Origin of the sequence: Sphingomonas kaistensis (assembly GCF_011927725.1) — a bacterium.
Lineage (GTDB): Bacteria > Pseudomonadota > Alphaproteobacteria > Sphingomonadales > Sphingomonadaceae > Sphingomicrobium > Sphingomicrobium kaistense.
Genome location: NZ_JAATJC010000001.1, coordinates 1,726,715 through 1,783,519, shown reverse-complemented (window position 1 = coordinate 1,783,519; position 56,805 = coordinate 1,726,715). Strand labels below are relative to the sequence as shown.

Below are 56,805 nucleotides of genomic sequence, written 5' to 3'. Positions count from 1 at the left end.
TTCGCAGGCTCAGCCGCTTCCCGCCGGGCCGCAGCCGCCTGCCGACGCCCAGCCCCTCGCCAACGCCCAGCCACTCGCGGCGGGCGAGGAAGAGATCGCCTTTACCGCCGACCGCGTCGAATATGACAATGAGAATGAGGTCGTCACCGCGGTCGGCCAGGTCCGGGTCAACCGCCAGGGCACCTTCGTCGCCGCCGACCAGGTCCGCTGGGACCGTCGTACCGGCGAGGTTGTCGCAACGGGCAACGTGGTGGTGGTGCAGCCGCAGGGCGATCGCCTGATTTCCGAGCGGGTCGTGCTCGACGACGCCCTGCGCGATGCGACGGTCGAAAACCTGCTGGTTGTCCTTGAGAGCGGCGGCCGCCTCGCCGCCGACCGCGCCACCCGCACCGGCGATGTCACCACCCTCGACAATGCGGTCTACAGCCCGTGCCGGATCGAGAGCGAGACCGGCTGCCCGCGTCGACCCAGCTGGCGGATCCTCGCCGCGCGGGTTCGCTATGATCAGGCCGCCGAGCGGATTCGCTTTGAACGCGGCCGGTTCGAACTGTTCGGTGTCACCCTTCCCCTGCTGCCAGTGTTCAGCCTCGGGACCAGCACGGGCGGCGAAGGCTATTCGGGCTTCCTCCTCCCCGAACTGCGCTACAGCCGCCGGCTCGGCGCCGAATTGTCGCTGCCCTATCACCTGCGCTTCGGGCCCAACCGCGACCTCACGGTGACCCCCCACCTCTACACCTCGGTCGTGCCCGCGATCGAGGGCCGCTATCGTGAGCTCAACAGCCTCGGCGCCTTTTCGCTCGGCGCGTTCGTCACCTATGGCGATCGTTCGAGCTATGACGACAGCCGCACCAACCGCGGGTTGCGCGCTTATTTCGAAGGCAACGGCAAGCTCCAGTTCGATCCCGTCTGGAGCCTGACCGGGCAGCTTCGCGCCGCCACCGACAAGGACGTCGCCCGCTTCTACGACGTCAACCGCGACGACCGTTATCGCAACTTCCTCGATCTCGAGCGGATCGATCTCGACAGCTACGTCAGCATCGCCGGCTGGGCGTTCCAGGGCGTTCGCCAGAATGACATCCAGCGCACCATCCCGTTCGCCCTGCCCGCGATCGACGCTCGCATCCGCCTGTCCGACCCGGTCCTCGGCGGCCGGGTCGAGCTTCAGGCCAACAGCCTGGCGGTGTTCCGCCGAGAGGGGCAGGACAGCCAGCGCGCCTTCGCCGGCGCCCGTTGGGACCTTCGCAAGCTGACCCGCTTCGGGCAGGAGATCCTGCTCACCGGCTACGCCCGCGGCGACGTCTACCACAGCGACCAGAACGAGCTCACCACCGCCGCCATCTATCGCGGCGAGGAAGGCTGGCGGGGCCGCGCGATCGCCGCCGCCGCCGCTGAGGTCCGCTGGCCGCTGACCGGCGAATTCCTCGGCGGAATCCAACGCCTGACCCCGCGGGCCCAGCTGGTGGTGACCCCGCCGACCGCCAACATCAGCCTTCCCAACGAGGACAGCCGCTCGGTCGACCTCGAGGACAGCAACCTGTTCGCGCTGAACCGCTTCCCCGGCTACGATCGGTGGGAAGACGGCAGCCGCCTGACCTACGGCCTCGACTGGAGCCTCGACCGGCCGGGCTGGGCGGTGACCAGCAACATCGGCCAATCCTATCGCCTCAACCGCGATGCGCAGATCTTCCCCAACGGCACCGGGCTCACCGACCGCTGGTCCGACTTCGTCGGCCGCACCCGGGTCAAGGTCGGCCGGTTCGTCGACCTCACCCACCGCTTCCGGCTCGACAAGGACAATTTCGCGGTTCGCCGCAACGAGGTCGACCTCACCGTCGGGACCACCGAAACCTACGCCCGGATCGACTATCTCCGCCTCAACCGCAACGTCGACCAGTCGGTCGAGGATCTTCGCGACAAGGAAGAATTGCGGCTTGCGGGACGGTGGAAGTTCCATCGCTTCTGGTCGGTGTTCGGAGCAACCGTGCTCGACCTCACCAACACCGACGAGGATCCGCTCACCATCGCCGACGGCGTCAATGCCGTGCGCCATCGCCTCAGCCTCGACTATGAGGACGATTGCCTGAGCTTCGGGATCAGCTGGCGGCGCGACTATGAACGGCTGGGCGACCGGGCCGAGGGAAGCACTTTCAGTTTCCGCCTGTCCTTGAAGGGCTTGAGCCGCTAAATGCGCTCATCGCCGGTTCAGCGCCGCCTTGGCAAGGCTTCGTGAACTGCTTGAAATAACAAGGGATACAAGGCTCCTCATGGCAAAGGCCAAGACGCTTTTCACGACTGCCCTGATTGCCTCGCTTGCGGGTGTCGCAGCGGCGCAGGTGGCACCGCAGGGCGGCCGGGCCGCGCCGCAGCCGGCTCCGCGCAACAGCACCGCCGCACTCAACCTGCCGCAGACGCTGACCGTCTACGGGCGTCCGATCCCGGCCGTCGTCAAGGCCAGCGCGATCGTCAACGGTCGGGTCATCACCCAGACCGACATCGACCAGCGCCTTGCACTGCTGGCGCTCGCCAACAACCAGCCGATCCCGGCCGATGAGGAGGAGCGGCTGCGCGTCCAGGTGCTCCGCAACTTGATCGACGAAACGCTGCAGATCCAGGCCGCCGAGGCCGCCGGGATCAAGATCGGTGCCGCCGACATCGACCGCACCGTCGCCCGGGTCGCCGATGGCGTGAAGCGCAAGCCCGCCGAACTCGGCGTCTATCTCAAGGAAAACGGCAGCTCGCTGGCAGCCATCCGCCGCCAGATCGAGGGCGAGATCGCCTGGCAGCGACTGCAGCGCCAGAAGATCGAAAGCCAGGTCAGCGTCGGCGACGACGAGGTCAAGGCCGTGATCGAGCGGCTCAACGCGTCCAAGGGCGCGCAGGAATATCGCGTCGGCGAAATCTATCTCGAGGCGACCGCCGCCAACCAGGCGCAGGTCGCTCAGCAGGCGCAGCAGATCGTCGCCGCGCTGCGCCAGGGCGCCAGCTTCGCCGGCTACGCCCGCCAGTACGGGCAGTCCTCGGCCGCCGCGGTGGGTGGCGACCTCGGCTGGGTCCGCCCCGAACAGCTTCCCGAAGCGATCGCCCAGACGCTTGTGCAGATGCAGTCGGGCCAGCTCAGCCAGCCGATTCCGGTCCCGGGCGGCGTGTCGATCATCGCCGTGCAGGATACGCGCAAGGTGCTGACCGCCGATCCGCGCAACGCCGTGCTCTCGTTGAAGCAGGTCTCGATCGGCTTCCCTGCCGGGACCAGTGCAGCGGCTGCCGAGCCGACCCTGCAGCGCTTCGCTGCCGCGACCCAGAACGTCGGCGGCTGCGGCGGCGCCGACAAGGTTGCGGCCGAATTCAAGGGCGAAGTCGTCCAGTCGGACTCGGTCAAGCTCCGCGACCTTCCTGCCGCGCTTCAGGACATGATGCTTCCGATGCAGGTCGGCCAGGCGACTCGTCCGTTCGGCAGCATCAACGACGGCGTCCGCGTGCTGGTGATCTGCGGCCGCGACGAGGAACAGAGCGCCAGCGCGCCCAATCCCGACGCCGTTTTCGCCCAGTTGCAGGAAGAGCGCGTGAACCTGCGCGCGCGCCGCTACCTGCGCGATCTTCGCCGTGACGCCGTCATCGACTATCGTTGAGGTGGTCGTGACGGAGTGGCGGCGCTAGGGGACGGGCGATGAGCCCGCATCCTCCCCTGCTCGCCGTCTCGCTCGGGGATCCGGCCGGCATCGGCCCGGAAGTGGTCGCCAAGGCGTGGGACAGCCGCCGCGCGCTGGACCTGCCGCCGTTCGTCGCGGTCGGCGATCCGCGCAGCCTGTCGGAAGTGTGGGACGGACCGCTCGCCATCGTTTCCGACCCCGGCGAAGCGCGCGCCGCCTTCGACCACGGCCTGCCCCTGCTCGCCGTCCCAGCCGCTTCGGCCAGCAGTCCCGGCCAGCCCAGCAACGCCGGCGCCCATTGCAGCCTCGACAGCCTCGAACTCGCGGTCGGCCTTGCCCGCTCGGGCTCCTGCGCGGGCGTGATCACCGGGCCGGTCGCCAAGCACCAGCTTTATTCGATCGGGTTCAGTCATCCCGGCCAGACCGAGTTCGTCGCCGAACGCTGCGGCGTGTCGCCCTCGAACGTCGCGATGATGCTTGCCGGCCCCACGCTTCGGACGGTGCCGGTCACCACCCACCTGCCCCTGCGCGACGTTGCGGCGGTCCTCACCACCGGCCTGATCGAGGCCCGCGGGCGGGTCACCCTGCGCGGCCTCCAGCGCAGCTTCGGGATCGCCAATCCGCGCCTCGCGGTTGCCGGCTTCAACCCCCATGCGGGTGAGAATGGCGCGCTGGGCCGCGAGGAGATCGAGCTGATCGAGCCCGCCATCGCCACCCTGCGGGCCGAAGGCTGGGACGTCACCGGGCCGCATCCCGCCGACACCATGTTCCACGGCTCCGCCCGCGCCCGCTACGACGCGGCCCTGTGCATGTACCACGACCAGGCCCTCATCCCCCTGAAAGCGCTGCATTTCGAGGAGGGGGTCAATCTGACGCTTGGCTTGCCAATCATCCGTACCGCCCCCGACCACGGCACCGCCTTCGACATCGCCGGGCAGGATCGCGCCGATCCGCGGGCGATGGCGGCGGCGATCCGCATGGCCGCGACCTGCGCCATTTACCGCCTCGCCCACGGCTGAGGTGACAGCGCTCCCGCCCCTGCGCGAGGTCATCGCCCGCCACGGGCTGACCGCCTCCAAGGCGCTCGGCCAGAACTTCCTGCTCGATCGCCAGTTGCTTGCCCGGATCGCCGCCATTCCCGGCGACCTCCTCCACGGCCAGTCGGTCTACGAAGTCGGTCCCGGCCCCGGCGGCCTGACCGGCGCGCTGCTCGATGCCGGAGCCCGCGTCACCGCGGTGGAGCGCGACCGCCGCTGCCTTCCCGCGCTGGCCGAGCTTGCCGAGCTGTTTCCCGGTCACCTCACCCTGATCGAGGAAGATGCGCTCAAGGTCACCGAGGAGCCGCTGGTCGGCCGCGGCGCGCACGTCGTCTCCAACCTCCCCTACAATGTCGGCACCGCCTTGCTGCTACGCTGGCTGGCCGCCGACTGGTTGCCCTGGTGGTCGAGCCTGACTCTGATGTTCCAGAAGGAAGTCGCCGAGCGGATCGTCGCCGGTCCCGGTGACGACGCCTACGGACGGCTCGCGGTCGCGGCACAGTGGCGCGCTACTCCGCGGATCGAATTTCCGGTCCATCGCTCGGCCTTCGTGCCCCCGCCAAGGGTCACGTCGGCAGTTGTCCACATCGTGCCGGCGGCAGAACCCGCCGGCGTCACCCACGCCGTGCTCGAACGCCTCACCGCTGCCGCCTTCGGCCAGCGCCGCAAGATGCTTCGGCAAAGCCTCAAATCTGTGGAAGGGGCGCTCGACGCCCTGCCCGCCCTCGGCATCGCTGCCGAGCGCCGGGCGGAAACGGTCAGCGTCGACGAATGGGTCGCGCTTGCCCGCGTGCTCAGTTCTTCTTCGCCGCCGCCGCCGGAGTCTCGGCCTTAGCCATTGCCGGGCCGCGCTGGATCAGCGCCGCAAGGCTGGTCGCCGGAGCGCAGGGCCCCGTCCCGCACAGCGTCTTGATCTTGGCCAGGTTCTGCTGGGCGCGCGCGACCGCGCCAAGCTCGACCAGCGCTTCGCCCTGGACGCCCAGCGCCACCGGGTCGTTCGGCTCGAGCGCGAGCGCCTTGTTGGTGAAGCGGATCGCCTGGCCGTAAAGCTTCTGCCGCTGGGCCACCCGGGCCAGCGACACGAAGGCGCCGCGGTTGCGGGGATCGACGATCAGCGCTGCTTCCAGCGCATCGTCGGCCGCCTGGAACTGACCGACGGCCAGCGCCGCTTCACCCGCCTTCTGCCACTGCAGCGACTGCGGGCGGATCTGCGCGTCGGGAACCTGCGTTTCGCCCGAACTGGCGATGGTCGCTCCAACGACCCCAAGGGCAACAACAATCGGAAGCAAACGCATCATCGTCTCCCAGGTGGGGTTTCCGCTCATGTGGCACGGAACCGCGCAATGAAAAAGCCGTCGGTCCCGTCATGTCCCGGCGTGAGAAGCCGGCCAACACCATCCGAACGCCCGACATTCACCGGAATATCCTCGGCCCTGAAGCCTGAATGACGGCTGAGGAAAGCGTCGGCCTGGGCCCGGCCTTCGCGGGTCAGAAGCGAGCAGACCGCGTAGACGAGGGTGCCCCCCGGCCGGACCAGCGGCGCGGCAAGGTCGAGCACCCGTTCCTGCAACGCTTCCAGCCGGTCGAGCCGCTCGGGCGTCAGTCGCCAGCGACCTTCGGGGTTGCGGCGCCAGGTTCCCGAGCCGGAGCAAGGGGCATCGACCAGGACCAGATCGGCCAACCCGTTGAGATCGGCCAGCCCCTCGTCTTCGCGCGGCTGGTCGAGCAGGCGGCTTTCGATCGTCGCCCCGGCTCGCTCGGCGCGCGGCGCAAGCTTGCTCAGGCGCGCCCGGCTGGTGTCGCAGGCGACGATCCGCGCAGCCGGGTTGGCGGCGGCCAACGCCAACGCCTTGCCACCTGCGCCGGCACACAGGTCGACCATCAGCGACTGCTCGGCGGGGTCGCAGGACAGCGCGATCAGCTGGCTGCCCTCGTCCTGAACCTCGACCAGCCCGTCGGCGAACGCTTCGTCGGCGCTGACCGCGCTGTCGGGCGGCAAGCGCAGTCCCCATGGGCTGACTGGCGTCGGCGCCGCGGCGAAATGGGCCGCCATCTCGTCGCGACTGGTTCGAGACAGATTGGCGCGCAGATCGACCGGTGCGCGCTCGACCAACGCCGCCCACTCGCCGCCCTCGACCAGTGGCGACAGCAGGGGCTGCAACCATTGAGGCACGACGCCTTCTTCGGCGCGCGGCTCTTCGTCGGTGGCAGCGGCGGGACCATGACCGGCACCGTCGAACAATTCGGGCGCGAGCGGCAACAGCGCCGCCCGGCCGCTCACGGGCACTTCGGCCGAATGGCGCACCGCGCGGAACACCAGTTCGCGAACCGCCCGCCGGTCCTTCGACCCGGCATAGCGGCGCGTCTTGAAATAGGCCGACACCAGGGCATCCGCCGGCGGGCCGTCCTCCCGCGCCGAAGCGATCACCTGGTCGAGGATCTCGATCGCCGCCTGGGCGCGCGCCGAGGGGGTCAATTGCCCGGCCTCATCGAGCCGCCCATCTCAGCGCGTCGGATAATTGGGAGCTTCCCGCGTGATCGCGACGTCATGGACATGGCTTTCGCTAAGGCCCGCGCCGGTGATGCGGATGAATCGCGCGCGCTCCTGCATCTCGGCGATGGTGCTCGACCCCGTATAGCCCATCGCGGCCTTCACGCCGCCGACCAGCTGGTGGACCACGTCGCGAACCGGCCCCTTGTAGGGCACCTGCCCCTCGATCCCCTCCGGCACCAGCTTCATCGTGTCCTTGATGTCCTGCTGGAAATAGCGGTCGGCCGATCCCCGGCTCATCGCGCCAAGCGAGCCCATGCCGCGATACGACTTGTAGGCCCGGCCGTGATACAGGAACTGCTCGCCCGGCGTCTCGTCGGTGCCGGCCAGCAGCGAGCCGACCATCGCGCTCGACGCGCCCGCGGCAAGCGCCTTGGCAAGATCGCCCGACGTCCGGATCCCGCCATCGGCGATGACCGGAACGCCGCTGCCGCGCGCCGCCGACGCGGCCGCCATGATCGCGGATAGCTGCGGCACGCCGACCCCGGCCACGATGCGCGTGGTGCAGATCGACCCCGGCCCGATCCCGACCTTGATCGCGTCCGCCCCAGCCTCGACCAGCGCCCTGGCGGCATCGGCGGTCGCGACGTTGCCGGCGATCACCTGCACGCTGTTGGATGCCGACTTCACCCGCTCGACCGCGCGGGCGACGTCGATGTTGTGGCCATGCGCGGTGTCGATCACGATGCAGTCGACCCCCGCGTCGATCAGCGCCGCCGACCGCTCCCAGCCCGAATCGCCGACGGTCGACGCCGCCGCGACCCGCAGCCGGCCCTCGCCGTCCTTGGTCGCATTGGGCGAGGCCACTGCCTTTTCGATATCCTTGACGGTGATCAGCCCGACGCAGCGCCCGGCCTCGTCGGTCACGATCAATTTCTCGATCCGCCGCTGGTGCAGCAGCCGCTGCGCTTCCTGCCGGCTGGTCCCCGGGGCAACCGTCGCTAGATTGTCGCGGGTCATCAGCTCGGACACCGGCTGGTTGGGGTTTTCAGCAAAGCGCACGTCGCGGTTGGTGAGGATGCCGCACAGCCGCCCCGACTGCTCGACCACCGGCACGCCGCTGATCTTGTGGCGCTTCATCAGCTCCAGCGCTTCGGCGAGCGTCTGCTCGGGCGTCAGGGTGAAGGGGTTCACGACCATGCCGCTTTCGAAGCGCTTCACGCTGCGCACCGCGTCGGCCTGCTGCTCGACGGTCAGGTTGCGGTGAAGCACCCCGATCCCGCCCAACTGCGCCATGGCGATCGCCATGTCGGTTTCGGTCACCGTGTCCATCGCCGAGGAGGACAGCGGAATGCGAAGCTCGATGCCGCGGGTGAGGAAGGTCCGGGTGTCGGCCTCCGACGGAAGAACGCTCGACGCCAGAGGCTGGAGGAGCACGTCGTCGAAGGTGAGACCCAGCGGGATGTCGTTGCTGTGGGGGAAGTCGGCCATGCGCGCACTTGGCGGCTGGGACGCGATTCGGCAAGGGGCTAGCGGGCCAGCAGGCGCTCCGCCGACTCGATATGCATGCGTTCGATCATCTCGCCCTCGAACCGCTGCGCCCCGCCGCCTGCCGCGGCGACCAGTCGCTCGGCCCGCGCAATCTCGGTCGCAGTGGGCGCAAATGCCGCCTTGCACGCCGCGATCTGGTCGGGGTGGATCAGGGTCTTGCCGTCGAACCCGAACGCCCGCCCCTCCGCTGCCTCCGCCGCGAATCCGTCGGCATCGTCGAGCCGGTTGAAGACCCCGTCGAAGCAAGGCGTGCCGGCCGCTCGCGCCGCCAGCACGATCGTCTGCAGCGCGGTCTTCAGCGGTTCGCGCCCGGCACCGGCCGGCAGGCGCAAGGTCGCGGCGAGGTCGTTGGTCCCGGCGATCAGCGCCGCGGCGACTTCCGCCACCTCCCAGCAGCGCCGTACGCCCGCTGGAGTCTCGATCATGGCCGCGACGGGCTTGCCGGTCCGCTCCGCCACGTCGCGGATGACCTCGGCGCTTTCGACCCTCGGAACGATGACGAGGTCGGCCCGGCTGGCGCGCACCGCCGCGCAATCTGCCTCGAACCATTCACTCGCCGCCCCGTTGACCCGGATCGCCGCCGGCACGCCGAAGGGCTCGGCCACCGCCGCCACCGCCGCTGCCCGCGCCTCGTCCTTGAGCTCGGGCGCCACCGCATCCTCGAGGTCGAGAAAGATCACGTCCGCCGCACTCGTTCGCGCCCGCCGGATCGCGCCTTCCCGGCTGGCCGGAAGGAACAGCACCGCGGGACGCCCGAACAGGTTCAGCACCGGCCCGATTTCGCTTCGCTTGGGGTCCCAACTCGCGCATGATGAGAGCAAGAACTCCGGGGGATAAGCATGCTCGAAACGTTCCTGCTCTTTGTTGCCTTGCTGGTGTTGCTGTTCGTCATGTCCAGCATCAAGATCGTCCACCAGGGCCATCGCTACACGATCGAGCATTTCGGCCGCTTCGTCCGCGTCGCCGACCCCGGCTTCAACTTCGTCCCTGCCTTCTTCTACCGCGTCGGGCGCAAGATCAACATGATGGAGCAGGTGCTCGACATCCCGGGGCAGGAGATCATCACCAAGGACAATGCCATGGTGGCGGTCGACGGCGTGGTGTTCTTCCAGGTGCTCGATCCGGCCAAGGCCGCCTACGAGGTGTCGGACCTCTACACCGCGATCATGGCACTCTCGACCACTAACCTGCGCACGGTGATGGGCTCGATGGACCTCGACGAGACCCTCTCCAAGCGAGACGAGATCAACGTCCGCCTGCTGCAGGTGGTCGATCACGCGACCGAAAGCTGGGGGGTCAAGATCACCCGCGTCGAACTCAAGGACATTCGCCCGCCGGCCGACATCGTCAACGCCATGACCCGCCAAATGAAGGCCGAGCGCGAGAAGCGCGCAGCCATCCTCGAATCCGAGGGCATGCGCGCTTCCGAGATCCTCCGCGCCGAGGGCGAGAAGCAGGCCAAGATCCTCCAGGCCGAGGGCCTCAAGGAAGCCGCCTTCCGCGAGGCCGAGGCCCGCGAGCGCGCCGCCCAGGCCGAGGCGTCGGCAACCAAGTCGGTCAGCGACGCCATCGCCGGCGGCGACGCCCAGGCCATCAACTATTTTATCGCCCAGAAATATGTCGAAGCGCTCGGCAAGTTCGCGGATTCGCCCAATGCCAAGACCATCCTGATGCCGGTCGAGGCGACCCAGCTGATCGGCAGCCTCGGCGGCATCGGCGAGATTGCCAAGGCCGCGTTCGGCAAGGACGACCCGCCGCTCGACCTCACCCGCCGGCCGCCCGCCAACCCCGGCGTGCCGCGCGTCGGAGGCTGAGCCATGAACGGCATCGACCAGGGCTGGTGGTGGCTGATCGGCGGCGTCCTGCTGCTGATCGCCGAAGTTCTCGCGCCCGGCTTCTTTCTGCTGTTCATTGGCGTCGCGGCGATGGTCACCGGGGTGTTCGTGCTGCTGTTCGACTTCGGCCTCGCCCCCGCGCTGGCGCTGTTCGCCATATACACCGCGCTCGCCGTTTACCTCGGCCGCAAGGTCTATGCGAACCGCCCGGTCGCCGCTTCCTCCCGCCATCTCAACGACCGCTCGGCGCAATTGATCGGCCGCGGCGCGGTGGCGGTCAGCGTCATCGACGGCGATGGCGGCCGGGTCCGCCTCGGCGACAGCGAGTGGAGCGCGCGCGGTGCTTCCGCCCAGCCGGGCGACCGTGTCCAGATCATTGGTGTCGAAGGCAATTGCCTGATCGTGGAGGCCGCGCCTAAGCTGCCGGCATGACCGCACTTACCCGCCGCCAGGCCCTTGCCGCCGCTTCGACCACCGCCCTTTCCGCCTGCACCCTGCGCTCCCCCGCCGCGCTTGCCGGCGTCGGCGCGGGCCCCCGCATCGGCGAGGCGCAGGCCACCGCACTGCTCGAATCGGTCGCTGCCAATCTCCTCGCCCTGTCGCCGGAAAGCGCCACGTCCCTCGGCATCGACAAGGGCGACAATGCCGCGCTGCGCTCGCAATTGTCGGACCGCAGTCCGGCCGGCGTCGCCCGGATCGCAGCCGTCATCCGCTCCGACCTCGCCCGCGTCCAGTCGCTAGACTTGTCCGCCCTCACCCCCTCGACCCGCACCAGCATCGAGGTCATCCGCAGCGCTTACGGATCGGCCGCGCAAGGCTTTGCCCAGCCCTATGGCGACGTCGCGGTCGGCGGCTGGCGCAACGCGCCCTATGTCGTGATCCAGAACGTCGGCGCCTATCTCGACCTGCCCCGCTTCCTCGACAGCGATCACCAGATCGATACCGCTGCCGATGCCGAAGCCTATCTGTCGCGCCTCGCTTCCGCCCCCGCCCAGCTCGATGGCGAGACCGCCCGGATCATCGCCGCGCGCGAAAAGGGACTGCTCCCGCCTTCCTTCCTCCTCGACAAGGCGCTGCCCCAGCTTCGCCAGTCGCTGGCCGGCGCGAAGGCGGGCGGCACCCTGGTCGAATCCATCACCCGCCGCACCCGCGAGAAGAACCTCGCCGGCAACTGGGAAGCCCGCGCCCGCGCCGTCGCCGCCGGCCCCTATGCCGCCGCGCTCGAACGCCAGGTCGCCGAGCTCGAACGCCAGCGCGCCCTCGCCAGCCCGGCGCCCGGAATGGCCGCCCGGCCCGGCGGCGCCGATTATTATCGCTGGGCGCTCAAGGCCTCCACCACCACCGACCTCTCGCCCGAGGAGATCCACCAGATCGGCCTCACCGAGCTTCGCGAGCTGCAGGGCCGGATGGACCCGATCCTCAAGGGCCTCGGCTATACCAATGGCTCGGTCGGTACCCGGATGCAGGCGCTCGGCCGCGATCCGCGCTACCGGTTCGCGGAGGGTGACAAGGGCCGCGCCGAGATCCTCGCCTTTATCCAGGAACGGCTGAAGCTGGTCCGCGCCAAGCTGCCGCAGATGTTCAACACGCTGGTTCGCGGCAACCTGGAAGTGCGCCGCCTGCCGCCGGAAGAAGAACCCGGCGCGCCCGGTGCCTATGGCGGTGCGGGCTCGATCGACGGTTCGATCCCCGGCAAGTTCTGGATCAACCTGCGCGAAACCAGCCTCCACACCAAGTTCGACCTGCCCGACCTCACCCATCATGAATCGATTCCGGGCCACGTCTGGCAGGGCGAATATGCCAACAAGCTGCCGCTGATCCGGACCATGCTCGCGTTCAATGCCTATTCCGAAGGTTGGGCACTCTACGCGCAGCAGCTGGCGGACGAGTTCGGCCTGTACGACGACTTCCCCGCCGGCCGCCTCGGCTACCTCCAGGGCATCGCCTTCCGCGCCTGCCGGCTGGTGGTCGACACCGGCCTCCACGCCAAGGGCTGGAGCCGCGAACAAGCGGTCCGCTTTTTCATGGACGAGAACGGCACCAAGGAATCCGAAGCCCGTTCGGAGGTCGACCGCTATTGCAGCTGGCCGGGCCAGGCGTGCGGCTACAAGATCGGCCACACCGCCATCAACCGCCAGCGCACCCGCGCCCAGGCCGCGCTTGGTGATCGGTTCGACATCCGCTTCTTCAACGATGCGGTGCTGCTGGGCGGCAACGTGCCGATGGACGTCCTCGCGCTCAACGTGGGCGAATATATCCGAGGCAAGGGCGGCACGGCCTGAGCCCCGGCGGGGCTTGGATTCCTGTCATCGGTCGGTAATGGGACTGTAACAATGCGCGTCGGCCCCACGGTCGGCCGCATCCTCGTGCCAGGATCCCGACAATTCGCCAGATAGCCGCCCTGCCCTATCGCTCGCGAGGAAACGGGCTCGATTCCCCCGTCCATGTGCTCCTCGTCACCAGCCGCGAAAGCAAGCGCTGGGTGATCCCCAAGGGCAATCCGATGGGCAAGGTCCAGCCGCACGTCGCCGCCGCGCTCGAAGCGGAGGAAGAAGCCGGCGTGCGCGGCGCGGTCTGCCCGCTTCCGCTCGGTTCCTACCGTTATCGCAAGCGGCGCAAGACCGGCGCCAGCCTGATGCTGGACGTCGACGTCTATCCCCTGTCGGTCGACGAAGAACTCGCCGACTGGAAGGAAGCGAGCGAACGCACGCGCCGCTGGTTTACCCTCGCCGACGCCGCTGACGCGGTGGAGGAAGAGGATCTCGCCCATCTCATCCGCTCGTTCAACGCCGCCGAATTCAACAGCGCCACCCGGCGCCAGTCGCTGCTTTCAGCCGCTCTCGAAAAGTCCAAGGTAGGTCCGATGTTCGCTTGGTTCCAAAAGCTCCTGCCCGCCACCGGCAACTTCTTCGAATTGTTCGAAGCCCATGCCGAAAGCGTCTGCGCCGCCAGCCAGGCATTGAGCCGTCTGTTCAATGACGGCTCGGCCCGCGCCGATCACATCCGCGAGATTTCGGAGCGCGAGCATGATGCCGACAACATCATCCGCGAGACGCTGGGCACCGTCCGCCGCACCTTCCTGACGCCGTTCGACCGCGGTTCGATCACCTCGCTCATCTCGGCGATGGACGACGCGATCGACGAGATGCAGGCCGCCGCCAATGCGGTCGATCTCTACGGCTTCACCGAATTCGAGCCCGAGATGCGCGACATGGTCGGGATCATTGTCGATTCCGGTCGACTGCTGGCCGAAGCGCTGCCGCTGCTGCGCGACGTCGGTGGCAATGCCGGCCGCCTGCATGAGCTGACCGAGCGGCTGGTCCGCATGGAAGGCCATGCCGACGAGCTTCACCGCGCGGGTCTCAAGGTCGCCTTCCAGCGCTTCGGCAGCGACCCCGCGGGCGCCATGCGATTCACCGTCCGCCGCGAGATCTACAAGCATCTCGAGCGGATCGTCGATGCCTTCGAGGACGTCGCGAACGAGATCGACAGCATCGTCATCGATCACGCCTAATGCACGAGCTCGCTTTTCCGCTGCTGGTCGGGCTGATCATCGTCGCGCTGGCGTTCGACTTCCTGAACGGCCTGCACGACGCCGCCAACTCGATCGCGACCGTGGTCGCGACGCGCCTGCTCGGACCGGTGCAGGCGGTGGCGTTCGCCGCCTTCTTCAACTTCGCGGCCTACTTCCTGACGCTCGCCTTTCCGGCGCTCCACGCCGTTGCGGACACCATCGGCAAAGGCCTGATCGACAAGGATCTGGTCACCCCGGCCGTGGTCTTTGCAGCACTGATCGGGGCGATGTTCTGGAACATCGTGACTTGGCTGAAGGGTATCCCCAGCTCGTCCAGCCACGCGCTGGTCGGCGGCATGGTCGGCGCCGGTCTTGCGTCGGCGGGCTTCAACACCATCCAGTGGAGCGGTGTTTCCAAGACCCTGCTGTTCATCCCGCTTGCGCCCTTGCTCGGCATGGCGATGGCGATGGCGGTGATGCTGCTCTCCTCGTGGCTCGCCAAGCGCGCTTCCAACCGCGGCGCCGACAAGACTTTCCGCCGCCTCCACCTCGTCTCCTCGGCCGCTTACTCGCTCGGCCACGGCCTCAATGACGCGCAGAAGACGATGGGCATCATCACCGTGCTGCTCTTCTCGACCGGCTATCTGCAGGGCGACTTCGAGGTGCCGCACTGGGTGGCGATCAGCTGTTACATCGCGATCGGCCTCGGCACGCTGACCGGCGGGTGGAAGATCATCGAGACGATGGGCAGCCGCATCACCAAGCTCGACCAGCACCAGGGCTTCTCGGCCTCGGCCGGCGGATCGGTCATGCTGTTCGGCGCCAGCCTGCTCGGCATTCCCGTGTCGACCACCCACACCATCACCGGCGCGGTGATCGGTGCCGGCGTCGCCCGCCGCGCCAGCGCCGTGCGCTGGGGCGTGGCGCAAAGCGTCATCATGGCGTGGATCATTACCATCCCGGCCAGCGCCTCCGTCGCCGCGCTCATCTACGCGCTGACCCGCCTGTTCTAGAACAAAAGAAAGGGCGGACCGTCTCGCCGACGGCCCGCCCTTCTTCTAGCTCGCAGTGACGACGATCAGGCGGCTTGCGCCACCACCTTCGGCTGGCACTGGCGGACGCCTTCCTCGACATGCTCGGCGAACTGCTCGAAATTGTCGCAGAACAGGTCGACCAGCTTGGCTGCGGTGCGGTCGAATTCGTCCTTGTCGGCCCAGGTCGACCGCGGATCGAGGATCGCGCCGTCGACGCCCGGCACCGACACCGGCACTTCGAACCCGAAATAGGGGTCCTTGCGGAACTCGGCATTGTTGAGGCTGCCGTCGAGCGCAGCATTGAGCAGCGCGCGGGTCGCCTTGATCGGCATCCGCTTGCCGATACCATATTTGCCGCCAGTCCAGCCGGTGTTGACCAGCCAGCAGGTCACCCCGCCCTTGGCGATCCGCTCCTTGAGGAGGTTGCCGTAGACGCTCGGGTGACGCGGCATGAACGGCGCGCCGAAGCAGGTCGAGAAGGTCGCTTCCGGCTCGGTCACGCCGATCTCGGTGCCCGCGACCTTGGCGGTGTAGCCCGAAAGGAAGTGGAACATCGCCTGGTCGGCGGTGAGGCGCGCGATCGGAGGCAGCACGCCGAACGCGTCGGCGGTCAGCATGATGATCGTCTGCGGCACCGGCCCCATATTCTTCTCGGAAGAATTGGGAATGAAGTCGATCGGATAGGCCCCGCGGCTGTTCTCGGCGAGGCTGTTGTCGTCGAGGTCGAGCTCCCGCGTGTCGGGGTCCATCACAACGTTCTCGAGAACGGTCCCGAAGCGCTTGGTGGTGGCGAAGATCTCCGGCTCGGCTTCCTCGCTAAGGCGGATCATCTTGGCGTAGCAGCCGCCCTCGAAGTTGAAGACCGCCGTGTCCGACCAGCCATGCTCGTCGTCGCCGATCAGCGTGCGGTTGGGATCGGCCGACAGGGTCGTCTTGCCGGTCCCCGACAGGCCGAAGAACACCGCCGTGTCGCCGTCCGGCCCGATGTTGGCCGAGCAGTGCATCGGCATTATCCCGGCTTCCGGCAGCAGGTAGTTGAGCAGCCCGAAGACGCTCTTCTTCATCTCGCCGCCATATTCGGTGCCACCGATCAGGATCACCTTCTTGGTGAGGTTGATCGCGATCACCGTTTCCGAACGGCAGCCATGGCGCTCGGGATCGGCGCGGAAGCTGGGCAGGTCGATGATCGTGTAATCGGGCGCGAAGTCCACCAGCTGCTCGCCCTCGGGGCGGACCAGCATCGTGCGGATGAACAGGTTGTGCCAGGCATATTCGTTGACGACCCGCACCTTGACCCGGTGCTCGGGCTGCGACCCGCCGAAGAGGTCGGCGACGAACAGTTCGTCCTTCTGGCCGAGCGCGGCGAGGAAATCCTCGTGCAGGCGGTCGAACGCGGCCGGGTCCATCGGCTTGTTCGACTTGCCCCACCAGATGTTGTTCTCGGTGGTGTCGTCACGGACGATGAAACGGTCTTGCGCGCTACGCCCGGTGTGGCGACCGGTCTTGACAACCAGAGGCCCGTCCTTGGCGATCATGCCCTCGTTGCGGCGAACGGCGGCTTCGTAGAGGGGCGCGGTGACGAGATTCCAGTGAATGCTGGCCGACGTCGCGATACCCTGCGAGTCGAGGCCGTAAGAAGGAACCCTGTTCGTCACTCTTGCTTCCCTTTCGCTCATGGGCGAGCGGCGGCGCGCCCCCGTTCCTGGAAGCCGCCGCCGCATACGTATGCGGTGAGGTGAACCGCCTATGCCCGCAAAAGGTTGCGCCGGTCAAACGGGCGACCGTCACTTGTCGCATCCCGGAACATTGGGCTAGGCGCTGAAGCCATGACCGCACCTGTGATCGCGCTGGTCGACGACGACCGCAACATCCTCACCTCGGTCTCGATCGCCCTGCAGGCCGAAGGCTTCGTCACCCGGCTCTATCCCGACGGGTCGAGCGCGCTGAGGGCACTCAGCGACAATCCCGCCGATCTGGGCGTGTTCGACATCAAGATGCCCGGGATGGACGGCCTTTCCCTGCTTTCCTCGCTTCGTGCCAGCGGCGGCGCGGCGGCGGCCATGCCCGTGATCTTCCTGACCTCGAAGGACGAGGAGCAGGACGAGGCGCATGGCCTTGCCGCAGGCGCCGACGATTATATCGCCAAGCCGTTCAGCCAGCGGCTGCTCATCGCCCGCATCCGGGCGATCCTCCGGCGTGCCGACATGGCCCGTGCGACGGTCCCTGCCGATTCCGACGATGTCGCGGCGGCGATCATCGAACGGGGGCGGCTGTCCCTCGATCCGGCTCGGCACCAGGTGCTGTGGGCCGGTCGGCCGGTCACCCTGACCGTGACCGAATTCCTGATCCTCGAAACGCTCGCCCAGCGCCCTGGCGTGGTCAAGAATCGCAACCAGTTGCTCGATGTCGCCTATCAGGAAGACGTGTTCGTCGACGACCGCACGATCGACAGCCACATCAAGCGGATCCGCCGCAAGTTCCGGGCCGCCGATCCGCAGTTCGATGCGATCGAAACGCTTTACGGTGTAGGCTACCGCTTCAGCGATGGCTGATACTAGCTATCGCCTGACGCGCAGGACGATGCCGTGGCGGCTGTCCCACCGCATCCTTGGCGTCAACCTGATCATTCTGCTGGTGCTCGCGCTGGCGCTGCTGTTCCTCGACAGCTTCCGCAATCAGTTGCGCGACGAGCGGCAGGCCCAGACCCGCAATCTTGCCGAGCTGGCCGCGACCGCCGTGCCGAAGATCACCCCAGCGGATGTGCCGATGCTGCTCGGCGATATAGGCAATGCGACCGGGGCCAGGGTCCGGCTCTATGGTCGCGACGGCAACCTTCGCCACGACAGCTGGCGCGGAACCGTGCCGAGCTATGTCCTGCGCGATCCATCCACCCAGCGCTGGACCAAGGAAGCGGCGCGCGCCATCGACCGCGCCTTCAACTTCATCGTCGGCGAACGGAGCCTGCAGGATTTCGCCGAACCCCCGGTCGATCGCCTGCAGGCCTGGCCCGAAGCGCGCCAGGCCCTGCGCCTCGGAGGCACTGCAGCGACCGTCCGCAACGCTCCCGACCTGACGCCCGTCCTGTCCGCGGCGGCACGAACCACCGGCGGCGAGGTCGTGCTGGTCACTGCCAACGACCGCAACTTCACGCGGATCGTCCGGCAGGAGCGGACCAAGCTCGCGGCGGGCCTGCTCGCGGCAGCCCTTTTCTCCCTGCTGCTGTCGCTGTTCCTGGCCCGAACGATCGCCCGCCCCCTTCGCCGCCTGGCCCTGGCCGCACATCGTGTCCGGCTTGGCCGCTCGCGCGAGGTCAACGTCCCCCGGTTCAACCGCCGCAAGGACGAAATCGGGCTGCTGGCCCGGGCGGTGAGCGACATGAGCCAGGCCCTGCGGCATCGCATGGACAATCTCGATGCCTTTGCCGCCGATGTGACGCATGAGCTCAAGAACCCGCTCGCATCCTTGCGCAGCGCGGTCGACGGGCTCGACCGGATCGAGGATCCCAAGCTGCGCGGCCAGTTGCTCGACGTGGTTCGCCAGGACGTCCACCGGCTCGACCGGCTGATCGGCGACATCGGCGAAGCGGCGCGAACCGATGCCGAGCTTGCCCGGGTGGCGTTCGAACCGGTCGATCTCGGCGACCTGGTCGGCCAGATTTGCAGCGGGTGGGAAGACCGGCGGCTGACCGGCAACGTCCGGATCGCCTTCGCCCGTCCCCGGGCCGCGTCGGCGATCGTCATGGCCGAGCCCGGGCGGCTGGCCCGCGCGGTCGACAATCTCATCGACAATGCGGTGAGCTTCTCGCCCCCGGCCGGCCTGGTGGAGGTCGCCGTGACCGCAGTCGCCGACGAAGTCCGGATCCGGATCGACGACGAAGGACCAGGCGTCCCGCAGTCCGCCCGCGAAGCCATCTTCAATCGCTTCGTTTCCGTAAGGCCGGACAGCGACGATTTCGGTCGCCATTCGGGACTTGGGCTTGCGATCGCGCGCGCGATCGTGAAGGGCCATGACGGGGAGATTGACGTGGCTGACCGCGACGACGCGCCTTCCGGCGCCCGCTTTACCATTCGCCTTTCGGCGGCAAGCATCGGCGTAGTCGAGCCGGCATGAGCCTGCGCCTGTCCAGCGAAACGCTGCATGCGACCACGGTTGCGCTCGACGGCCGGGCGGTGCTGATCTCCGGTATCTCGGGCTCCGGCAAGTCCGACCTTGCGCTGCAACTCATCGACCGCGGCTTCACCCTGGTCTCGGACGACCAGACCATCGTCCAGAAGCGTGACGCGCGTCTCTACGCCAGCGCTCCTTCCACCATCCGCGGCAAGCTCGAGATCCGCGGCCTGGGGATCGTGCCCATGCCGGTGGTGGAGGATGTCGCCGTCGCCCTGGTGGTGGAGCTCACCAACAGCATCCAGCGCCTGCCGGACGAATCGCGGGAGCGCACCATCTGCGGGCTCAAGGTGCCACTGATCAGCGTCGACGCGCAGACGGCGTCCGCAGCATCCAAGGTGTCCCTTGCCCTCGATCGGTTCGGGCTGAAGTGACCGGGAGGCCGGCCTCCCCCCACAAGAGGTTGCCGCGGCTGCTGCTGGTCACGGGCATGTCGGGTGCCGGCAAGTCCTCGGCGCTCGATGCGCTGGAGGACATGGGCTGGGACACGGTGGACAATCTTCCAACCAGCCTGCTCCACGATTTCGTGCACGGTTCCGATCGCGCCGCGGGATCGACCCATGTCGCGGTCGGGATGGATGCTCGCAGCCGGGGTTTCGACCCGCACGCCCTTCCCGCCCTTGTCGCCTCGGTGTCCGGGGTGCGGCCCGAAATCCTTTATCTCGATGCGACCGGCGCCGAGCTCATCCGCCGTTATGGCGAAACCCGCCGCAGGCACCCGCTGGCGCCCGATCGCCCGGCCGAGGACGGGATCGCGCGCGAGCGCAACCTGACCGCAGCGCTGCGCCTGGTTGCGGATGCGGTGCTCGACACCACCGATTTCAAGCCTGCCGACCTGCGCGACGAATTACGCCGACGCTATGGCGAAGAAGGCGATGAATTGGTGGTCACGCTCACCAGCTTCGGTTTCGCGCGGGGGATCAGCCGCACCGCCGACCTGGTGTTCGACCTGCGCTTCTTGCCCAATCCGCACTGGGTCGACGAATTGCGACCGCTGACCGGAGCCGACGCCCCGGTCGCCGATTTCGTCGCGGCGCAGGACGGCTGGGACGAGTTCATGGGCCGGACCGAAGAGCTGCTCGCCTTCCTGCTGCCGCGCTACTGGGAAGCCGGGAAAGCCTATGTCGGCGTGGCGTTCGGCTGTACCGGCGGGAGACACCGTTCCGTGGCTGCGGCGCTTGCCATGGGGGAGCGGTTGCGTGCGCGCGGCTTTTCGCCGAATATCCGTCATCGAGACTTAGCGCTTCGCCCTGATGATTCTCTGGAGTTGGGCCAGTCGCGCATCGAAGGACCTGAGAAGCGCTGAAATGATTGGATTAGTGCTGGTGACCCACGGCCGTCTCGCGGCCGAGTTCATCGTGGCGATGGAGCATGTGGTGGGGCCGCAGGACGCGGTTGCCGGCATCTGCATCGGCCCCGACGACGACATGGAGGCGCGCCGCAAGGACATCGCCGAGGCGATCGGACGCGTCGACAGCGGGTCGGGCGTGATCATCCTCACCGACCTATTCGGCGGAACCCCGTCCAACCTGGCGATCAGCCTGATGAAGACCGGCGACATCGAGGTGATCGCCGGCGTCAACCTGCCGATGCTGATCCGGCTGGAGGGCGCGCGCAAGTCGATGAACGTGCGTGCGGCCGTCGCCGCGGCGCGGGAGGCGGGTCGCAAATATATCTCGGTCGCGTCCGAAATTCTGGGCGAGGCGGCGGCTTGAGCAGCGCCATCAGCCGGGTCGTTCTGATCGAGAACAAGCGTGGGCTTCATGCCCGCGCCAGCGCCAAGTTCGTCACGCTCGCCAGCCAGCTCGGAACCCCGGTCGAAGTCGCCAAGGATGGCAACCGCGTGTGCGGGACGTCGATCATGGGGCTGATGATGCTCGGCGCCGCGCGGGGCGATTCGATCGAGATCAGTGCCAGCGGCGAGGGGGCCGACGACGCGGTGGCGCAGCTTAGCCAGCTGGTCGAGGACAAGTTCGGGGAGGAATAGACCCTGCCCCGCCACATCACGTCCTTCAGCAACGACACCGTCAAGCGCCTCCGCTCCCTTCGCGAGAAGAAGGCGCGGCGGCTGGAGGGGCTGTTCCTGGCCGAAGGGCTGCGGATCATGGCCGAGGCACGCGACGTCGGCGTGCTGCCCGAAGTGGTCGCCTGTGCCGAGGGTGAGCTTCACCCGCTGGCGGCCGAGATCGTCGCCCAGGCCGAGGCGGCCGGGGCCGAGGCGATCGTGGTGCCGGACGAGATCATGGCCAAGATGAGCGGCAAGGATAATCCCCCGCTCCTGCTCGGCGCCTACCGCCAGCCGCGGCTCCCCCTCACCGACCTCGACCGAAGCGCCTCCCCCCTCTGGTTCGTCGCCGAGAAATTGCGTGACCCGGGCAACATCGGGACCATCCTGCGCACCGGTGACGCCGTCGCGGCCGGCGGGCTTATCCTGATTGACGACAGCGCCGACCCGTTCAGCGTCGAGGCGGTGCGGGCATCGATGGGGGCGATCTTTACCCAGAAGATCGTCCAGGTGCCGTGGGACAGCTTCCTGCCCTGGCTGCGGGAAGGACCGGGGCAACTGGTCGGGACCAGCCTGCAGACCGACCACGATTATCTCGACCCGACCTACGAGCAGCCCTCCTTCCTGCTGGTCGGTAACGAGCAGGCAGGGCTGCCGGAGGCGTATGAGGCCGAGTGCGACCTGCTGGTGAAGATGCCGATGCTGGGCCGGGCCGACAGTCTCAATGCGGCGGTCGCGGCAGCGGTCATGGCCTTTCACGTCCGCGCCAGCTGGCGGTAGCGCGACGGAAATCGTTCAGCTTGGCAGCGTTACCTTCGCGTGATGAATGATCGAAAGGTTGTCCCGATGCGCGCCCTTGCCCTTGCAGCCTTTGCACTGCTCGCCGGTTGCGCCACCGTTCCGACGGCCCCGACCGGGCCAACCACCACGTACAGGGCCCTCGGCACCGAGCCGTTCTGGTCGCTGGAACTGAACGGGCGGGAGATGGTGTTCACCGAGGCCAACGCGCCCGGCGTGCGGATCGTCGATGCCCAGCCGCAGCCGATCCACGGCTTTGCCGGCGACATCTACCGGGGACGGCGGATCAACCTCAACATCGTCCACGGCCAGCGCTGCAGCGACGGGATGAGCGACCGCGTCTATCGCGACAAGGTGCAGGTGCGGGTCGACAACCGCTCGTTCGAGGGATGCGGCAACGCCGTCGAGTCCTCCACGCCGCTCTAGCTCCCCTACTCCGCCGCGGTCGCCTCGTCGTTGGCTGCGGGCGGAGCGAGCTTGGTCAGCGGGCGCGGCGCGACTTCGATCATCGGCGGCGAGGCGATTTCCTTGCTGCTTCCCGAGCCCAGGCCCTCGAAGCGCTTGGCCTGCGTAAACACCTGGGTTTCGAAGCTGCCGACCATCTTGTTGTAGGCGTCGTTGGCGGTGGCGAGGTTGCGGCCCATGCGGACCACATGCTCGGCCATCGTCGCGATGCGCGAGTGAAGCTCCTTGCCGAGCGCCGCGATCACCTCGGCCTGCTCGGTGATCTTCTCCTGCCGCCAGACGCTGGCAACGGTGCGGGCGATGGCGACGAGGTTGGTCGGGGTCGCCAGCAGCACGCGGCGCTCGAACGCCCAGTCCCACAATTGCGGGTCCTGCTCGAGCGCGGCGGTGAGGAAATGCTCACCCGGAATATACATGATGACGTAATCGGCCGCCTCGCCAAACTGCGCCCAATAATCCTTGGAGCCGAGCGCCTGCGCATGGTTGCGCATGGAGGCGACATGAAGCTTGAAGCAGGCCTGCTTCTTCTCGTCATCGACCTCGTCGCAGGCGTCGAGAAAGGCATTCAGCGAGCATTTGGCGTCGATCACCAGCTTGCGGTTGCTGGGCAGGTTGACGACCACGTCGGGGCGCAGGCGACCGTCGGCGGTCTCGAGGCTGACCTCCATCTCGAAGTCGATGCCTTCGGTCAGCCCGGCCTGCACCAGCACGTTGCGCAGCGACTGTTCGCCCCACCGGCCGCGCGCCTTGGGGCTTGAACGCAAAGCGTTGACGAGGTTGCGGGTCTCGTCGCGGACCTGCCCATTGTCCTTGCGGAGTTCGCCCAGCACGCCGCGCAGTTCGCCATAGCTGTCCTTGCGCTCGGCCTCGACCCGCTGAAGACCTTCCTCGTAGCGCTTGAGGGTGTCGGAGACGGGCTGGAGAAGTGTCTGAATTTTTTCCTCTTGGGCTTTGCTCTCATGCCCTAGCCGCTCACTTGCGCGTTTGAGGAAGCTGTCGTGGGCGGTTTCGACCGCCTTGCCGGCGAGTTCGGTGAAGCGGTTCTCAAGCTTGGCTTCGAGCTCCTTCACCTGCGCGAGTTGCTGGGTGAAGGCGCGCTCGCGTTCGGCCTGGCCCTGCTCGAACGCAGCCTTGGCCTCGGCGAGGGAGCGGACTTCGTGACGCATGGTTTCCAGCTCGGCCTGGGCGGCGGCGGCGCGCTCGGCGAGCGGCTGGAGCCGGGCGACGTCCTGCTGGGCGCGATTGCGCTCGTCGGTCGCGGCCTTGAGGCTTTCCTCTGTCAGGCGGAGGCGGCCGGCCTGTTCGCTGGCCACGGCATGGTCGCGTTCCAGTGCCGTCAGCCGCTCGCGGGCGGCATCGGCGTCGGAGCGCGCGGCGGCGGCGGGGCGCGACCCGAGGAACCAGCCAATCAGGACGGCGGCGACCGCGACCACCCCGATCAGCACTGCAACCATCAACGCATCCACGATTCGGCCCACCCACAGTGACGAGAACAGAGGTAGAACTAACCTGCCCTGTCCCGCCGCACAATCATTTGCAGGCCAGGGTCGGCGACCGCCGCGACGGGCGGTGCTTGGCCGTGGGCGGCGGCTCGGCTAGGGCGCGGCCCATGAGCACATTGCAAGGCCGCCTCGCCCTCGTCACCGGAGCCAGCCGCGGGATCGGCGCGGCGATCGCCGAAGCCCTGGCGCGCGAGGGAGCGCACGTCATCCTGACCGCACGGACGACCGCTGGCCTCGAGCAGGTCGAGGAGCGCATCCATGCCGCCGGCGGGACCGCGACCATCGCGCCGCTCGACCTCACCAAGGCCGAGGACATCGGCAAGCTGGCACAGGCGATCTCGGGGCGGTGGGAGAAGCTCGACCTGCTGGTACTGAACGCGGCCACGCTCGGCTCGCTGACTCCGGTCGAGCATATCGACGTCAAGGAATATACACGGCTGATCAACCTCAACCTGCTGGCGCCCCAGGCGCTGCTGGCGGCATTCGACCCGATGCTGAAGGGGTCGGACCGGGCCGAGGTGGTAGCGGTGACCAGCAGCGTGGGTGCCACCCCGCGGGCCTTCTGGGGGGCCTATGGCTCGTCCAAGGCGGCGCTGGAAACCCTGCTTGGCGCTTATGCCGACGAGACGGCGCATTCGGGCAAGCTTCGGGTCACGGTGCTCGACCCCGGCGCGACGCGCACGCAGATGCGGGCCAAGGCGTTTCCGGGTGAGGATCCGGCCGAAGTGAAGGCGCCCGAGGTGGTCGCCGAACGGTTGCTGCAGCTGCTGGGCGAGGACCGGGCCAGCGGCGAAAAGGTCCGGGTCGAAGCCTAGGCTTTCGTCAGCGTGACCTGGGTGACGTCGATACCGCCGCCCCGGAACCCGCCTTCGCAATACATCAGATAATAGCGCCACAAGTCGTGGAATTCGGGGCTGAAGTCGTCGAGACGGCCAGCCTTCACGCTGGCGTCGTAGCGTTCCCGCCAGAGGCGCAGCGTTTCGGCATAGTCGAGGCCGAAGGCATGGGGTTCGTGCCAGCCGAGGCTGCGCTGTTCGGCGAGCGCGCGGAAGCGCGGTTCGTTCAGCAGCATTCCGCCGGGGAAGATGTAGGTCTGGATGAAGTCGGCGCTGGCGGCATAGGCGTCGAACAGTTCGGGCCGAATCGAGATATATTGCAGCGCGGCGCGGCCGCCGGGGCGCAGGGTGCGAGCGATGGTGTCGAGATAGGCGGGCCACCAGCGCTGGCCGACCGCTTCGACCATCTCGACCGAAGCGAGCGCGTCATAGGTGCCGTGGTGATCGCGATAATCCTCGAGCAGGATGGTGATGCGGTCCTGCAGCCCCTCGGTGCGGATGCGGGCTTCGGCCCATGACTTTTGCTCGGTCGACAGGGTGAGGCCGGTGACCTGGGCGCCCCGGCGCGCGGCCCGGATGGCGAGGCTTCCCCAGCCGCAGCCGATCTCCAGCAGACTGGTCTCCCTGGTGATGGCGAGACGGTCGAGGATGGCATCGATCTTGGCGTCCTGGGCCTGCTCGAGGCTGTCGGCGGGCGAGCGGAACAGGGCGCTCGAATAGCTCATGCCGGGATCGAGCCAGGCGGCGTAGAAGTCGTTGCCGAGATCGTAATGAGCAGCGATGTTGCGGCGGGCCTGGCCGGGGCCGTTGTCGCGCCACTGGTGGGCGAGCCAGTTGACGAGGCGAAACGGGCCCTTGGCGCGGGCGGTGCCGCGCAGGCTTGCAGCGTTGCGCATGAACAGGTCGAACAGAGGGACCGGATCGGCCGCGGACCATTCGCCGCGCGCCCATGCCTTGTACCAGCCGACGCTGCCGCTGGTGGCGAGGCGGACCAGGGCAAGCCAGCTGTGGAGCGTGACCACCGGCTCGGGTCCCGGGGCGTGGAAGCCGATGCGGCGGGTGCTGCCATCGGGAAGCGTGCCGTGGATGCCGCCCTCGCGCAGCCGCTGGTGAAGCTGGTCGAGGATCCGGGCGAAGGCCGGTGCGGCGAGGCGGCCAAGCAGGCCGGCGCCGGTGACGAAGCTGCGGTCGGCGGTGAGAAGGTGCGAACCGCGTGAGGCCATTCTTGCCTCTTAGCGTCAGGATGTCCGTTTGCGGAAGGCCTCGAGCGCCCGTTCGCGCGCTTCGCGGTGGTCGATCAGCGGCTCGGGATAATCGGCCGGCGCGACGCCCCTCCCCCACGGGTCGTGGATGTCGGCGTCGGACAGGCGGGCGAGTTCGGGAACCCAACGGCGGATATAGTCGGCGGCGTCGAACTTCTCGCTCTGCGTGAGCGGCGCTATGATCCGGTAGAAGGGCTGGCTGTCGAAACCGGTGCCGGCGATCCACTGCCAGTTCTGGCTGTTGTTGGCATAGTCGGCGTCGACCAAAGTATCCCAGAACCACTCGGCGCCGCGCCACCAGTCGATCAGCAGGTGCTTGACGAGGAAGCTTGCGGTGACGAGCCGGGCGCGATTGTGCATCCAGCCCTCGAACCACAATTGGCGCATCCCGGCGTCGACCAGGGGATAGCCGGTGCGGCCTCGCGTCCAGGCCTTGAAATCGGCATCGGCGGCCTTGCCGTGGCGGGTGCGGAGGCCGAGCGGGCGCTGGGCGGTGTCCCCGACTTGCCGGTCGGCAAGCGCGACATTGCGGCTGAAATCGCGCCAGGCGAGCTCGCGGCGGAATTTCTCCCCGCCCTTTCGGCCAAGCGCGTGCCACAGCTGGCGCGGGCTCAGTTCCCCGTGGTGGAGATGGGGCGACAGGCGGCTGGTGGCGTCCTCGGCAGGATGGTCGCGGTGGGCGCCATAGTCGGAGGCATGATCGACGAAGCGGCGGAGCTGGCGGGCGGCGCCCTTTGACCCCGGGGTCCAGTCGGCGAAGCCCTGCGCCCAGTCTGGTTTCGTCGGCAGGAGATCGAACTCCTCGAGCTTGTCGCTGTTGGGAAGCTTCGACGGCCTCGTCAGCTTCGGCGCCGGGACCGGCTCGGGCGGGGGCATGTGGCTTTCGAGCGCGCGGTAATAGGGCCCGTAGATCTTGAACGGATGCCCTGCGCCCGAGCGGATGGCGCCGGGTTCGTGGAGGACGTCGCCGTGGTGGAGGATGGCGAAGTCGCCATGCTCGCACTCCGCCTCGCGCCACCAGGGTTCGTAGTGGCGCGTGGCGTGGATGCCGCTCGCGCCGAGTTCCTTGGCCACCGCCGGCACCACCCGCGAGGAGCGTCCGCGGCGCAGGATCAGGGTCGAGCCGAGCTTCTCCAGCTCCTCCGACAGCGCGGCGAGGCTGTGGTGGAGCCACCAGCGCGAGGCGCCGCCGAGCTTCCATTTGCCGGGCGTCTCGTCGTCGAGGACGTAAAGGCCGACCGTCGGTCCCTTCTCGGCCGCGGCGATCAGCGCGGGGTGGTCGGCGGTGCGGAGGTCCTGGCGGAACCAGACGAGTTGCGGTGAATCCATCCTCGGCTTCAAGGCCTGTCTGGCGCCCGGCGCACTATGGCCGTGAGGGCAGGTCGAGCGGAATCTGGAATTGCCCGCGCGGGGCACGGCGGCGGATCGCGGCGGGCACGCGCGGATCGTCGAGGTTGCGATGATAGCGCTGGTCGGTGAGGACCGGGCGGCCGCCGACCTCGACCACGATCGGCATCCGCGACCAGTAGAGGAAGGAGCGCACGATGCGGCGCTCTGCCCGGGCGCGAAGGAAGCGCGGGTCGTCGAGGCCGAGGGGATAGACGGCAGGCTCGAGCAAAAGCCCGGTGCCGGGCGAGAAGCTGCCGGCGCCCCACTCGCGGTCGCTGCGCCACGCCATGCTGCGTTCCCAGAAGGCGAAGGGCGGCGGGCTGGCGACGATCAGCCGAGGCTGGATTCCGCGCTGGCGCAGCGCTGCCGCAAGGGTCCGCTCGGCATGCGCGCTCCAGGCGACGTTGGCGGCGATGTAGAGGAGGAGTATGACTCCAGCGACCTGTGCCGGGCGGCCAGGGTTGCCGGCCCCTCCCCGCCAGCGCCGCACCGACAGCCAGATGCCGAGCCCAAGGACGATCCAGTAGACCCAGTCGATGATGAAGATGGCATTGGCCGAATACCAGCGCTCGCCCGCCGGCGCGAAGAAGGCCACCGCATAGGTGGTTAGCCAGTCGAGGAAAGGATGGGTGGCGACCGCAAGCAGGGTGACCAGGAACAGCGGCCCGGCGCGGAACGGCAGGTCGCCCGCCTTGCCCGGGCGGATCCGGTCGATCAGCCACAGCAGGGCGACGGTGCAGGCGGCCATTACCGGCAGCCCGAACAGCGCATGGGTCGGACCGCGGTGGAAGGCGATGTTGTCGACCGGCAGGAACAGCGGGGCGATGACGTCGATGTCGGGCGCATTGGCGCCGAGGATGCAGCCCGCCAGGGCGAAGCGGCTGGCGCGCTTCAATCCCATCTGCCCGATCAGGGCGCCGGCGAGGCTGTGGGTAAGATTGTCCATCTAGCGGAGCGAGGCGAACCAGATGAAGTGGTGCGGCCCCTTGCCGTTGGAGCGGCCGCGCACCTCCTGCTCCTCGACCCGGAAGCCGGCCTGTAGCAGGGTCTTGCTGAAGCGGGCGTCCGACCCTGCCGACCAGATGGCGAGCAGCCCGCCGGGCCGCAGCGCCTTCTTGGTGATGGCGAGGCCGCCGGGCTCGTACAGCCACTGGTTGGCGGCGCGGACCAAGGCGTCCGGGCCATTGTCGACATCGAGCAGGATGGCGTCCCACCCGCCCTCGCGGATCGGCTCGGCCACGTCGCCCATGTGGATCCGGGTCCGCTTGTCGGCGAGCCCGGCGGCGTTGAGCTGTTCCATCGGGCCCCTGGCCCAGTCCATGATCTCGGGCACCAGTTCGGCGACCGTGACTTCGGCATCGGCGGGCAAATCCTTCAGGGCCGCGCGGAGGGTAAAGCCCATCCCGTAACCGCCGATCAGCCAGCGCTGCTTCGGCTTGGAGCCGAGCCGTTGTGCGGTCAGGGTCGCAAGCGCTTCTTCCGATCCGCTCATGCGGGTCGACATGAGTTCGGTCCGCTCGAGCAGGATCATGTGATCGTCACCACGGCGATAAAGGCGCATTTCGTCACCGCCGGGAATCTGGGCAGTGGCGAGGAGTTCACGGGGGTTCATCAGACAGGTGCTCCGGCGAAGGCCGCAGCCCAAAGCCTCATGGAAATGAAGTGGGCTCCAGCCGAAGCTGGAGAACAAGGGCTATTCGGCCCGCGGTTCCTTTTCGACCATCCAGCTCTGGCCCTTGGCGACCAGGGCCTGAAGGTCGGGCTTCTTGCCCGCTGCCATTGCGTCATTCTGCTGGATGACGGCGGCCTCGAAGGTCGGCGCCGGATCGTCGTAGACGACGCCGAGCGCGACCGGGAAGCCGACCGGCGGCATTTCTACCAGCAGGTGCGCGAGCGTGCGGTTCTTCGGGTCGTGGATCAGCACGCCGGGATCGTCGGCGGCGACGACCTTGAGCGACAGGGTATCGGGGTCGAGAGCGAGGCCCTTGGTGCCACCGGCGAACAGCATCGGCTCTCCGGCTTTCAGCCACAATTGCATCTCGCTCGCGACGTCGCGGGCGGTGAAGGGCGCGAAGACGTCATCGTTGTAGACGACGCAATTCTGGAAGATCTCGATAAAGGCGGTGCCCTTGTGGGCGTGGGCGGCCTTGAGCACGTCGGGGAGCGACTTGTGGACGTCGATCCCGCGCGCGACGAAGCGGGCGCCGGCGCCGAGCGCAAAGGCACAGGGGCGCGCCGGCGTGTCGACCGAGCCGAACGGGGTCGACGGGCTGCGCGTGCCGACCCGGCTGGTGGGCGAATATTGGCCCTTGGTCAGGCCGTAGATCTCGTTGTTGAACAGCAGCACCTGGCAGTCGAGATTGCGGCGCAGCAGGTGCATCGTGTGGTTGCCGCCGATGCTGAGCGCGTCGCCGTCGCCGGTGATGATCCACACGTCGAGATCGGGATTGGCGAGCTTGACCCCCGTCGCCACCGCCGGCGCGCGGCCGTGGATGGTGTGGAAGCCGTAGGTCTCCATGTAATAGGGAAAGCGGCTGGAGCAGCCGATGCCGCTCACGAACACGGTCTTTTCGCGCGCGACGCCAAGGTCGGGCATGGTCCGCTGGACGGCCTTCAGCACTGCATAATCGCCGCAGCCCGGGCACCAGCGCACTTCCTGGTCGGACGCCCAATCCTTAGCAGTGGTCTTTTCGATGGGGAGGGGAGCGTTCATTTATTTTCCAGATTGCAAATTCGTTTCACAAAGCGAAAATTAAGGTTCTCGCCTGCCTCGATGTCCGCGATTTCGTACACTGCCACATACCCGTCAGCTTGCCATACATCTCCCGGCGTCCCCTTCTTCCTCTTGCGGAGAATGGCTAAGCGCTCTCTTTCCAAACCGTCGACAAGCGCCTGAAAAGCAACTCGGTCGGCATTGAAACCTCGATCGCTGAAACGATCTTTTCCAGTCCACCAGAAATCCCACACGCACGGCAAACTTCTGCCATCGAGCTCCGGAAACTCAGGAGCTTCAATTCTCGCAAACCAATTACCTTGATTCCCGATTGCTCGTGCCATCGTCAGCGTCCGTAGAATAGGTAGATCATTCCCAGCACCAGGATCAGCATGGCGATGTAGGGAAAGGGATTAATGGGCTTCATCAGCGTACTTCGGCCGCGCTCGGATGGCCCTCGTCGCGGCCGCTTTCGGGCTCGGGAAGCTGGGTCGCATCGGGGGCGAGCGTGCCGCCATGGGCAGTGCGGGCGGCGGCCTCGATCTCGGCGATCTTGAACGGCTGGCCGCTGGTCTTGGTCAGGCTCTGCACGTCGACCAGATACTGGTCGCGGAGCAGGGTCTTGAACTGGCCGGTGTTCATTTCCGGGCAGATCACGGTGCCGAAGGAGCGCAGCAGCTCACCGAGGTTGGCTGGGAGCGGCCAGATGTGGCGGACGTGGACGTGGGCGACGTCATGGCCCTGCGCGAGGAGGCGCTTCACCGCCTGGTGGATCGGCCCGAAGGTCGAGCCCCAGCCGACGATCGCCACCTTCGCACCGGCGCGGCCGAGGCAGACCTCCTGCTCCGGAATGTCGCGGGCGATGCCGAGCACCTTGTCCTGACGGGTCTTGGTCATCTCGGCATGGGCACCCGGCGAATAATCGATGTCGCCGGTCCCGGGGCGCTTCTCGATCCCGCCGATGCGGTGGAGGAGGCCGGGGGTGCCGGGCTTGATCCACGGCCGGGCGAGCTTGTCGTCGCGGCTGAAGGGTTCGAGCTTGCCGGTCTCGTTGCGCGGCACGCTGGCCTCGGTCGCGTGCGTGACCGGGAACGGCGCGTAGCCGCTCATGTCAGGCACCTTCCACGGCTCCGCGGCATTGGCGATGTAGCCGTCCGTCAGCAGCATGACGGGCGTCATGTAGCGGACGGCAAGGCGCACCGCCTCGATCGCGCAGTCGAAGGCATCGGCGGGCGAGCGGGCGGCGATGACCGGCAGCGGCGCGTCGCCGTTGCGGCCATAGACCGCTTGGTAGAGGTCGCTTTGCTCGGTCTTGGTCGGAAGGCCGGTCGATGGCCCGCCGCGCTGCGAATTGACGATCACCAGCGGCAGCTCGGTCATGATCGCAAGGCCCATCGCTTCGGTCTTGAGCGCGATGCCCGGGCCGCTCGACGAGGTGACGCCGAGGCTTCCGGCATAGGACGCGCCGATCGCGGCGCAGATGGCGGCGATCTCGTCCTCGGCCTGGAAGGTGGTGATCCCATATTCCTTGAGGCGGCTGAGGTGGTGCAGCAGCGCCGAGGCCGGGGTGATCGGATAGCCACCGAAGAACATCGGCAGGTCGGCGAGCTGCGCGCCCGCGACGAGGCCGAGGCCAAGCGCTTCGGCCCCGGTGACGGTGCGATACAGGCCGGGTTCGGCCGGGGCGGCCTCGATGTGGTGGGGCCGGAAGGCGGCGCCCATCTCGATCGTGTCGCCATAGGCGTGGCCGGCGTTCAGCGCGGCGATATTGGCTTCGGCCAGCGTCGGGGCCTTGGCGAACTTTGTCTTGAGCCAGTCGACGATCGGGCCACGGTCACGGTCGAACATCCACAGCGCGAGGCCGAGCGTCCACATGTTCTTGCAGCGCAGCGCCTCCTTGTTGCCGAGGCCGAACGGCTTCACCGCGTCGAGGGTCAGCTGCGAGATGTTGAACTTGACCAGCTGCCAGCGGGCAAGGCTGCCGTCCTCGAGCGGGTTGGCATCATAGCCGGCCTTGGCGAGGTTGCGGGCCGAGAATTCGCCCTCGTCGGCGATGATCATTCCGCCATCGCGCAAGGCGGCGACGTTCACCTTCAGCGCCGCCGGGTTCATCGCGACGAGGACGTCGGGCTGGTCGCCGGCGGTTTCGATGCTGGCCGAGCCGAAATTGATCTGGAAGGCCGAGACGCCGAAGGTCGTCCCCTGCGGGGCGCGGATTTCGGCCGGGAAGTCGGGGAAGGTCGCAAGGTCGTTGCCGGCGAGCGCGGTCGACAGGGTGAACTGACCGCCGGTCAGCTGCATGCCGTCGCCGCTGTCACCAGCGAAACGGACCACGACATTCTCGGGAACGAGGTCGGCGTTTGCCTCCTCGGGGGTAAGCAGATGGGTGGCCGTGGCCATGAAGCGTCCTGCGAGTGAAAGGGGTTGGGCCCGCTTCTAGCGCGTGGAAGTCGCGGCGTCACCACGTTAGGGCGGGTCGATGACCAAGCCTTATGTCCGTCCCGATGTCGCCGCCCTGCTGGAGATCGCGAACCGGCCCGGGTCGAAGCGCGCGGTCGATGTCGGCCTGGCCGAGGCGCGGCGCATGATGCACGCCAGCCGGTCGCTGTTCGACGCGCCGGTCGGCGAACTGGCGGTGCTGCGCGACGTGGTTGGCGGCCCCTGCCCGATGCGGCTGTACGATGCGCTGGGCTCGCGGACGAGCGGACCGGTGCTGGTCTTTTATCACGGCGGCGGGTTCGTGCTGGGCGACCTCGACACCCACGACCCGCTGTGCGCGGAACTGGCGCGCCTGAGCGGCCTTCCGGTCGTCAGCGTCGATTATCGGCTGGCGCCCGAACACCCCTTCCCCGCCGCCCCCGACGACGCGATTGCCGCGGCGCGGTGGATTGCGGGAAGTCCGGACGCGCTGGGCTTGGCGGTGAGCGGCCTGGTGCCGAGCGGCGACAGCGCGGGCGGCAACCTGGCGATCGTCGCCGCGCTGGCGCTGCGCGACGAGCCGGCGGCGGTTCCGGTGCTCGCGCAGATGCCTTTCTATCCGGCAGCGCATCCGGTCCGGCACTATCCGAGCCTAGATGCATATGGCGAAGGCTATTTGCTGAGCCGGGCTTCGATGGGCTGGTTCGACACCTGCTACGCGCCCGACCGCAAGGACTGGCGCTACGATCCGCTTGCAAGACCAATGGCGGGCTTGCCGCCGACTCTCGTCGTGACCGCCTCCCTAGACCCCATCCGCGACCAGGGCCGGGCCTTCGCCGCGGCCTGCGTGGCGGCGGGGGTGGAGACGATCTTCCAGGAGTGCGCCGGGACGATCCACGGCTTCCTCAACCTCCGCAAGGCCTTGCCGAGTGCGCAGGTGGACCTGGAGCGGGCGGTGGCGAGCCTGCTGACGCTGCTCGGCCGGCCTACAGCGGCGAGCCGTCCAGCCTGAGAACAACAGGCAAAAAGAAAGGGCCCGCCCGAAGCCGAGCCCTTCCGATCAGTGCCTTGTGATGGCGTCAGGCCATCTGCAGCAGGGTATTGGCATTGCGCCGACGGCTGCGGCGGATCGCCGTGCCCACCGCGCCGAAGCCCAGCAGCATCAGCGCCCAGGTGCCGGGTTCCGGAACCGCGGGCGCCGGAACGAGATTCAGACGAACCTGATTGAGCGCCTGGATGCCGCTGCCGGCAGGCGAGAAGTTGCCGAACGACAGGCCGGTCAGCTGCTCGCCGGCCGTGGCGACGATCCCGTAGAAGTTCTGACCATTGGGGGCCAGGCCGGAGATGACCACCGGGTCCTGGCCAGCGATGGACACGGTGACCGACGTTGCGTCGTCGATGGTTGCCTGAGGTCCAAGCGGAATCAGGTTAAAGGTAATCAGGCTCGCCGCACCATTGAGGATGTTGAAGCTGATCTGCTGAAGCGCCCCGTCTGCGTCGCCGCTGGCCACGTCGGCCTGACCGCTGGCGACCTGCTTAAGGAGTGCCTCGGTGGTGCTGGTGAAGGTGTAGTTGACGTTGGTGGTGGCGTCATTGTCGCCAGCGGTCACCGGGTCGCCCGTCTGCTGGTCGACCAGCACGTTGACGTTGGTGTTGGCGCACTGCGGCTGGGCGTTACCCCCAACGTAGCAGAGGATAACCGCTGCCTCGGCAGGTGCCGCGAACGAGAAGATGCCAGCGACGGTAGCCGCGCCGGCCAGCATTGCTTGCTTCGAGATAGGCATAACCATGTTCCCCTTGGCGGAGCCGCCCCACAGCGACTTTGCGCGTTCTCGTGACATGCAAATTGCCGACGACCGCTCACGAGCGACGATCGCCTGCCCTCCTGAAGGCAAAAACGACTCGGTTAACCGAATCACTTAACAAGCGTATACCAAATTTTAAGAGGTTTTACATGTCGCTTCGGAACAAAGCCATTGTGCGTGAGTCGAGGCGCTCCGCATCCGCACTTCGCCAGCGCAGATCAAGGGCGCAGCCGATGCCCGCCAGAGGCGGTGCTTGTTCGCGATATGGGGAAATGGCGCGCCCGGAACGATTCGAACGTCCGACCCTCAGATTCGTAGTCTGATGCTCTATCCAGCTGAGCTACGGGCGCTTGCCGAGGGCGGCGTCTAGAGACAGGTGGCGCAGTGCGCAACCCCTTGTTGCGGTGGTTCGCGCTGTTAGAGGAAAGCAATGCGCCGATTGCCCCTTTCGCCTGCCCTTCTGATGCTCGCCTACGCAGCCGTTGGACTTGCGGGGTGCGCGCCGGTGACCGATGCGCCATCGCTGGCGAGGCGCCCGGCCGAGGCGATCGATCCGCGCCTCCCGATCGCGGATCGCTCCGCCGCGCTACCGGCCGACCCAGCGCTGGCGGCGGCGCTGCGGCGGATCGCCGATCCGGCCTTTGCGCAGGCACGGACGGTGGACGCCGCTATTGCCCGGGCCGAAGGGCTTGCCGCCACGGCCGGCCCTCCCGGAAGCGAAAGCTGGATTTCGGCGCAACAGTCGCTCTCGGCCGCCGTCGCCGCGCAGGAGCCGGTGACCCGCGCGATCGGTGAATTCGACGCCGCAGTGGCCGACCGCATCGCCTCGGGCGCGCGGCTGGTGCCGCAGGACCTTGCCGCCGTACGCGCAATTTCCGGCGACCTGGCGGCGGTCGACCGCCGTCACCGCGCCGCCCTCGCCTCGGTTCAGCGCCGCCTGTCGCGCTGAACCCGCCAGTCCCCGGCGCTGATGGCGAACGTCAGCTGCGGATTGGGCGGAGCATCGGCGGGAAAGCGCCGGTCGACATAATCATGCCCGGGCAAATGTCGCATCCCGAGCCTCGCCATCAGGCCCTGGCTGGGCAGGTTGCCACGCGCGGTGAAGGCGATCACCCGCGGTGCGGCGAAAAGGTCGAACGCCAGGTCGAGCGATCGGGCGGCAGCCTCCCTGGCATAGCCCTGGCCCCACGCATCTTCCCGCAGCCGCCATCCGATCTCCACTTCGCCGTGAAGCGGCTCGGCCCCGGGCGCATTGGCCTGCTTGAGCCCGCAGAAGCCGAGGAGAGCATGGTCGCTGCGCCGTTCCAGCGCCCAGAAGGTGAATCCGTGATCGGCCTTATAGCCGTCGAGGCGGGCACGCGCGGCCATCATCTGCTCGCCTGAAAAGACGCCGCCAAGCCAGTGCATGACGGCAGGCACGTTGGTCACGCGCACGAACTCCGCCCAGCGCGCATCGTCCCATGTGCACAGGTTCAATCGCTCGGTCTGCGCGATGATCTCGCCGGTCACGGCGCCTCCAGTACCGGCAGGATCGAGGCATGGTCGTCGGTCCAGTGGACGCGCGCGCCGAACGGCAGGCCGACCCACAGGTCCGGCTCGGTCGCCTTGACCCGCTCGACCAGCGCCGGGTTCGTCGACAGCGCCGTCCAGGTGGATTCGAACCCGCGCACCAGCGGATCCCCCGCCGCAGCCGCTAGAACACCGGACATGCCGACGCTTTCACCGCCGGTCCGCACCACCGGCCGCAGGTCGAGATGGCGGTTGGAGATGTGGATCATCAACAGCCCGCCCGGACGCAGCGCGCGCTTGTAGATGGCGAACGCTTCCTTGGTCAGCAGGTGCATCGGGATCGCGTCGGACGAAAAGGCGTCGATGACGAGGATGTCGAAACTTGCCGGCGCCGCTTCGTCCAGCTTCAGCCGGGCATCGCCGATCACTACCTGCGCATCGGGCACGCATTCGCGCAGGAAATGGAACCGCGGTCCGCGTGCGAGCGCCACGACGGTCGGGTCGATCTCGAACAGGGTCCAGCGCTGCCCGGGTCGCGAATAGCAGCCGAGCGTGCCGAGGCCGACCCCGACCACGCCGACCCGGGCCGTCGGGCCCACCAGCGCGGGCAGGTCGGACATCACCCGCCCCACCCCCGAGCCGGTCCAATAGTAGCTGGTCGGCGTCTTGCGGCGTTCGGGGGGGCCGACCAGCTGGACGCCGTGGGTGGTGGTCCCGTGGATCAGCACGCGCTGCCCGAACTCCTCGCTGATCCGGTACACGCCGAAATAGCTGCGGGTCATCTCGCCGGTCAGGCTGTCGTGGATCTGCCTGAACCCGCCGCCGGCCAGGATCACCGCGGCGATGGCGAGTGCGAATAGCCAGGCGCGGCCCATCGCAAAGGTCGCCAGTCCCGCTCCGGCCGAGGCAAGCAGCGCAACGACGGTAAGATTGTCGGTCTTCGAGGCCAAGAAGGACGCAGCGAGCAGGAGCAGGACCAATATGAGCAGAATGCGCCCTGCCAGCGGCTTGCTGGTCGTCTCGGCGATCGCGGGCAAGGGTTGGCGTCCGCCAAGCAGATAGGCGGCGGCAAGGATCAGCAAGGGATGCTCGTAGGTCCAGTCGAACAGCAACGGTGCGATCAGCGCGCAGAACAATCCGCCAAGCACCCCGCCGACCGACATGGCGAGATAGAAGAGCGTCAGGCCGGCGGGTTCGGGCCGCTGGTCGTAGAGCCGGGCGTGGAGCGCACAGGCCGTCAGGAACATGGCGACAATGGCGGTCAGGACGACCAGCGGCAGCAGGTCGCCCTTCAGCACGAACAGCATGCTGGCGGCGAGCATCAGCGCAAAGGGCGCGGCGGCGGTGCAGAAATTGGCGACTCCGCGCCGTTCGGCGAAGGCGATGCTGAAGCTCAGCAGATAGAGGCCCAGCGGCACAACCCACAGCAAGGGCATGGGAGCGACGTCAGTGGTGAGGTGAAGGGTCGTCGAGAGCATCAGGCCCGACGGCACGGCAGCGATCAGGGCCCAGCGGACAAAGGTGCGTAGCGGAATCGACGGTGCGGCTTCGCGCGCCGGCGGGGCCTGGTCCTGGCGCAGCAGCGGCAGCCCGCAGGCCGCCACCAGCACCATCATCACGCCATAGCCCCACGACCACCACAGGCTGTTTTCGGCGACCCCGACCAGCGGCTCGAGCAGCAACGGATAGGCGATCAGGCCGCAGAAGCTGCCAAGGTTGGACGCGACGTAGAGCGGGTAGGGATTGGCGCCCCCCATCGCCAGCCAGCGCTGCAGCAGCGGCGCCTGGGCCGAAATGGCGAAGAACAAGGGCCCGACCGAAATCAGCAGCAGCCACGGCACCCACAGGAACGGCTCGGAAGTGGATGGCGGACTTCCGGCCGCAAGCGACAGGGGCAAGGTCAGCCCGGCCACGAACAGGATGCCGAGGTGGATGGCGACCTGCGTCCGCGACCCGAACCGGCCGAGGAAGTGGGCATAGGCATATCCGCCCAGCAGCAGTCCCTGGTAGACCAGCATCGCCGAATTCCACACCGCGGGCGCTCCGCCCAGCCGCGGCAACGCCATCCGTGCCAGCATCGGCTGGACCAGGAACAGCAGGAACGAGCCGGTGAAGATGGCGATGGTGAACAGCCAGCGCGGCGCAAGGGCCGTCATCGGCGCGGGCGGGGCAAGACTGGCCATGAGTTCTCCGTATCAGCCGGGCCGAGCCCTGATCGCTGCGTGATTACCAGCCGCTTAGCCGGAAATCAGCCGAGCCGCGTCGAGCGCATGGTAGGTGAGGATGCCGGTCGCACCAGCCCGCTTGAAGGCCAGGAGGCTTTCCAGGATCAGCGCGTCGCGGTCCCCCGCCCCGGCCGCCGCGGCATGCTCGATCATCGCATATTCGCCGCTCACCTGGTAAGCGAAGGTCGGCACCTCGAAGCGCTTGCGGACTGCGGCGACGATGTCGAGGTAGGGCATGCCGGGTTTCACCATCACCATGTCGGCGCCCTCGGCGATGTCCAGCGCCACTTCGCGCAACGCCTCGGCGGCATTGGCCGGATCCATCTGGTAGCCGCGCTTGTCGCCCTTCATTCGGCCGCCCGAGCCGACCGCGTCGCGGAACGGCCCATAAAAGGCCGAGGCATATTTGGCGGCATAGGCCATGATCGCGGTATCGCACCGGCCCGCCGCCTCGAGCCCGGTGCGGATCGCACCGACCCGTCCGTCCATCATGTCGGACGGCGCGACGATGTCTGCCCCTGCCTTAGCCTGGACCAGGGCCTGCTGGACGAGGATTGCGGTGGTCTCGTCGTTGAGGACGCAGCCTCGCTCGTCGATCAGGCCGTCGTGGCCGTGCGCAGTGTACGGGTCGAGCGCAACGTCGGTCAGCACGCCGATGTCGGGGCAGGCATCCTTCACAGCCTTGACCGCGCGGCAGATGAGATTGTCGGGATTGAGCGCTTCCTCGGCGTTGGCGGTGCGCAGGGTGCCGGGAGTGTTGGGGAACAGCGCGACGCAGGGGATACCGGCTTCCCAGGCCTGTTTCGCCCGGGCGCCGATACGGTCGACGGTCCAGCGACTGACCCCCGGAAGCGCGGCAATCGGCTCCTCGCAGCCCTGGCCATCGCAGATGAACAGCGGCAGGATGAAGTCGCTCGGGTGCAGCCGATGCTCGGCGAGCATGGAGCGGATCCACGGTGCGGAGCGGCCGCGGCGAAGACGAAGCGCAGGAAAAGCAGCAGTCATGATCACTCTATACGGCACCGCTTGGCCGTTCCAAGCATTGAGGGGCCATGGCTGACGATACGCTACCGAAACAGGCCGTCCTTATCGTCAACGCCATGAGCCGGACCGGCGGCGATGCGTATGAGGATGCGAAGCGCATGCTGGAGGAGCGCGGCATGGAGCTGCTGTCCGCCCATGCCATCACCGATCCCGAACAGATGCGCCCGACCGTGTGCAAGGCGCTGAAGGAAAAAGCGCCAATGATTATCGTCGGCGGGGGCGACGGGTCGCTGTCCAAGGCGATCGACGACTTCCTCGGCACCGACACGGTGTTCGCGCTGCTTCCGCTCGGCACCGCCAACAGCTTCGCCAAGACGCTCGGCATCGGAACCGAGCTGGCCGACGCGGTGGAGACCATCGCCACCGGGCGCAAGCTGCGGATCGACCTCGGCGCGATCGACGGCGATTATTTCGCCAATGCCGCCGCCATGGGGCTGTCGCCGCTGATCGCCGAAACCGTGCCGCACAAGCTCAAGAAGACGCTGGGGATGTTCGGCTACATGATCTGGGCGGTGCGGGTGGCCTTCAAGTTCAGGCCCTTCCGCCTTCGCATCACCGAGGGCGGCCGGGTCCACAAGGTGTGGGCGACCGAGGCGCGGATCGCCAACGGGACGCACCACGGCGGGATCGAGCTGGTCGAAAGCGCCGACCTTCAGTCGGGCGAGATCGTGGTGCAGGCAGTGACCGGCAAAAGCTTAGTGCACCTCGGCTGGAGCTGGCTTGCGACCCTTTTCAAGCTCAAGTCGCGCGATCAAAACGTGACCGAATTCCGCGGCAAGGAGCTGCGGATCGAGGCGCGCCCGCGTCAGAAGATTTCGATCGACGGCGAGCTCAGCGCCAGGACGCCGGTGACCGTTACAGTGGCGCGGGCTGCGGTATGGGTCGCGGCGCCTCGCTGACGGTCATCCGCGCCTGTTTCCACCGCCCAGACCGGAAGTAGAGCACCGCCAGCGCGAGGTTGACCAGGGTGCTGACCGGGAAGCTCCACCACAAGGCGTCGGCGCCAAGCCAGTCGCGACCGAGCCAGGCAAAGCCGATTCGCACCGGCAGCAGGCCGATGGCGAGGATGATCAGCGGTACGAACACCGCACCATTGGCGCGCACGGTGCCGAAGATGACCAGGGTGATGCCGAACAGGAGGAAGCTCCAGGTCGCGATCCACTGGATGTGGATGGCGATCGGCAGCGCCGGGCTGTCCAGCCCAAGGAACAGGCCGAGCGCCGGCCGCTCGAACAGCAGGAACAAGGCGATCATCGCGCCGGTGATCGCAAGCACCTGGACGATGGCGATGCCGGTGATCCGACCGACCCGGTCCCACTTTCCCGCACCGATATTCTGCGCGGTCATCGCGCTGACCGCCGCGCCGAACGCCATCGCCGGCATCTGGATATAGGTCCACAACTGCATGGTGACGCCGTAGGCGGCGGCCGTGTGCACGCCCTCGGCGTTGACGAGGCCGATCAGCAGCAGGCTGGAGAGCGAGATGACGATCATCTGCAGGCCCATCGGGAAGCCCTTAAGCACGATGGTCTTCAGGCGCTCCCCGGCCGGCTTGAGATAGGCCAGTTCCTTGCCGCGCAGGCGCAGCGGCAGGTCGCGCACGTAGATGAAGATCACCAGGCCGATCAGCGCGGTCCAGTTGGCGACGGTGGTGGCGACCGCGGATCCGGCGATCCCCATTTCGGGGAACGGGCCGATCCCGGAGATGAAGAAGGGATTGAGCCCGCTGTCGAGCAGCACCGCGAGCCCCATGAACCACAGGGGCGTCAGGCTGTCGCCCGATCCGCGCAGGGCCATCATGGTCATGATCATCAGGATCGCCGGCGGCATCGCGAAGAAGATCACGCGGAGATAGGCGTCGGCCAATGGCACCGCTTCGGGCGGGGTGCCGAGCAGGCCGAGGATATCCGGGCTGAAGAACCAGCCGCCGACCGCGACCAGGATGCCGAGCAGGCTGAAGAAGCCGACCGCGGTTCCGAACGCGCGGCGTGCGGCGTCTACGTCGCGGCGGCCGAACGCCTGCGCGATCAGGATCGAACTCGCCATCGAGAAGCCGAAGGTGAAGGCGCTGGCGAGGAACATCACCATGTTCGAGTTGGCGGTCGCAGCCAGCGCATCCTCGCCGATCAGCCGGCCGACCCAGGCCGAGTTGATCGAGCCGTTGAGCGACTGGAGGATCGACGAGCCCAGCGTCGGCAGCGCGAAGGCGATCAGCGTGGTGCCGATCGGCCCACTGGTGAGGTCACGCTGGCCCGGCCGGGTCAACTTGGGAGTTGGTTCGATATCCACCATCGGCCGCTCAACGTACCGAAAGCCCTGCGGTGGCCATCCCCGGCAAAAGGCCGGGGTGACGGAGCGCTATCTCCCCTACCCCAGCCGCGCCAGCGCGGCGCGGAGGCGGTCGGCCTCGGCGCTGCGGGCCTCGTGGTCGGCGCGGGCCTTGGCGACCGCTTCGGGCTTGGCGCGCTCGGCAAAGGCCGGGTTGCCGAGCCGCGCGCCCAAGCTGTCGCGATCCTTTTCCGCGGCTTCGGCGGCCTTGGCGAGGCGGGCGCGTTCGGCGTCGAGGTCGATGGCGTCACCGAGCGGGAAGGCAACGGTGGTGTCGCCGACGACGATCTGGGCCGAGCCGGCTGGCGGCGCCTCGGCCCGAACCGCGTCACCCACTTTGCCCATGCGACGGAGGGTGGCCCCCTCCTCCTCGATCATCTGGAAGACGTTGTTGCCATATTCGTTCTTCGCTCCGAGCACATGCGGCACGAGGGTCGCGGTCCACGGAACGTTGAGTTCGGAGCGCAGCGTGCGGACGCCTTCGACGAAGCCGATGATTGCCTCGACCTTGGTTTTGGCTTCGGCGTCGCTCGACGCTTGCGGCTCAGGCCACTGCGCGACGATGAGGTCGTACGGCCTTGCCCCCATGCCGTGCCACAGCTCTTCGGTGACGAACGGCATGAAGGGGTGGAGCATGACCAGGATCTGGTCGAACGCCCAGCCGGCGACGGCGCGGGTTTCCTCGTCGAAGCCGCCCTTCACCAGCTCCACATACCAGTCGCAGAAGGTGCCCCAGGTGAAGTGGTAGATGGCGTCGGCCATGCCATCGAAGCGCAGGTCGTCGAAGGCGGCGTTGAGGCGGCCGAGCGTCTCGACCACTTCGCCGATGATCCAGCGATTGACCGGCTTGGTGGCTTGTGGCGCCGCGATCGAGGCCGAAGGGCCGACCCCGTTCATCTGCAGGAAGCGTGCGGCATTCCACAGCTTGGTCGCGAAGTTGCGATAGCCTTCGACGCGCTTTTCATCGAGCTTGATGTCGCGGCCCTGGCTTTCCATCGCCGCCATGGTGAAGCGCAGCGCATCGGCGCCGTACTTGTCTATCAGACCGAGCGGGTCGACGGTATTGCCCTTGGACTTGCTCATCTTCTGGCCCTGCGCGTCACGCACCAGGCCGTGCAGATAGAGCGTGCGCCACGGCACCTCGTCCATGAACTCCAGCCCCTGCATCGCCATACGGGCATCCCAGAAGAACAGGATGTCGAAGCCGGAGATCAGGACGTCGTTCGGGTAATGGCGGGCGAGGTCCTCAGTCTTGTCGGGCCAGCCGAGCGTGGCGAAGGGCCACAGCGCCGAACTGAACCAGGTGTCGAGAACGTCCTCGTCTTGGCTGAGCACGCGGTCGTCGCCGGCCTGCGCCTGTGCCTCCTCGGCGCTCAGCGCGACAAAGGCGTTGCCGTCGGCGTCGTACCAGGCGGGGATCCGGTGGCCCCACCACAACTGGCGCGAGACGCACCAGGGCTGGATGCCTTCGAGCCAGTTGAACCAGGTCTTGGACCATGTCTCGGGCACGACCTTGATCGCGCCGGACTTGGTAGCTTCGACCACGCGCTCGGCGAGCGGCTTCACATCGACATACCATTGGTCGGTCAGCCACGGTTCGATCACCACGCCCGAACGGTCGCCGAGCGGGGTGGCGATGGTGCGGTCCTCGACTTTGACCAGAGCGCCATCGGCCTCGAGCAGCGCGACCACGCGCTTGCGGGCCTCGAAGCGCTCCAGCCCAAGCAATTCGGCCGGGACCAGCCCATCGGAGGTCTGGCAGATGTTGGCGGCAGCATCGAGCATGTTGAACATCTCGGCGGCCTTGAATCCCGCACGCTTGCCGACCTCGAAATCGTTGAAGTCGTGGCCGGGCGTGATCTTGACTGCGCCGCTGCCAAGCTCCGGATCGGCATGCTCGTCGGTGACGATCGGGATCAGGCGGCCGGTGATCGGCAATTTGATCTGCTTCCCGACCAGCGCGGCGTAGCGCGCGTCCTCCGGATGCACCGCGACCGCCATGTCGGCGAGCATTGTCTCGGGGCGGGTGGTCGCGACCTCGATATGGCCGCTGCCGTCGGCGAGCGGGTAGCGCAGGGTCCAGAACTTGCCGGCCTGGTCGCGGGTCTCGACCTCGAGGTCGGAGATGGCGGTCTGGAACTTGGGATCCCAGTTCACCAGGCGCTTGTCGCGGTAGACGCGGCCGCGCTTGTGCAACTCGACGAAGGTGTGGAGGACGGCTTTGGAAAAGCCCTCGTCCATGGTGAAGCGTTCGTTCGCCCAGTCGCACGACGCGCCGAGGCGGCGGAGCTGGCGGGTGATCTGGCCACCGCTCTCGTGCTTCCATTCCCACACCTTGTCGACGAACTGTTCGCGGGTGAAATCGGTGCGCTTCTGCTGCTGAGCGTTGAGCTGGCGCTCCACCACCATCTGCGTGGCGATCCCGGCATGGTCGGTGCCGACCACCCACAAAGCGTCCTTGCCTTGCATCCGGGCGCGGCGGACGAGGATGTCCTGCAGCGTGTTGTCGAGCGCGTGGCCGATGTGGAGGCTGCCCGTGACGTTGGGCGGCGGCATGACGATGGTGAACGGCTCGGCGTCGGGGCGTGCCGGGCGGAACGCACCGCTCTCCTCCCACTGCTGGTACCAGCGGGCTTCGATCGGGCCGGGTTCGAACGTCTTGGGAAGGTCGGTCATGGTTGCGGCGGTTAGCGAGAGCCAACCGCCGAAACAACCGTGTGACTTAGTCGGCGGTGCCCATCGTCGGCTGCCCGCCGGTCCAGCGCTTCATCCAGCCCTCGACTTCGCGATACCATTGGATCGAGTTCTGCGGTTTCAACACCCAGTGGTTCTCGTCGGGGAAGACGACCAGCTTGGACGGGATGTTGCGGCGCTGGAGGGCGGTGAAGGACGCGATCCCCTGGGTATAGGGGATGCGGTAGTCCTTCTCGCCGGTGATGACGAGCATCGGGGTCTTCCACTTGGCGACGTGGTTGACCGGGTTCCAGCGTTCGAACGCGGCCGGATCCTCGTAATAGGTCTTGCCGCCATGCTCCCACTCGTCGAACCACAGCTCCTCGGTCTCGTAGGCCATGGCGCGGGCGTCAAACACGCCGTCGTGCTGGACCAGGCACTTGAAGCGGTCGGGCCACTGGCCGGCGATCCAGTTCATCATGTAGCCGCCGTAGCTGGCGCCCAGCGCGCAGGCATTGTCGGCCTGGAGCTGCTTGTCCTGCGCTGTCGCATAGGCGAGGCCGAGCTGGAGGTCCTGCAGCGGCTTGCCGCCCCAGTCATTGCGGATGCTGTCGGTGAAGGCCTGGCCGTAGCCGGTGCTCCCGTGGAAATCGACGCTGACCACGCCCATCCCCATCGAGGCCATCACCCGCGGGTTCCAGCGATAGGACCAGCCGTTGCCGAAGCTGCCCTGCGGGCCGCCGTGGACGACGAAAGCGATCGGCAGGCTGTGATTGACGACCGGCTTGACCTTGATGCCCCACACCTTGTCGCCATTGGCGCCGGCGAAGCTGAAGCGGTCGACCGTGACCGGATCGAGCTCGGCCAGCAGCGCCTTGTTGACGGCGGTCAGCTGCACCGGCTTCCCGCGCCCGCGGAGAAGGTAGAGGTCGTCGGGCGCCTGGATGCTGTTGGAGGTGTAGAGCAACGCGCCGTTGGGAAGCGCCTGGACGTTGCCCGCACTGCCCTCGGCGGTCAGGCGGGTGACCCGGCCGCTGGCGACATCGACGCGGAAGATCGGGTGCTCGAGCGTGTCGCCGGTGGTGACCAGGATCGAGCGATTGTCCGGCGCCCACTCGATCGAGCCGACCGAGCGATCCCAGCCCTGGGTCAAGGCGCGAACGCGGCCGGTGCCAAGGTCGCGCAGCATCAGCACCTGGCGGTCGGCCTCATAGCCGGCGCGGGCCATCGAGACGTAGGCGAGCGTGCGGCCGTCGGGCGAGACGGTCGGCAACGTGTCGGTGCCGTCATTGTCGGGGGTGAGGTTGGTCGGCCGGCCCGAACCGTCGGCGGGCGCCGCGAAAACATCGAGGTTGGTCGAGGTGGGCTCGATCCGCCCCGCCTCGCGCAGCGCGAAGAAGACGGTGCGGCCATCCCTGGACCAGCTGATCTCCTCGCCCCCGCCGAACGGCTTGGACGGGGTGTCACCGACCAGCTCGCCCGTGACGCGGGTGCCGAAGCCCTGAAGCTTCCCGCCCGTGATGTCGAAGGTGTAGATGCGGCTCTTGGTGCCGGGCTCGGCCCAAGTGTCCCAGTGGCGCACGAACAATTGATCGTAGACCCGGCCCGACCCCGGCTCCTTGGCGGCGAAGGTGGTCGCGGCGCAGGCGAGGTCAGGGCAATCGCGCTGGTCGGCCCAGACCAGCACCCGCTTGCCGTCGGGGCTGAGCTTGAATCCCGCAACATCGGCGCCGAAGTCGCTCATCACCTGCGCAGGCTGCCCCATCACCATGCGGTGAAGCTGGTCGCGCTGGCCCACGGCCTTGAGGAAGTAGAGCGCGCCATCCGGTCCGAACACCGCGTCATGGCCACCCTCGGCCCCGGCGACCGGCTGCGGCGCGGCACCGGTCCGGGTGAGGTCGAGGCTGTGGAGGAGATTGGCACGCTTGTTGGCGGTAAGGTCGGTGGTCGACAGGGTGAACACCGCGGTCCTGCCATCGGGCGAGACTTCGGGAGCGCCCAGTCGGCGCATCATGTGCATGTCGGTGGCGGTCATCGGCCGGGCGGCGACGACCGTGGGAGCGAGAACGGCGGCAGCGGCCGCCAGCAGAAGGGAGCGCTTGATCATGGCGCCGAGGCGTAGCAGCGCGGCGATGAACCGCAAGTGGCGGTGCTAGAGCCCCTGCCCCGTGATCCGGCCGATCTCGCGCTTCACATGCTCGTCGACGATGCCGGGGAGGTTCTGGTCGAGCCAGTCCTTGAGCATCGGGCGCAGCATGTCACGGACCATCTGCTCGAGCGGATTGACCGCGGGCGGCGGCGGCGCAGACGCGGCTGCTTCCTGCAGCGCGGCGAGTCGGGACCTGCTGGCCTCGGCCGCATCGTCGCTGACCAGCGGCGGGCCGAGGTCTACCGGCGGGAGCTTCAGCTCCTCGACCACCATCTCCTCGAGCTCGAGGATCTCGGGTTCGCCCGCTTCTTCCTCGTCCGGCGTCTCGGGCGCTGGTGCGGGAGCCGGCGCGGCGACCGACACGGTACTGCGCAGCTCCTTCTCCTCCGCGATCACTTTCTTGATCGAAGCGAGGATGTCTTCCATCGAGGGTTCGCGGCCAGCCATTCCGCACTGCTACCCTCAACGCGGAGGGGTTGTCACCCCTGGGCTGGGCGGACCGGCAATCGGCGCGGCGGGCTGAGTGGCGAGCGGCTCCTCCGCCGCGGACACGGTGCGGGTCGAACGCGGCACGTAGCGCTTCTCGCTGGACCAGTCGTTCCACTGGCCTGCGACCCGGCGATAGGCACCGATCGGATCGTAGAGCGGCCCGCCCTCGAGCCCGAGGTCCTCGGCCTCGGCCTGGCCCATCGCGTTCAGCAGCTGGAAGCCGGCGACATATTGGTCGCGCCGCGCGGTGACCAACTGGACCTGCGCGTTCAGCAATTCCTGCTCGGCATTCAGGACGTCGAGTACGGTGCGGGTGCCGACGCTGCGTTCGGCCCGGGCGCCCTCGAGCGCGAGTTGGGCGGCGGAAACGGCGACCTCGTTGGAAGCGATCGCCTGGCGGGTCGCGACCACGCTGGCGAAGGCGGAGCGGACCGACTGGACGATCAATCGTTCGGTCTCGATGGTGCGCTCGAGCAATTGCCCTTCGACCGCGCGGGCCTGGGCGATGCGTGCGCTGGGCAGGCCGCCCTGATAGAGCGGAATGCGCGTGTTGACGCCGACGGTGGTCTGCGTCCCGGCGCGCGGAATGCCCGCCGAGCTGCCGCCCACGGTGTTCACATAATCGCCGCTGAGCACGCCCGACACGGTCGGCAGGCGATCGGCGGCAGCGACCCGTACGTCGAGCCCGGCGGCTTCGGCCTGGCGGACCACGGCGATCACGTCGGGATTGGACACCAGTGCGATCCGCACCGCTTCCTCGGCATTGGCGGGAAGCGGGGGAAGCGGCGGCGGCGAGGCAAGCTGGCCGGGCGCCGATCCGACGACCTGGCGATAAAAGGCTTCACTCGACAACAGGCGGCCCTGCGCCAGCGCGAGGTTCGAACGCGCCAGCGACAGGCGGGCTTCGGACTGGGCGACGTCGGTGCGGGTCAGGTCGCCGATCTCGAAGCGGTCCTGGGTCGCCTGGAGGTTGGTGGTGAGGACCTGGATCTGGTTGCGGTTGAGCTCGACGATGGCGCGGTCGCGGATCACGTCCATATAGGCCTGGACCGCCTGGACGAAGACATCGCCCTCGACCGCGCGAAGGGTCGCGCGCCCGGCTTCGACGCGGGTCCGCGCGGCCTCGACCGAATTCCTGACCCGGCCGCCCTGGAACAGCGGCAGGCTAAGGTCGAGCCCGCCCGACACGACCGGGCCCTTGCCGCGACCGGTGTCGAGCACGCCCGACCGGGTAAGGTCGCGATTGAGCCCAACGGTGGCGGCGACCTGCGGACGACCGGCGGCGCGGGCAACCGCGACCCCCGCGTCATTGACTCGAAGCGCTTCGCGCTGGCCGTTGAGGGTGGGATTGGTCCGGTAGGTCGAGACCAGGGCCTCGCGCAGCGTGTCGGCCGCGGCCGGGCTGGCCAGGATCAGCGCGGCAAGCGCACTGCAGCTTAGAAGATGGCGCACAGGGTGCTTTCTTTGACGCATCAGAAGGTGAAGACAGCCGGCCGAGCGAAGCCCGGCAACGGCGCCATGGAGGAATCGGCGAAGCTCTTGAGGCCGAAGCCGTGAACCGAACGTGTCCCGACCTGGAGCCGCGACACGCCATTTTCGACGAGCCCGAGCGCGAGCCGGCCGCCCGGCTTGAGCTGTTCGACCAGGGCGTCGGGCAATTGCTCGATCTCGCCGTCGACCAGGATGATGTCGAACGGGGCAAGCGACGGCGCGCCTTCCTCGAGCGGCCCGGCGTGGACCGTGACGCCCGGAAGGCCGCGCAACTGCTCGACCAAGGCGGGATCGCTCTCGACCGCGACGACCTTGAGGCCCATCTGCGCCAGGACAGCGCTGCTGTAGCCGGTGCCCGCACCGACCACGAGCGCGCGCTCGCCGGTCCGGCAATGAAGCTCGTTCAGCAGCCGGCCGAGACTGGTCGCCGGGCTCAGCGAACGACCGTTGCCGAGCGGAACCATGCGGTCGATATAGGCCATCGACTGCGACGACGCGGGCACGAAGGCTTCGCGCGGAACGGTCGCCATCGCTGCAACCACCAGCGGATCGGTGACCGCCTGCGGCCGAAGCTGGCTGTCGACCATCGCACGGCGTGCCTGGGCAAAGTCCATCGGAATCTCGTCGTCCTTCTGAGCTGATCGCTGCAGTGTCTTATCGCACTATGACACCGTCATTGGCAATGCTCATGTAACGTTCGCTGCCCGTCCCGCCAAGCATGGCTGCCTCCGTTTATCGAACGGAGCCGCCGCGAGGTCGAGAGCGGCAACGCTCGTGCTTGGCAGGCCCGGGCTGCTCGGCTCTAACCATGGCATACCCCAAGTGACTGTGATTCGGGCAGGAGATGGCATGTTTGTGAAGCGCCGCGTGGCATTGGCGACCCTTGTCCTGCTGGCGGGGACGAGCCTCTCCGCAGCGCCATCGTCCCGCCCTGCCGCCGCCGCCGCGGCGCAATCGGCCTCGGGCTGGATGCGCGGCGACGGGCTGCGGGTCGATCCGGAACTCAAGCTCGGCACCCTTTCCAATGGCCTCCGCTATGTCATCCGCCGCAACAAGACCCCGCCAGGGGTCGCTGCGGTCCGCCTGCGGATCGACACCGGATCGCTGAACGAGGCCGACGACCAGCGCGGCCTCGCCCACTTCCTCGAGCACATGGTCCTGAACGGGACCCAGAACGTGCCGGAAGGCGAGTTCGTGCGGCGGCTCGAGCGGGCCGGTCTGCGCTTCGGGCCGGACACCAACGCCTCGACCAGCTTCGGGCAGACGGTGTTCAAGCTCGACCTGCCGCAGACCGACAAGGCGACGCTGGACGAGGCGATGTTTCTCCTGCGCGAAGTGGCGGGGCGAGCCACCATCGATGCCGCCGCACTCGACCGCGAACGCGGCATCATCCTGTCCGAGGAACGCGCCCGGGCGACCCCCGGCTATCGCATGCTGGTCGACCAGCTGGCCTGGCTGTACCCCGGGCAGCGGCTGAGCCAGCGGCTGCCGATCGGCACCACCGAGGTCATCCGCACCGCGCCGCGCCAACGGCTGCTCGACTATTACCGCGCATGGTACCGGCCCGAACGCGCCACTCTGGTGGTGGTCGGCGACGTCGATCCGGCCGACATCGAGCGTCGGCTGCAGACGCAGTTCGGCGACTGGAAGGGGGTCGGGCCCGCGGGCAAGCATGTCGATCAGGGCCGCCCTGCCCCGCGTTCGACCGAGGGACGCGTGTTCGTCGATCCGGCCTTTGCCGCCTCCATGACGCTCAACTGGGTCCGTCCGCCCGACCTCGCACCCGACAGCGTCGCGCAGCGCACCCGCGAGCTCGAGGAGCAGCTGGCCGGGACCATCCTCAACCGCCGGCTCGAAAAGCTTGCACAGCTCGACGGAAAACCGCCCTTCATCTCGGCCCGGGTCTACAGCTCCGAACTGGAAGACACCGCCGCCACCACCGGCCTGTCGGCCGAGGCGAAGCTTGGCGACTGGCGCTCCGCGCTGACCACGATGGACCATGAACAGCGCCGGCTGGTCGATCACGGCGTCACCGCTGACGAGGTCGAGCGCGAACTGGTCGGCGTCCGTACCGCGCTGCAGGCTGCGGTGGCTTCCGCACCGACCCGCGCCAGTGCGGCGCTGGCCGAGGGCGTGGTGGCTGCGATCGACCGCGATTCGGTGGTCACCACCCCCGCCGATCGCCTCGCTTTCTACGAACGCATCGCGCCCTCTCTCACCCCCGAACGGATCGGCGCCGCGGCGCGACGGTTGTTCTCCGGATCGGGCCCCTTGCTGTATCTCAGCCTGCCGCGGCCGCTGGTGACCACGGAGGCGGCGCTCGCCACCTACCAGGCCTCGCGCAAGGTGGCGGTCACCCCGCCGCTGGCGCAGGCGCGGATCGACTGGCCTTATTCGAGCTTCGGGACCGCCGGGAAGATCGTCGAGCAACGCAACTTTGCCGAGGTCGGGGCGACCCACGTCCGCTTCGACAATGGCGTCCGGCTGACGGTGCGGCCAAGCGCGGCGCGCAAGGAGCAGGTGCTGGTCAGCGTGCGCTTCGGCGACGGGCGGCTCGCCATGCCGACGGATCGGACGAGCCCCGAATGGGCGCTTGGCAACGCCTTCACATTCGGCGGCACGGGCAAGCTCGATGCCGACGGGGTCAATCGCGCGCTGACCGGAAAGCTGGTGGGGGCAAGCTTCGCGGTCGACGACGACCGCTTCGTCCTTGCCGGTGCGACCCGTCCGGCCGACCTTCCGACCCAGATGCAGCTGCTTGCCGCCTATGTGGCTGAACCCGGCTGGCGGCCGCTCGGCTGGGAGCGGATCAAGGCACAGTCGGCCTCGATCCACGACCGCTTCGAAAGTTCGCCGGGCGGAGTGCTAAGCCGTGACCTCGGCTTCCTGCTGCGCTCGGGCGACCGGCGCTGGGCAGTGCCGAGCCGGATCGCGATGCGGACCAGCACCATCGGCGATGCGAAGACCCTGGTCGATCCCGCGCTTCGGTCCGGCCGGATCGAGATCATCATGGCAGGCGACATCACGGTCGACCAGGCGATCGCCCAGACCGCGGCGACCTTTGGCGCCCTGCCCGCGCGCGCAGACAGCAACCCCGCGCCCGGGCCGATGGCGTTCCCGGCTCCTCCTCCCGGCGGGATCGTGACCCTCAATCACAAGGGCCGCGAGGACCAGGCGGTGGGGATGATCGCCTGGCCGACCACCGGCTATTCGCCCGAAACCCGCCAGCTGGCGCGTACCCTGACCCTGCTGGGCGCGGTGTTTCAGCTTCGGCTGACCGACGAACTGCGTGAAAAGGAAGGCGTCAGCTATGCCCCTACGGCGGCGCATGGCGCATCGTCGACCTGGGGGCGCTACGGTTATCTGGCGGCGCAGGTCGAGGCTCCGCCGGCCAGCCTTTCCGGATTTTTCGCCGCCGCCCAGCGGATCGCCGACGACCTGGCGACCAAGCCGATCGACGACGACGAACTCGCCCGGGCGCGGCGGCCGATGCTGGCGGCCATCGAGCGGTCGCGCGATGGCAATGGCTACTGGATGGGCGCGCTCGAGGATCTTGAAAACCCGTTTACGGCCGAAAGCATCCGCACCCAGCGCTCCGACCTCGAAGCGGTCACTCCGGCCGCCCTGAAGGAAGCGGCGGCGCGCTACCTGCTTGGGCCCAAGGCGTTCCGGATCCAGGTGGTCAAGGGCGACACGCCAAAGTCACCGGTTCCGGCGGTCGTATCGTTGTCCAGAGATTGACAGGCCCGCGGTGCCCCTGCTTAGGGGACGCGCCGCATCGGGGCCCGATGGCGGAGTGGTGACGTAGAGGACTGCAAATCCTCGCACCCGGGTTCGATTCCCGGTCGGGCCTCCAATCTCCTTACGTTCGGACATGACGGCGAAGCCGCCGAGCGCTGCTCCTAGGCGTCGTCGCCGCGCTGGTAGAGGATTCCGACTTCCTCCAGATCGAGGTCACGCTCGAGGTCGTGCAGCACCTCGTCCTCAATCTCGCCGCGGCGGTGGAGGCGGAGCAGTTCGGCCCGGCCGGATGCGATCACGCCCAGCATCAAGTCGAAGTGCGGCCTGATCCTTTCCATGAAATTATCGGCGTCAGCGGCATAGCGCTGGGTGCCGACCGCCCGGCTACGATAGGTTTCGAGCAATTGAGGGTGAAGCAACTGCCCCTCCCCGTCATAGGCGACCCGTTCGGCGGCCTGGAATTTGGCTTGCGCCACGGCGGCTTCGGCTGACGGAAGAGCGACGGGCGCGGGCGGGTCGACATCGGCGGGCCGGAGCAAGCGGATCACGCCGCCAAGCGTACTTCCTTGAAGGACCACCGTCACCAGGATCACCGCAAAGGCGGTCACCAGCATCAGGTCGCGCTCGGGGAAGCTGGCGGGCAAGCTCAGCGCCACGGCAAGGGTGACCACGCCGCGCATTCCCGCCCAGCTGAGCACGCCGGCCTGCCGCCATCCGAGCGGCCGCGCCGAGCGCAGGCCCGACGCGCGGAGCCCTGACAGCAGGGCCTCCGAGCCGGCGATCCAGAGAAAGCGGGTGAGGATGACCGTCACGGTGATCACCAGCGCCGGGAGCGCAAGCGTTCCGAGTACCTCGCCGAAGCCGCCGATACGCTCCACCACGCCGCGCAGCGAAAAGCCCATCAGGATGAAGATCAGCGCTTCCAGCGTGAACACCAGGGTCCGCCAGAAGGCGCTTCCCTGCAGCCGCACCCGGGCCGGCAGCAGGCTGTGCTGGAACCAGCCGAAGATGATCCCGGCGGTGACGGTGGCGATGACCCCCGACACATGCAGCGTCTCGCCGATCAGATAGGCGGCCCAGCACAGCAGGGTCGAGGTCGCGACCACCAGCGTGTCGTCGGTCAGCCGGCGGAGGACCAGCATCCAGCCGGCGGCGACCGCGCCCCCCACCGCCACGCCGCCAAGCGCGAGGATGAAGAAATTGCCGACCGCTTCGCCAGTGTCGAACGAGCCGACCAGGGTCGCGGCGACGGCGAAGCGGAACAGCACCAGGCCGGTCGCGTCGTTGAGCAGGCTTTCGCCTTCCAGCAGCGCTTGCAGACGCCGCGGTAGCGTGACGCGATTGAGGACGGCGCGGGCGGCAACCGCGTCGGGCGGCGAGACGATCGCGCCAAGTGCCAGGCACGCGGCAAGCGGGAGCGTCGGGACCAGCCAATGGGCTACGGCGGCCACGACGACTGCGGTGAACAGCACGGTCCCGACCGCCAGCGAGAGGATACCCGGCAAGTGCCGACGGAAGCGGCCGAAGGCGGTGTAGTAAGCGCCGTCGAACAGCAGCGGCGGCAGGAACAGGACGAGGATCAGCTCGGGGTCGAGCGAGATGGCCGGAAGGCCAGGCACGAACGCCAGCGCCCCGCCGCCAAGCAGAAGCGCAGCCGACGGGGGCAGCCGCATCTTCGCCGCAAGCAGGTGCAGCGCGACGGCGGCGGCGAGCAGGAGAAGGACGGTTTCGAGCGTCTCGACCGGATGCATAGCGGCTTACGCTACGCGTCGCAGCGACGCCGCGCCAGCCGCCGCCCTAGCGGACGCCGAGCTCGCGCAGCAGGTGGCCCTGACCGTAGGCGTGGCGAAGCGCAGCGGTCACCGCCGAGGTCGTCACCAGCACGCTGCGGTTGATCTCCGGATCGTAGCCGTAGGCGTTGCGCTGGGTCAGCACGGTGGAATCGAAATTCGCCCCGATGATCTCGCCCCGGGCGTTGATCGCGGGCGAGCCCGACGAGCCGCCGATGGTGTCGGTCGAAGCCGCGACGTCGAGAATGGTGGCGCCCGGAATGCGGTCCTTCGCCGCCAGCAGGCGCGGCGCGACGTCGAACGGCTCGGCCCCGGTCGCGCGCTGCCACAGCCCGCCGAAGGTTGTCGCATAAGGCACGGTCCGGCCCTGATATGTCCAGCCCTTGAGGCGGCCATAAGTCAGGCGAAGGGTGCCGGTGGCGTCGGGATAGAGGCTGGTTCCGAACACCGCGAAGCGCGCCTTGGCGAGCGCCTCGCTGGCGCGGTCGGTCGGGGCCTGGACCTTGCCCTCATATTCGGTGCGAGTGGCGCGAGTGACGTCCTGGATTCGAGCCAAGAACTGGATCAGCGGATCGTCGCTCGCCTGAACCGCGGGAAGGCCGCCCTCCCACAGTGCCTTGCGGACGGCCGGATCGCCGAGCCTGGTGCCGCGCGCCAATCGCGCGGCGAGCGCCTCGGGCGATTCCTTGCCCAGCAGCGGCGCGATGCGGGGATCGTCCACCGTCAGGATCTCGCGCGCCTTGGACAGCCACCAGGCGAGCTGCACCTCGTCCAGCGCCGGATAGGTCGGCCGCGTCGCGAGCAGGCCGTTCTCGACCTGTGCCAGCCGCGCGTCGCCATATTCGGGGAGGCGCTCGGCATTGGCCTTGGGCCGCTCCTGCGCCCCCCGGACGATGTCCTTGGCCCAGCTGAACAGCTGCGAGCCGCCGCCGGCGCGCGTCTCGAGCATGTAATAGCCGGGGTAGAGGCGGACCATTTCCGGCTGGAGATTGGCAAGGTCGGTCCACGGATCGCCGATCGACTGACGCAGCGCAGGGTCGGCCTGGACCTTGGCGCGGAACGCGGCCTCGGCCTCGGCGCGGCGGGCCATGAAGCGCGCATCGATCAGCGATTGCTGCCGACCGAACCCGCGCTTGTAGGTGTTCTCGACCCCCGAGATCGCCTGCCCCGCGATAAAGGCGTTGCGCTCATTCTCGTGGGAAAAACGCAGCAGCCGGCCGCGAAGCTCGCTGTTGATCAGCTGCTCGAGCGGCAGGGTCACGTCCTGCACCGTGCCAAGCTGCGCCTGCGTCAGCAGCCGCTGGGTCGCGCCCGGGCTGCCCGACAGGAACACCGGCTGGTTCTCCTGCGGCGGAGCCGGGTTCCAGCGCAGGAAGCCCGGCGTCTTCACCGGACGGTCGTTCTCGTAGATGCGGACAAAGGCGGCATCGACGGCGAAACGCGGGAAGCTGAAATTGTCGAGGTCGCCGCCGAACGCCGAGGCGCGATGCTCAGGCGCGAAGGCGAGCCGGACGTCGGCATAGCGGCGATAGGTGTAGAGCTTGAATTGCCCGCCGCGATAAAGCGTCACCACCTGGCAGCGCCGCGTCTTGTCGGACCCGCAGGCCTCGGCCTCGATCCGCCCGGCCTCGGCATCGCGCGCCTTGGTGAACGCGTCACCGCTCAGGCCCCCACCGGCCGCCTGCATCCGCTGGGTGACGTCGCCGATGTTGGTCAGGACCTCGGCCACCATGCCGGGGCACTTGCGCTCCTCCGCGCGCGAGGCCGGCGTGAAACCGGTCTGCACGTAATTGCGCTCGGGCATCGATAGATCCTCGACGCAGCGCGAGGCGACATGCTCGTTGGTCAGGATCAGGCCCTCGGACGACACCAGCCCGCCCGACGCCCCGCCCAACCGGACCGAGGCGAGGCGGACCTTGTCGAGCCACTTCTGGTCGATCGACACGCCAAGGTCGCGGTTGGCCGCGGCAATGGGGAAATTGTCGAAGGTCCACATCCCTTCCTCGGCCGACGCCATCGTGGAAAGCAGAACGAAGCTGGAGGCGAGGAAAAGGTTCGAACGGCGCAAGGGAAATACTCCTGAGACGATGATCGCCCGTATCACAGGCAGATGGCGCGACAAGCTTGGCGATATCGTGCCCCGTGCGACGGATCAGGCGGCGGTTTCGTTCTTCGATGCGCGGCGCTGCCCGAACAGCAGCCCGCGCTCCAGCCGGGCGCAAAGCTCGGCATAAAAGTCGGTGAGAAAGCCGTAATCATCGCCGTCGCTTGGAATGCCGAACTTCTGGCGGATGGTGCCGGCGACGGTGGCGATGGCAATCGGCTGCTCGGCGCGCAGGACATGCTCGAGACGCTGCAGTTCGTAGATTCCGTAGGCGGCCAGCGCTTCTTCCGGAAACTGGCGGCGGACCTGCCGGGACTGGCCGACCAGGTCGTAGCTCAGCGCCGTCCGCCGTTCCTCGACCACCCAGGTGCCGGCGACCACGTCGCCGACCCGCAGGCGGTCACGGTTGAACAAGGGGAAGAACAGGAAAATGCCGCTCCAGGTCAGCGCGAAGATGGTGAGAAAGGTGTCGGCCATCCCCTGCACGCCCTGCGCGACCAGGAACGATAAGGGCAGGAAGATCTCGATCTCGCGCATGGCGTTGCGGGAGACGACGGCGGCGCCGGTCAGCCGGCTGCCGTCGCGAGCGACGACGCGCAGGCCGATCAGCCATTTGCCGGGGGTGGCCCCGCGCCGGCCCATCTCGAACAGGCTGAACCAGAAATTACGCAGGAGGAAAAAGCCGATCAGCCAGATGATCGCGACGCCCTGGACCTCGGCGCCCTTGCTCAGGAACAGCAGGAGCAGGCTCGCGGTGATGAGGATGACGATCAGCAGCACCGCATCGATGACG

The 56,805-nt window shown here is 67.9% G+C and carries 48 protein-coding genes and 2 tRNA genes (2 of these 50 only partly in view); 23 read left to right on the top strand and 27 right to left on the bottom strand.

Annotation, left to right across the window (positions count from 1 at the left end; genetic code table 11):
- The 4 genes from GGQ97_RS08695 to rsmA all read left to right on the top strand — a co-directional run.
- A protein-coding gene (locus GGQ97_RS08695; protein WP_168068799.1) for an LPS assembly protein LptD crosses the window boundary here: on the top strand, positions 1 to 2,185 show its 3' portion. Its footprint begins 95 nt before the window's first position; the window shows 2,185 of its 2,280 coding nt (coding positions 96-2,280); its start codon lies beyond the left edge, outside the window; it ends in the stop codon at positions 2,183 to 2,185.
- A gap of 79 nt (positions 2,186 to 2,264) precedes the next feature.
- The gene (locus tag GGQ97_RS08690) at positions 2,265 to 3,626 is read left to right on the top strand and encodes a peptidylprolyl isomerase (RefSeq protein WP_168068797.1); all 1,362 of its coding nucleotides are present in this window, start codon (positions 2,265 to 2,267) and stop codon (positions 3,624 to 3,626) included.
- Positions 3,627 to 3,664: 38 nt separating this feature from the next.
- Positions 3,665 to 4,666, top strand: coding sequence for a 4-hydroxythreonine-4-phosphate dehydrogenase PdxA (gene pdxA, locus GGQ97_RS08685; protein WP_168068795.1), 1,002 nt, complete (start codon positions 3,665 to 3,667; stop codon positions 4,664 to 4,666).
- A gap of 1 nt (position 4,667) precedes the next feature.
- Positions 4,668 to 5,519 (top strand): 16S rRNA (adenine(1518)-N(6)/adenine(1519)-N(6))-dimethyltransferase RsmA, encoded by an 852-nt coding sequence (rsmA, locus tag GGQ97_RS08680; protein WP_168068793.1) that lies wholly within the window; start codon positions 4,668 to 4,670, stop codon positions 5,517 to 5,519.
- On the opposite strand, the gene GGQ97_RS08675 is transcribed toward rsmA, so the two are convergent.
- From GGQ97_RS08675 to GGQ97_RS08660, 4 genes are read right to left on the bottom strand one after another with little or no spacing between them, the layout of a single operon-like run.
- Positions 5,479 to 5,979, bottom strand: a complete 501-nt coding sequence (locus tag GGQ97_RS08675; protein WP_168068791.1) for a tetratricopeptide repeat protein — start codon at positions 5,977 to 5,979, stop codon at positions 5,479 to 5,481. The two genes, rsmA and GGQ97_RS08675, sit on opposite strands and share 41 nt — an antisense overlap.
- Before the next feature lie 26 nt (positions 5,980 to 6,005).
- Entirely contained in the window at positions 6,006 to 7,160 is a 1,155-nt protein-coding gene (locus GGQ97_RS08670; protein WP_168068789.1) for an RsmB/NOP family class I SAM-dependent RNA methyltransferase, read from the bottom strand.
- Between the two features lie 27 nt (positions 7,161 to 7,187).
- Positions 7,188 to 8,666 (bottom strand): IMP dehydrogenase, encoded by a 1,479-nt coding sequence (gene guaB, locus GGQ97_RS08665; RefSeq protein WP_168068787.1) that lies wholly within the window; start codon positions 8,664 to 8,666, stop codon positions 7,188 to 7,190.
- A 38-nt stretch (positions 8,667 to 8,704) separates the two neighbouring features.
- The gene (locus GGQ97_RS08660) at positions 8,705 to 9,493 is read right to left on the bottom strand and encodes an HpcH/HpaI aldolase/citrate lyase family protein (RefSeq protein ID WP_245198127.1); all 789 of its coding nucleotides are present in this window, start codon (positions 9,491 to 9,493) and stop codon (positions 8,705 to 8,707) included.
- A gap of 72 nt (positions 9,494 to 9,565) precedes the next feature.
- On the opposite strand from GGQ97_RS08660, the gene GGQ97_RS08655 reads away from it, so the two are divergent.
- From GGQ97_RS08655 to GGQ97_RS08635, 5 genes are all read left to right on the top strand, one after another.
- Positions 9,566 to 10,540 (top strand): SPFH domain-containing protein, encoded by a 975-nt coding sequence (locus tag GGQ97_RS08655; protein ID WP_168068785.1) that lies wholly within the window; start codon positions 9,566 to 9,568, stop codon positions 10,538 to 10,540.
- Between the two features lie 3 nt (positions 10,541 to 10,543).
- On the top strand, positions 10,544 to 10,993 hold the full coding sequence (locus GGQ97_RS08650; RefSeq protein WP_168068783.1) for an NfeD family protein: 450 nt from the start codon (positions 10,544 to 10,546) through the stop codon (positions 10,991 to 10,993).
- Positions 10,990 to 12,843 carry a DUF885 domain-containing protein gene (locus GGQ97_RS08645; RefSeq protein WP_168068781.1) on the top strand — a complete coding sequence of 618 codons (1,854 nt, stop codon included), beginning with the start codon at positions 10,990 to 10,992 and terminating at the stop codon, positions 12,841 to 12,843. The genes GGQ97_RS08650 and GGQ97_RS08645 overlap by 4 nt, the downstream gene beginning before the upstream one ends.
- A gap of 164 nt (positions 12,844 to 13,007) precedes the next feature.
- Positions 13,008 to 14,075, top strand: a complete 1,068-nt coding sequence (locus tag GGQ97_RS08640) for a DUF47 family protein (protein WP_168068779.1) — start codon at positions 13,008 to 13,010, stop codon at positions 14,073 to 14,075.
- Positions 14,075 to 15,088, top strand: coding sequence for an inorganic phosphate transporter (locus tag GGQ97_RS08635; protein ID WP_168068777.1), 1,014 nt, complete (start codon positions 14,075 to 14,077; stop codon positions 15,086 to 15,088). Before GGQ97_RS08640 ends, GGQ97_RS08635 begins: the two co-directional genes overlap by 1 nt.
- Before the next feature lie 65 nt (positions 15,089 to 15,153).
- Here the strand turns inward: GGQ97_RS08635 and GGQ97_RS08630 are convergent, their stop codons facing one another.
- Positions 15,154 to 16,785 (bottom strand): phosphoenolpyruvate carboxykinase, encoded by a 1,632-nt coding sequence (locus GGQ97_RS08630; protein ID WP_209022820.1) that lies wholly within the window; start codon positions 16,783 to 16,785, stop codon positions 15,154 to 15,156.
- A gap of 150 nt (positions 16,786 to 16,935) precedes the next feature.
- On the opposite strand from GGQ97_RS08630, the gene GGQ97_RS08625 reads away from it, so the two are divergent.
- From GGQ97_RS08625 to GGQ97_RS08590, 8 genes are all read left to right on the top strand, one after another.
- A complete protein-coding gene (locus tag GGQ97_RS08625) occupies positions 16,936 to 17,661 on the top strand; it encodes a response regulator transcription factor (protein WP_168068772.1) in 726 nt (241 codons plus the stop codon).
- Positions 17,654 to 19,219: a sensor histidine kinase gene (locus GGQ97_RS08620; protein WP_168068770.1), complete on the top strand. Its 1,566-nt coding sequence runs from the start codon at positions 17,654 to 17,656 to the stop codon at positions 19,217 to 19,219. Before GGQ97_RS08625 ends, GGQ97_RS08620 begins: the two co-directional genes overlap by 8 nt.
- Complete coding sequence (locus GGQ97_RS08615) at positions 19,216 to 19,650, top strand: HPr kinase/phosphorylase (RefSeq protein WP_168068768.1); 435 nt, start codon at positions 19,216 to 19,218, stop codon at positions 19,648 to 19,650. The genes GGQ97_RS08620 and GGQ97_RS08615 overlap by 4 nt, the downstream gene beginning before the upstream one ends.
- Before the next feature lie 29 nt (positions 19,651 to 19,679).
- A complete protein-coding gene (rapZ, locus tag GGQ97_RS08610) occupies positions 19,680 to 20,582 on the top strand; it encodes an RNase adapter RapZ (RefSeq protein ID WP_245197921.1) in 903 nt (300 codons plus the stop codon).
- Position 20,583: 1 nt separating this feature from the next.
- Positions 20,584 to 20,991, top strand: coding sequence for a PTS sugar transporter subunit IIA (locus GGQ97_RS08605; RefSeq protein WP_168068766.1), 408 nt, complete (start codon positions 20,584 to 20,586; stop codon positions 20,989 to 20,991).
- Positions 20,988 to 21,263, top strand: a complete 276-nt coding sequence (locus GGQ97_RS08600; protein ID WP_168068764.1) for an HPr family phosphocarrier protein — start codon at positions 20,988 to 20,990, stop codon at positions 21,261 to 21,263. The genes GGQ97_RS08605 and GGQ97_RS08600 overlap by 4 nt, the downstream gene beginning before the upstream one ends.
- A 3-nt stretch (positions 21,264 to 21,266) precedes the next feature.
- Complete coding sequence (locus GGQ97_RS08595; RefSeq protein WP_168070891.1) at positions 21,267 to 22,061, top strand: TrmH family RNA methyltransferase; 795 nt, start codon at positions 21,267 to 21,269, stop codon at positions 22,059 to 22,061.
- Between the two features lie 66 nt (positions 22,062 to 22,127).
- Positions 22,128 to 22,505: a COG3650 family protein gene (locus GGQ97_RS08590; RefSeq protein ID WP_168068762.1), complete on the top strand. Its 378-nt coding sequence runs from the start codon at positions 22,128 to 22,130 to the stop codon at positions 22,503 to 22,505.
- A 5-nt stretch (positions 22,506 to 22,510) separates the two neighbouring features.
- Here the strand turns inward: GGQ97_RS08590 and GGQ97_RS08585 are convergent, their stop codons facing one another.
- The gene (locus tag GGQ97_RS08585) at positions 22,511 to 23,998 is read right to left on the bottom strand and encodes a DNA recombination protein RmuC (RefSeq protein ID WP_209022819.1); all 1,488 of its coding nucleotides are present in this window, start codon (positions 23,996 to 23,998) and stop codon (positions 22,511 to 22,513) included.
- 155 nt (positions 23,999 to 24,153) lie between these two features.
- Between GGQ97_RS08585 and GGQ97_RS08580 the strand changes: the two genes are divergently transcribed.
- Positions 24,154 to 24,861: an SDR family NAD(P)-dependent oxidoreductase gene (locus GGQ97_RS08580; protein WP_168068760.1), complete on the top strand. Its 708-nt coding sequence runs from the start codon at positions 24,154 to 24,156 to the stop codon at positions 24,859 to 24,861.
- On the opposite strand, the gene GGQ97_RS08575 is transcribed toward GGQ97_RS08580, so the two are convergent.
- The 7 genes from GGQ97_RS08575 to GGQ97_RS08545 all read right to left on the bottom strand — a co-directional run bounded on the left by GGQ97_RS08575 (position 24,858) and on the right by GGQ97_RS08545 (position 32,646).
- Entirely contained in the window at positions 24,858 to 26,105 is a 1,248-nt protein-coding gene (locus GGQ97_RS08575) for an SAM-dependent methyltransferase (protein WP_168068758.1), read from the bottom strand. The two genes, GGQ97_RS08580 and GGQ97_RS08575, sit on opposite strands and share 4 nt — an antisense overlap.
- Positions 26,106 to 26,120: 15 nt before the next feature.
- Positions 26,121 to 27,473, bottom strand: a complete 1,353-nt coding sequence (locus GGQ97_RS08570; RefSeq protein ID WP_168068756.1) for a cryptochrome/photolyase family protein — start codon at positions 27,471 to 27,473, stop codon at positions 26,121 to 26,123.
- 34 nt (positions 27,474 to 27,507) lie between these two features.
- Complete coding sequence (locus tag GGQ97_RS08565) at positions 27,508 to 28,479, bottom strand: metal-dependent hydrolase (RefSeq protein ID WP_168068754.1); 972 nt, start codon at positions 28,477 to 28,479, stop codon at positions 27,508 to 27,510.
- A complete protein-coding gene (locus GGQ97_RS08560) occupies positions 28,480 to 29,145 on the bottom strand; it encodes a spermidine synthase family protein (protein ID WP_168068752.1) in 666 nt (221 codons plus the stop codon).
- 81 nt (positions 29,146 to 29,226) lie between these two features.
- Positions 29,227 to 30,246, bottom strand: coding sequence for a 2-oxoacid:ferredoxin oxidoreductase subunit beta (locus GGQ97_RS08555; protein WP_168068750.1), 1,020 nt, complete (start codon positions 30,244 to 30,246; stop codon positions 29,227 to 29,229).
- A complete protein-coding gene (locus GGQ97_RS08550) occupies positions 30,243 to 30,590 on the bottom strand; it encodes a hypothetical protein (protein WP_168068748.1) in 348 nt (115 codons plus the stop codon). The genes GGQ97_RS08555 and GGQ97_RS08550 overlap by 4 nt, the downstream gene beginning before the upstream one ends.
- Before the next feature lie 82 nt (positions 30,591 to 30,672).
- Positions 30,673 to 32,646: a 2-oxoacid:acceptor oxidoreductase subunit alpha gene (locus GGQ97_RS08545; RefSeq protein WP_168068746.1), complete on the bottom strand. Its 1,974-nt coding sequence runs from the start codon at positions 32,644 to 32,646 to the stop codon at positions 30,673 to 30,675.
- A gap of 79 nt (positions 32,647 to 32,725) precedes the next feature.
- On the opposite strand from GGQ97_RS08545, the gene GGQ97_RS08540 reads away from it, so the two are divergent.
- Positions 32,726 to 33,676, top strand: coding sequence for an alpha/beta hydrolase (locus GGQ97_RS08540; RefSeq protein ID WP_168068744.1), 951 nt, complete (start codon positions 32,726 to 32,728; stop codon positions 33,674 to 33,676).
- Between the two features lie 67 nt (positions 33,677 to 33,743).
- On the opposite strand, the gene GGQ97_RS08535 is transcribed toward GGQ97_RS08540, so the two are convergent.
- Positions 33,744 to 34,448 (bottom strand): PEPxxWA-CTERM sorting domain-containing protein, encoded by a 705-nt coding sequence (locus GGQ97_RS08535; RefSeq protein WP_245197920.1) that lies wholly within the window; start codon positions 34,446 to 34,448, stop codon positions 33,744 to 33,746.
- Between the two features lie 294 nt (positions 34,449 to 34,742).
- A tRNA-Arg gene (locus GGQ97_RS08530) sits at positions 34,743 to 34,819 on the bottom strand.
- A gap of 80 nt (positions 34,820 to 34,899) precedes the next feature.
- On the opposite strand from GGQ97_RS08530, the gene GGQ97_RS08525 reads away from it, so the two are divergent.
- The gene (locus GGQ97_RS08525; protein WP_168068742.1) at positions 34,900 to 35,418 is read left to right on the top strand and encodes a hypothetical protein; all 519 of its coding nucleotides are present in this window, start codon (positions 34,900 to 34,902) and stop codon (positions 35,416 to 35,418) included.
- On the opposite strand, the gene GGQ97_RS08520 is transcribed toward GGQ97_RS08525, so the two are convergent.
- The 3 genes from GGQ97_RS08520 to hemB are packed head-to-tail and all read right to left on the bottom strand — an operon-like array spanning position 35,397 to position 39,208.
- Positions 35,397 to 35,978, bottom strand: coding sequence for a GNAT family N-acetyltransferase (locus GGQ97_RS08520; protein WP_342448493.1), 582 nt, complete (start codon positions 35,976 to 35,978; stop codon positions 35,397 to 35,399). The two genes, GGQ97_RS08525 and GGQ97_RS08520, sit on opposite strands and share 22 nt — an antisense overlap.
- Complete coding sequence (locus tag GGQ97_RS08515) at positions 35,975 to 38,161, bottom strand: fused MFS/spermidine synthase (RefSeq protein ID WP_245197919.1); 2,187 nt, start codon at positions 38,159 to 38,161, stop codon at positions 35,975 to 35,977. The genes GGQ97_RS08520 and GGQ97_RS08515 overlap by 4 nt, the downstream gene beginning before the upstream one ends.
- Positions 38,162 to 38,215: 54 nt before the next feature.
- Positions 38,216 to 39,208, bottom strand: a complete 993-nt coding sequence (gene hemB, locus GGQ97_RS08510) for a porphobilinogen synthase (RefSeq protein ID WP_168068740.1) — start codon at positions 39,206 to 39,208, stop codon at positions 38,216 to 38,218.
- A gap of 47 nt (positions 39,209 to 39,255) precedes the next feature.
- On the opposite strand from hemB, the gene GGQ97_RS08505 reads away from it, so the two are divergent.
- The gene (locus GGQ97_RS08505) at positions 39,256 to 40,146 is read left to right on the top strand and encodes a diacylglycerol/lipid kinase family protein (RefSeq protein WP_168068738.1); all 891 of its coding nucleotides are present in this window, start codon (positions 39,256 to 39,258) and stop codon (positions 40,144 to 40,146) included.
- Here GGQ97_RS08505 and GGQ97_RS08500 read toward each other — a convergent pair.
- The 6 genes from GGQ97_RS08500 to GGQ97_RS08475 form a co-directional block, all read right to left on the bottom strand.
- Positions 40,103 to 41,536, bottom strand: coding sequence for an MATE family efflux transporter (locus GGQ97_RS08500; protein WP_342448492.1), 1,434 nt, complete (start codon positions 41,534 to 41,536; stop codon positions 40,103 to 40,105). The two genes, GGQ97_RS08505 and GGQ97_RS08500, sit on opposite strands and share 44 nt — an antisense overlap.
- 78 nt (positions 41,537 to 41,614) lie before the next feature.
- A complete protein-coding gene (locus GGQ97_RS08495; protein ID WP_168068734.1) occupies positions 41,615 to 44,251 on the bottom strand; it encodes a valine--tRNA ligase in 2,637 nt (878 codons plus the stop codon).
- A 46-nt stretch (positions 44,252 to 44,297) separates the two neighbouring features.
- Positions 44,298 to 46,355: an alpha/beta hydrolase family protein gene (locus GGQ97_RS08490; RefSeq protein WP_168070881.1), complete on the bottom strand. Its 2,058-nt coding sequence runs from the start codon at positions 46,353 to 46,355 to the stop codon at positions 44,298 to 44,300.
- A 45-nt stretch (positions 46,356 to 46,400) separates the two neighbouring features.
- A complete protein-coding gene (locus GGQ97_RS08485; protein WP_168068732.1) occupies positions 46,401 to 46,844 on the bottom strand; it encodes a DUF2497 domain-containing protein in 444 nt (147 codons plus the stop codon).
- A 15-nt stretch (positions 46,845 to 46,859) separates the two neighbouring features.
- Positions 46,860 to 48,338, bottom strand: coding sequence for a TolC family outer membrane protein (locus GGQ97_RS08480; RefSeq protein WP_342448491.1), 1,479 nt, complete (start codon positions 48,336 to 48,338; stop codon positions 46,860 to 46,862).
- 20 nt (positions 48,339 to 48,358) lie between these two features.
- On the bottom strand, positions 48,359 to 48,991 hold the full coding sequence (locus tag GGQ97_RS08475) for a protein-L-isoaspartate O-methyltransferase family protein (protein WP_245197918.1): 633 nt from the start codon (positions 48,989 to 48,991) through the stop codon (positions 48,359 to 48,361).
- Between the two features lie 235 nt (positions 48,992 to 49,226).
- On the opposite strand from GGQ97_RS08475, the gene GGQ97_RS08470 reads away from it, so the two are divergent.
- Together GGQ97_RS08470 and GGQ97_RS08465 are read left to right on the top strand one after the other, a co-directional pair.
- Complete coding sequence (locus tag GGQ97_RS08470) at positions 49,227 to 52,118, top strand: M16 family metallopeptidase (protein WP_168068728.1); 2,892 nt, start codon at positions 49,227 to 49,229, stop codon at positions 52,116 to 52,118.
- 41 nt (positions 52,119 to 52,159) lie between these two features.
- Positions 52,160 to 52,233: transfer RNA gene (locus GGQ97_RS08465), tRNA-Cys, on the top strand.
- 46 nt (positions 52,234 to 52,279) lie between these two features.
- On the opposite strand, the gene GGQ97_RS08460 is transcribed toward GGQ97_RS08465, so the two are convergent.
- The 3 genes from GGQ97_RS08460 to GGQ97_RS08450 all read right to left on the bottom strand — a co-directional run.
- A complete protein-coding gene (locus GGQ97_RS08460) occupies positions 52,280 to 53,869 on the bottom strand; it encodes a Na+/H+ antiporter (protein WP_168068726.1) in 1,590 nt (529 codons plus the stop codon).
- A 46-nt stretch (positions 53,870 to 53,915) separates the two neighbouring features.
- Positions 53,916 to 55,976 (bottom strand): S46 family peptidase, encoded by a 2,061-nt coding sequence (locus tag GGQ97_RS08455; RefSeq protein WP_209022818.1) that lies wholly within the window; start codon positions 55,974 to 55,976, stop codon positions 53,916 to 53,918.
- A gap of 84 nt (positions 55,977 to 56,060) precedes the next feature.
- Positions 56,061 to 56,805 carry the 3' portion of an RDD family protein gene (locus GGQ97_RS08450; protein ID WP_245197917.1) on the bottom strand. The gene runs 107 nt beyond the window's last position, so 745 of the gene's 852 nt are visible here — the last part of the coding sequence; its start codon lies beyond the right edge, outside the window; its stop codon occupies positions 56,061 to 56,063.

Bases quoted from the DNA above. Each gene is read 5' to 3' on its own strand.
- GGQ97_RS08690 (WP_168068797.1), top strand. From the start codon at position 2,265: ATGGCAAAGGCCAAGACGCTTTTCACGACTGCCCTGATTGCCTCGCTT.
- pdxA (WP_168068795.1), top strand. From the start codon at position 3,665: ATGAGCCCGCATCCTCCCCTGCTCGCCGTCTCGCTCGGGGATCCGGCC.
- GGQ97_RS08675 (WP_168068791.1), bottom strand. From the start codon at position 5,979: ATGCGTTTGCTTCCGATTGTTGTTGCCCTTGGGGTCGTTGGAGCGACC.
- guaB (WP_168068787.1), bottom strand. From the start codon at position 8,666: ATGGCCGACTTCCCCCACAGCAACGACATCCCGCTGGGTCTCACCTTC.
- GGQ97_RS08655 (WP_168068785.1), top strand. From the start codon at position 9,566: ATGCTCGAAACGTTCCTGCTCTTTGTTGCCTTGCTGGTGTTGCTGTTC.
- GGQ97_RS08650 (WP_168068783.1), top strand. From the start codon at position 10,544: ATGAACGGCATCGACCAGGGCTGGTGGTGGCTGATCGGCGGCGTCCTG.
- GGQ97_RS08645 (WP_168068781.1), top strand. From the start codon at position 10,990: ATGACCGCACTTACCCGCCGCCAGGCCCTTGCCGCCGCTTCGACCACC.
- GGQ97_RS08635 (WP_168068777.1), top strand. From the start codon at position 14,075: ATGCACGAGCTCGCTTTTCCGCTGCTGGTCGGGCTGATCATCGTCGCG.
- GGQ97_RS08630 (WP_209022820.1), bottom strand. From the start codon at position 16,785: ATGAGCGAAAGGGAAGCAAGAGTGACGAACAGGGTTCCTTCTTACGGC.
- GGQ97_RS08625 (WP_168068772.1), top strand. From the start codon at position 16,936: ATGACCGCACCTGTGATCGCGCTGGTCGACGACGACCGCAACATCCTC.
- GGQ97_RS08620 (WP_168068770.1), top strand. From the start codon at position 17,654: ATGGCTGATACTAGCTATCGCCTGACGCGCAGGACGATGCCGTGGCGG.
- GGQ97_RS08615 (WP_168068768.1), top strand. From the start codon at position 19,216: ATGAGCCTGCGCCTGTCCAGCGAAACGCTGCATGCGACCACGGTTGCG.
- GGQ97_RS08605 (WP_168068766.1), top strand. From the start codon at position 20,584: ATGATTGGATTAGTGCTGGTGACCCACGGCCGTCTCGCGGCCGAGTTC.
- GGQ97_RS08590 (WP_168068762.1), top strand. From the start codon at position 22,128: ATGCGCGCCCTTGCCCTTGCAGCCTTTGCACTGCTCGCCGGTTGCGCC.
- GGQ97_RS08585 (WP_209022819.1), bottom strand. From the start codon at position 23,998: ATGGTTGCAGTGCTGATCGGGGTGGTCGCGGTCGCCGCCGTCCTGATT.
- GGQ97_RS08580 (WP_168068760.1), top strand. From the start codon at position 24,154: ATGAGCACATTGCAAGGCCGCCTCGCCCTCGTCACCGGAGCCAGCCGC.
- GGQ97_RS08575 (WP_168068758.1), bottom strand. From the start codon at position 26,105: ATGGCCTCACGCGGTTCGCACCTTCTCACCGCCGACCGCAGCTTCGTC.
- GGQ97_RS08570 (WP_168068756.1), bottom strand. From the start codon at position 27,473: ATGGATTCACCGCAACTCGTCTGGTTCCGCCAGGACCTCCGCACCGCC.
- GGQ97_RS08565 (WP_168068754.1), bottom strand. From the start codon at position 28,479: ATGGACAATCTTACCCACAGCCTCGCCGGCGCCCTGATCGGGCAGATG.
- GGQ97_RS08560 (WP_168068752.1), bottom strand. From the start codon at position 29,145: ATGAACCCCCGTGAACTCCTCGCCACTGCCCAGATTCCCGGCGGTGAC.
- GGQ97_RS08555 (WP_168068750.1), bottom strand. From the start codon at position 30,246: ATGAACGCTCCCCTCCCCATCGAAAAGACCACTGCTAAGGATTGGGCG.
- GGQ97_RS08550 (WP_168068748.1), bottom strand. From the start codon at position 30,590: ATGGCACGAGCAATCGGGAATCAAGGTAATTGGTTTGCGAGAATTGAA.
- GGQ97_RS08545 (WP_168068746.1), bottom strand. From the start codon at position 32,646: ATGGCCACGGCCACCCATCTGCTTACCCCCGAGGAGGCAAACGCCGAC.
- GGQ97_RS08540 (WP_168068744.1), top strand. From the start codon at position 32,726: ATGACCAAGCCTTATGTCCGTCCCGATGTCGCCGCCCTGCTGGAGATC.
- GGQ97_RS08535 (WP_245197920.1), bottom strand. From the start codon at position 34,448: ATGCCTATCTCGAAGCAAGCAATGCTGGCCGGCGCGGCTACCGTCGCT.
- GGQ97_RS08525 (WP_168068742.1), top strand. From the start codon at position 34,900: ATGCGCCGATTGCCCCTTTCGCCTGCCCTTCTGATGCTCGCCTACGCA.
- GGQ97_RS08515 (WP_245197919.1), bottom strand. From the start codon at position 38,161: ATGGCCAGTCTTGCCCCGCCCGCGCCGATGACGGCCCTTGCGCCGCGC.
- hemB (WP_168068740.1), bottom strand. From the start codon at position 39,208: ATGACTGCTGCTTTTCCTGCGCTTCGTCTTCGCCGCGGCCGCTCCGCA.
- GGQ97_RS08505 (WP_168068738.1), top strand. From the start codon at position 39,256: ATGGCTGACGATACGCTACCGAAACAGGCCGTCCTTATCGTCAACGCC.
- GGQ97_RS08495 (WP_168068734.1), bottom strand. From the start codon at position 44,251: ATGACCGACCTTCCCAAGACGTTCGAACCCGGCCCGATCGAAGCCCGC.
- GGQ97_RS08490 (WP_168070881.1), bottom strand. From the start codon at position 46,355: ATGATCAAGCGCTCCCTTCTGCTGGCGGCCGCTGCCGCCGTTCTCGCT.
- GGQ97_RS08485 (WP_168068732.1), bottom strand. From the start codon at position 46,844: ATGGCTGGCCGCGAACCCTCGATGGAAGACATCCTCGCTTCGATCAAG.
- GGQ97_RS08475 (WP_245197918.1), bottom strand. From the start codon at position 48,991: ATGGACTTTGCCCAGGCACGCCGTGCGATGGTCGACAGCCAGCTTCGG.
- GGQ97_RS08470 (WP_168068728.1), top strand. From the start codon at position 49,227: ATGTTTGTGAAGCGCCGCGTGGCATTGGCGACCCTTGTCCTGCTGGCG.
- GGQ97_RS08460 (WP_168068726.1), bottom strand. From the start codon at position 53,869: ATGCATCCGGTCGAGACGCTCGAAACCGTCCTTCTCCTGCTCGCCGCC.